Here is a 57671-nt window from a genome sequence, read left to right on the forward strand (position 1 = left end):
TCGCACATGCAGGCCAAACTCCACTCCAGCGCGCAACGGTTGCGGCTGCCGAACCCGGTCACCATGATCGAGCTCGGCTGTACGGATGTGTATGTCCGGAATCCGGGCCAGCTCGTGCTGCTGTGGGGCGGCGCCATGTTCGACGCCGTGCGGATAGACCCCGAGGGCCGGCGACGGCCGGCTGATTCGCTGGCCGGCAAACCGCAGGCTCGCAATATCAAGTCCGCCAACCGCCAGGAAGTAGGCGACCGTCAAAAGCCCGGCGAGCTTCACAAGACCGGCAAGGCCGGAAAAGCAGGCAAGGCAGGGAAAGCCGGCGAGGCCCGGGAAACCGGCAGCGTCCGGAAAATCAACAAGGTGCGGAAACAGTGGAAATACCCGCATCGGCAGGCAGGCAACGGCGCGCCGGGCACATTTGCCAACGAACTGTTCTAGCGATGGCGCTGGCCCGCTACGCAAAATAATTCGCGCAGTCGCGATCAGGACCCTTGAAAACCGGCTAGAATCATCCATATACCATCCACTTGGATGGCAAAAGGAAGATAAAACATGCCCGACCTGAAACTACGCCCCGCCGATTCGGAAAAAATCACGATCAATCTGTTCCCGGTCGACCTGGGGCAGATCGACCTGCTCGTGCAGCAGGGTTTTTATGCCAACCGGACAGACCTGATCCGCACAGCGATCCGCAACCAGTTGAACCAGCACGCGGACGTAGTGCGCCAGACGGTCGAGCGCAACCAGTTTGTGCTGGGCTTGCAGCAGTTTTCCAGCGCCGACCTCGAAGCGGCCCGCGCCGCCGGTGAAATGCTCAACATCCGCGTGCTCGGCCTGGCCACCATCGCCCCGGATGTGACGGGCGAACTGGCGGCGGCCACCATCCAGTCGATCACCGTGCTCGGCGCGCTGCACGCCAGCCCGGCAGTCAAGGCGGCCCTCGCCGGCCGCATCAGCTGAACCGCACCACCGGCTTCATGCCGACAGCTCCGCTGTCCTGAGCTTCACTCATCCACGCCTCAACCCCTATGGAAGGCACGATATGAAATTCGATTCCGCACTGATGGCCCGCCTGCAGGCAGCCACGCAAGACTTGATGAAAGACGGCCCGATGGCCGCCACCGCCGCGATCCAGCGCGCACTGGCCGGCGATGCCGAGCCAGCCGCCACGGGGACCGGTGACACCGTCCACGCGGCGCCGCCGCCGGGCGCCACGATGAAAGACCTGAACGCGCCGCCGGAAAAAGCGCCTTCACGCCCCATCCCTCGCGCCCGGAAGGCCGCACCGAACCAGCAGCCGCCGCACGCCGCGAAGGACGACAAGCCGAAGGCTCCCGCCGCGGCGTCCGGCCTCGCCGACATCCTTGCCAAGGCCGGCATCACGCTGCCGGAAGGCTTCGCCGACGGCTTGAAGGACAAGTTCAAAGGAGGCATGCAGGGCGGGTTCCAGGGCCTGCCGGAAAACCTGCTGGACGGCCTGCCCGAAGCGCTGCGCGACCAGCTGAAGAACGGCAAGCTGCCCGGCGCCCGCAAGCGCCCGCCTCCTCCGCCGCTGCCGGATGGCGCGCGCTTCGACAGCGCCAGCTTCACTTGCCAGGCCGGCACCCGCGGCTACAAGCTGTATGTGCCGAGCACGTACAAGGTAGGCCAGCCGGTGCCGCTGGTGGTGATGCTGCACGGCTGCACGCAGGACCCGGACGATTTCGCCGCCGGCACCCGCATGAACCAGGTGGCGGAGGAAACCGGTTGCCTGGTGGCCTATCCCTGCCAGTCGCAGCAGGCCAACAGCTCGAAATGCTGGAACTGGTTCAGCGCCGCCGACCAGCAGCGCGAACGGGGCGAGCCGGCGATCATCGCCGGCATCGCCCGGCAGGTGATGGCGGATTACGCGGTCGATCCGGCGCGGGTCAGCATTGCCGGCCTGTCGGCAGGCGGCGCCATGGCAGTCGTGGTGGGCGCCCTGTATCCGGAACTGTTCCAAGCCGTCGGCGTGCATTCCGGGCTGCCGTTCGGCAGCGCGACGGATTTGCCATCCGCGTTGCAGGCCATGCAGCAGGGGGCGAAGGGTAATGCGCAGCCGGTGGCCAGCCCGCCGCTGATCGTGTTCCACGGCGACAAGGACCACACCGTGAACCGGAAGAACGGCGACGACGTGCTCCAGCACGGCCTGGTAGCCCATGAAGCCGGAACGCCGGAAGTGGAGACGTCCAAGGCCAGTGGCGGGCGCAAATATACGCGCACGGTCCACAAGGGCAAGGATGGCCGGGTGCTGGCCGAGCACTGGGAACTCCATGGCGCCGGGCACGCGTGGGCCGGCGGCAGCGCCAGCGGCAGCTATACCGATCCGACCGGGCCGGATGCCAGCCGGGAGATGGTGCGGTTCTTTGCGAGCGTGGCACGGGGCTGATCGATCGAACCCGGTGAATAAACCGGTGATAGCAGGAAATGCCGCTTAGATAGTCAACCCCAAGTGCAAAATCCGGGGTCAGACCCGCCGGGTCTGACCCCAGCCCTCCGCCGTTGGGGTGAACGCATGCGCTCTCAATGTGTCGTATCACTTTCAACATCTTCTGGAAACCGCCCAGAAGAAAGTGTCGAACACCTTCGGCTCGTCCTCATAGTGGCCACCAAAAACCGCCAACAGCCGTTCCGCGGCAAGCGCAACTCTCCAGGTCCGCGTCGTCTATAATCGTGGTTTGTCGCCCGAATCAATCAAGAAACATGGCCATCACGATCAAGACCCCCGAAGACATCGAAGGCATGCGCATTGCCGGCCGCCTCGGCGCCGAAGTCCTCGACTACATCACCCCCTTCGTCAAGCCCGGTGTCACCACCGGCGAGCTGGACCGCCTGTGCCACGAGTACATGACGAATGTGCAAGGCACCGTGCCGGCGCCGCTGAATTACCAGCCGCCCGGCTATCCGCCATATCCGAAGGCCATCTGCACGTCCGTCAACGACGTGATCTGCCATGGCATCCCCGGCGACAAGGTCCTGAAGGCGGGCGACGTGGTGAACCTGGATATCACGATCATCACCAAGGATGGCTACCACGGCGACAACAGCCGCATGTTCTACATCGGCCCGCCGACGATCCTGGCCAAGCGCCTCACCGAGATCACCTATGAATGCATGTGGCTGGGCATCGCCCAGGTGCGCCCGGGCGGCCACTTCGGCGACATCGGCCACGCGATCCAGGTGCATGCCGAGAAGGCCGGCTACAGCGTGGTGCGCGAATTCTGCGGCCATGGCATCGGCAAGGTCTTCCACGAAGAACCCCAGGTACTCCACTACGGCAAGCCCGGCACCGGCGAGGAACTCAAGCCGGGCATGATCTTCACGATCGAGCCGATGATCAATGCCGGCCGCCGCGAGATCCGCGAAATGGGCGACGGCTGGACCATCAAGACCAAGGACCGCAGCCTGTCGGCCCAGTGGGAGCACATGGTGCTGGTCACGGAAACCGGCTACGAGGTGCTCACGCTGTCCGCCGGTTCGCCACCGCCGCCGGCGTTCATCACCCAGGCCAAGGCCGCGGCCTGACCCCATGTCTTCCCTCGCGATGAACAGCGATCCCCGCGAACAGCTGCGCAGCTCCCTCAAGCTGCGGCTGAAGTCCGACCGCCAGGTCGTGATTGCCACGTTCCGCGAGGATGGCAAGCCGGAAAAACTGCTGCGCAGCCTGCGCCAGAGCGTCGACGAAGTGCTCACGCAGGCCTGGCAGGCGGCCGGCCTGCCGCCGAACGCGGCGCTGGTGGCCGTGGGCGGCTATGGCCGCGGCGAACTGTTCCCGTACTCGGACGTGGACGTGCTGATCCTGCTGGGCCACAGCCCGGACGAAGAGACCCGCCACCGCCTGGAAGAACTGGTGCAGCTGCTGTGGGACCTGGGCCTGGAAATCGGCTCGGCGATCCGCACGGTGGAGGAATGCCTGGCCGAGTCCGAGGCCGACATCACCGTGCAGACGAGCCTGCTCGAAGCCCGCCTGGTGACCGGCGACGCCGACCTGTTCGCGCGGCTGCAAAAGGAATACGACGCGGCGATGGATCCGCAGGCCTTCTTCCACGCCAAGACCAGCGAGATGCGCCAGCGGCACGCCAAGTATGAAGACACGGCGTTCTCGCTGGAACCCAACTGCAAGGAAAGCCCCGGCGGCCTGCGCGACCTGCAGGTGATCCTGTGGATGGCCAAGGCCGCGGGCCTGGCCAGTTCGTGGCGCACGCTGGCCACGCGCGGCCTGATCACGCAGACCGAGGCGCGCCAGCTGATGGAAAAGGAGCGCGCCTTCAAGGATATCCGCGTGCGCCTGCACCTGCATGCCGGCCGCCGCGAGGATCGCCTGGTGTTCGACGTGCAGACGGCGATCGCCGAAAGCCTGGGCCTGCAGACCACCGGCAGCGGCGTGCACATGCGCCGCGCCAGCGAATACCTGATGCAGCGCTACTACTGGGCCGCCAAGGCGGTGGTGCAGCTGAACACGATCCTGCTGCAGAACATCGAAGCGATGCTGTTCCCGCAGGGTTGCGACAAGCACCCGATCAACGAGCGCTTCAACGAGGTCAACGGCTTCATCGACATCAGCAGCGACGACGTGTTCGAGCGCACGCCCTCGGCGATCCTGGAAATCTTCGTGCTGATGACCGAGCGCCCGGCCCTGAAAGGCATCACGGCACGCGCCACGCGCGCGCTGTGGCACGAGCGCTTCAAGATCGACGCGGCCTTCCGCGCCGATCCCGTCAACCGCGCCTACTTCCTGCGCATCCTGCAGGCGCCGTCCGGCATCATCCATGCGCTGCGCCGGATGAACGAGCTGTCGATCCTGGGCCGCTACCTGCCGAACTTCCGCAAGATCGTCGGCCAGATGCAGCACGACCTGTTCCACGTCTACACGGTGGACCAGCATATCCTGATGGTGGTGCGCAACATGCGCCGCTTCACGATGACGGAACACGCGCACGAATACCCGTACTGCAGCCAGCTGATGGCGAACTACCCGCAGCACTGGCTGCTGTACGTGGCCGCGCTGTTCCACGACATCGCCAAGGGCCGCGGCGGCGACCACTCGAAACTGGGCGTGGCCGATGCGGTGCAGTTCTGCCAGGAGCACGGCATGAGCACCGATGAAACGGAGCTGGTGGCGTTCCTGGTCGAGCACCACCTGCTGATGTCGACGGTGGCGCAGAAGCAGGACCTGTCCGATCCGGACGTCATCGCGGCCTTCGCCAAGGCCGTGCGCGACGAGCGCCACCTGACCGGTCTGTACCTGCTGACGGTGTGCGACATCCGCGGCACCAGCCCGAAGGTGTGGAACGCCTGGAAGGCCAAGCTGCTGGAAGACCTGTACAAGATGACCCTGCGCGTGCTGGGCGGCGAACCGCATTCGGCCGACCGCGAGCTGAAGAACCGCCAGCAGGAAGCGCTGGCCACGCTGCGGCTGTACGGCCTGCCGCCATCGGCGCACGAGGCCTTGTGGAAGCAGCTGGACATGGCGTATTTCCTGCGCCACGACGCCTCCGACATCGCCTGGCAGACGCGCGCGCTGTACGACCGCCTGGACAGCGAAAAGCCCGTCGTGAAATGCCGCCTGGCGCCGATCGGCGAAGGCCTGCAGATTGCCGTCTACATCAAGGACCAGCCGGACCTGTTCGCGCGCATCTGCGGTTACTTCGACCGCAAGAATTTCTCGATCCTGGATGCCAAGATCCACACCACCAGGCACGGCTACGCGCTCGACACGTTCCTGGTCACGGAGCAGAGCTTCGCCAAGAGCTACCGCGACATCATCAACCTGATCGAGCACGAACTGTGCGACCTGCTGCAAACGCAGGCGCCGATCCAGCCGCCGGTGCGCGGCCGCCTGTCGCGCCTGTCGCGCACCTTCCCGATCCAGCCGACGGTGGACCTGCGTTCCGACGAGCGCGGCCAGTACTACCTGCTGTCGGTGACGGCGAACGACCGCACCGGCCTGCTGTACTCGATCGCCAACGTGTTGACGAAATACCGTGTAAACCTGCACACCGCCAAGGTGATGACCCTGGGCGAACGGGTGGAGGACGTGTTCATCGTCGACGGCCAGTCGCTGGCGAACGCGCGCACGCAGTTGCAGCTGGAAACCGATTTACTGGAAGCATTGAAAGTCTGAATTTCTCATGTCTGAAGAGTTGTTGCGTTTATCGAAACGCATGTCCGAACTGGGGTTGTCCTCGCGCCGCGAAGCCGACGAATGGATCGCCAAGGGCTGGGTGCGCGTCGACGGCAAGGTGGTGTCCGAACTGGGCACCAAGGTTTACCCGAGCCAGAAGATCACCGTCGAGCGGCAGGCTGCCGCCGAGCAGAGCAAGCGCGTGACCATCCTGATCAACAAGCCGATGGGCTATGTGAGCGGCCAGGCCGAGGATGGCTACACGCCCGCGGTGGCACTGATCAAGCCGGAGAACCGCTGGCCGGACGATCCGGCGCCCGAGCAGTTCCACCCCACGCAGTTGCGCAGCCTGGTGCCGGCCGGCCGGCTCGACATCGATTCCGTGGGCCTGCTCGTGCTCACCCAGGACGGCCGCGTGGCCAAGCACCTGATCGGCCACGACACCGACATCGACAAGGAATACCTGGTGCGCGTGGAATACACGAAACCGGGCAAGCTGCCGGACGCGGACCTGAAAAAGCTGAACCATGGCCTGTGGATGGATGGCAAGCCGCTGTTGCCGGCCAAGGTACGCTGGCAGAACGAAGACCAGCTGTCGTTCACGCTGCGCGAAGGGAAGAAGCGGCAGATCCGCCGCATGTGCGAGATGGTGGGCCTGAAGGTGGTGGGCCTGAAGCGCGTGCGGATCGGCAAGGTGAAACTGGGCGAGTTGCCGGTCGGGCAATGGCGCTACCTTGCGCCGGATGAGCGGTTTTAACGACAGGGACTAGCCCTGAGGCAATAAAGTTGTCTGCGATCAAAAGATTTGCTGGTATGCTTGCAGGCTACCAGTGTCGCCCGTTGACCCAGCAAGCCCATGACTTCCATCCTCAAGAACCTTCGCGATCACCTGCCCTGGCTGCAGTCCCCGGCAGTACGCCGCTCCAATGCGCATCTGCGGCCCGCCTGGTCGGCGGTTCCCGCCGCGCCGAGCGGCGTGAAGGAATATGTCAGGACCGAAGCCGCGGGCGACCTGATCACGGCCGGCCTGCTGCCTCGCCGCCGCCGCATGGGGGCGGCGGACATCGCCGAGCGCATCCCTCTGGCCGCCACGCCGCACGAGATCGCCGACCCGGCAGCAATTCGCGAAACCCTGCAAACCCTGTACGACCGCGGCGAACCCATCACGATCTACGCGGACGGCACCGGCACGCCCAGGCTGGCGCGCATCCATGCCATGGACGCCACCGAAGCGGTGTTCACGCTGCGCCTCGACGGCGAATCCGCGCTGCCGGAAGGCCCCTGCACCTTCGTCACCCGCCTGGATTCGGCGCGCTTCCAGTTCGAACTGAGCGCCGGCTGGACGCCGCTGCCCGGCCACGCCACCCTGGTGCCGGCACCGTTCCCGCAAAGTTGCCTGGTCTTGAACCGGCGCGCTTCCCGGCGCCTGGAAACGCCGGTGGCCGGCAACTACACGGCGTCGTTCGTCATGTTCGGCACGCCTTATGAAATGCTGCTGTACGACGTGGCCGCCGGCGGCATCGGCATGCGCTGCGCCCCGCGCGACGCGCCCGGCCTGCACATCGGCCGCCGGCTGCAGCGCGTGCGGCTCGAACTGAACGACACTGTTGTCATCTGCGACCTGGAAGTACGGCTGTCGCGCCGCTTCCGCTCGTTCCTGCTGGGCGAGCAGGTGCAGATCGGCTGCCGCTTCGTCGGCCTGTCCGAACAGATGCAGACGCTGGTGGACCGGGCCATCACGAAGATGGCGCAAGGGCGGCGCTAGGAAGCACCGTACTTCCCGCCAGCGGCAGCCGCACCCTCACCCGCAGCCCGCTGCCGGCATCCCTTCCCTCCAGCACGATCCGCCCCTCGTGCCGCACCACCGCCGCCTGCGCGATCGCCAGGCCCAGGCCACTGCCGCTCTGCGTCTGCGCCGGATCGCGGTAGAAGCGGTCGAACACCCGTTCCCGCAAGGCCAGCGGGATGCCGGGCCCCTCGTCGCATACCGTCAGCATCGCGCAGTCGCCATCGCGCCGCAGCCGCACCTCGACGGTGCCGCCCTGCGGGCTGTACTTGATGGCATTGTCGACCAGGTTGTCGATCAGCGATGTCAGCGTCTCGCGGCAGCCGTCCACCGCCAGCCCCGGCTCGGCCTCGAGGTCCAGTTCGACGTAGCGCGCATCGGCAAGGCAGGAGAGCGCGGCCATCCGGTCTTGCAGCAAGGCGTCCAGCGCCACCTTTTCCGTGTGCCCGGTGCCGGCGGCATCGCTGCGCATCAGGTTCAGCATCTGCCCGACCAGGCGCCCGGCGCGCGTGACGCCGCTGACGATGCCGGCCAGCAGTTCGCGCTGGCGCGGCTCCACCGCCTGCCCCTGCAGGGCTTCCACGTTGACGCGCATGGCGGCCAGCGGCGTGCGCAATTCATGCGCGGCATCGGCGATGAAGGCGCGCTCGCGCGTGCTGGCGTCGTGCAGGCGGCGCATCAGGCCGTCGATGTTGTCGACCATCGCGCGCAACTCGCGGTGGCGCGGCCGGAACGACAGCGGCGCCAGGTCGCGCGGCCCGCGGGAGCCCACCTCCTGCGCCACCGCGTTCCACGGCCGCAGCGCGACGCGGATCGACAGCCAGGCCGGCAGTGCCAGGAACGGGATGCTGATCAGCAGGGGCAGCAGGTAGAACCCCTTTGAATTGAGCGTCACGAAAATGTTCATCCGGTCGGCCGGCACGATCATCGTCATGCGCATGCCGCCGGGCGAGATCCGCGCACGTGCGCGCCAGCGCTTGCCGTCGAAGGTGACGGTTTCGATATCGTCCGGCCGCTGCGTGCGCAAGCTGGCCGGTACGCCCGCGCTGCGGTACAGCGTGCGCTCGCCACGCTCGAGCACCAGGCGCGGCGCCAGCGATTTCTCGATATTTTCCGACAGCGCCAGTTCGATGTAGCGGAATGCCTCGCGCAACTGCGCCGGCCGGTCCGCCAGCTGGTCCGCCACGATCAGCACCGCGTCGTACAGGGCGTCCTGCCGCAGGTCGTGGTCATCCGTGGAGCTTTCGTACACCACGAATCCCAGGAGCAGGCCCCACAGCAAGGCCAGCAATCCCAGCTGGGCCAGCATCAGGCGGCGCATCAGGCTCGGCTCGACGATCCCGCGCAGGCGGCGCATCATCGGGCCGCCCCCTGGCCGTTGTCCTGGTCGATCACGTAGCCCACCCCGCGCACCGTGCGGATATACCCTTCGCCGATCTTGCGGCGCAGGTTCGCCATGTGCACGTCCAGCGAGTTGCTGGCATTGGCCTGCGCGCCCGGCAGCGCCTGCTCTTCGAGGCTGCGGCGCGTGACCACATGGTCGGCGCGCATCATCAGCGTTTTCAGCAGCACGTACTCGCTGGCCGTCAGGTCCACCGGCCGGCCCCGCACGGCGACGCGGCGCGTGGGAACATGCAGGCACAGCCCGCGCAATTCCAGCGTCGCGCCATCGAAGCCATAGCTGCGGCGGGCCAGCGCCCGCACGCGCGACAGCAGTTCGGCCAGCTCGAACGGCTTGACCAGGTAGTCGTCGGCGCCGGTATCGAGGCCTTGCAGGCGGTCCGGCAACGCGTCGCGCGCCGACAGGATCAGTACCGGCACGTCGCTGCGGTTGCGGCGCAGCTTGGCCAGCAGGTGCAGGCCATCGCCATCGGGCAGGCCCAGGTCGAGCAGGACCAGGTCGCAGCCGGCCGTGGCCAGGTGTTCGTCGGCGGCGGCCATGTGTCGCACCCAGACCACGTCCAGGCCCTGGTCGGCCAGCGCGATGCGCACGCCGTTGCCGAGATCCAGGTCGTCTTCTATCAGCAGGATTTTCATGGGCCGTATTAGACCATCCCGATGTGAAGAAAGTCTAAAGATTGGGCGCTGTCCGCGTTGAGTAGCTTTGCCGTTGAGCACGAAACTTCTTCGCATGCCGAGCGCGACAAAAGAACTGATCAGCTAGTCTGACGCACGGCAATGCGCAGCCATTGCCGCGGTGCCGTCAGCTCGGCGGCATCGAGCACACGTAGCCAGCCGGTGTAATTGGCCAGGTAGCGGCTGGCCACACCGTTGAATCGCCGCAGCCAGGTCTTGAAGCGGCCATGCCATCCGTTGACACCCTGGATATGGAGTGCGCCGCGTGCCCGCATGCCGGCACGCACATTGATCGCTTCGTGCGTGATGCCAGCCTGCTTTGCAAATGCCTGGTATGCCTTGGCGGCATCGGTAACCAGCAGCACATCGGGCGCCAGCACGGGCTTCAGGTGTTGCATCAGCTGGCCGGCGCTGACCGGACCGCGGCCCGTGACGAAGTCACACGTTTGCCGGTTGCGGTCACGAGCGACGAGGATGCAGTCCAGCTCGCTGCCGATGCCGCGCCGGCTGGCCTTGCCGCCGCGTTTGCGGGGCGGGCGGTTCAGGTGGCGCGAGCCCTTCTGTGATTCGAGATGATAAGGCGTAGTAGGGGTTTCGGCGAGCACCGCTCGTCGCCTACGCAGCGGTGCTCGCTTGCAAGCGAGCACTCCTCCTTCGTCAATCAACAATGCCGAACAACTGCGGACGGGGTGCCCGGAGGATGGCGGCCACAAAACGGTGGCGCCATCGAAAGCTGGTCGACTTGGCCACCGCCACGCGCCTAGCCGCTGAACGCACGGGGATCGACTCGATCAGGCACTGAAGATAATGCAGCCATTTGTCGCGCAGGCGCAGACGGGCAAGGGGTGTGCCGGTCAAGGCGTTGAAGCTGCGCCGGCACATCACGCAGCGATAGCGCTGCAAGCCACTGGCTTGTCCACAACGGTGGGACCGCTGGCAAGCGCAATGTGGACACGGTGGCCTTCCAGCGGCCTCCTCGATCAGGCGAAGACACTGCCCTGGTTGCTCGACGTTGGCCAGAAAACACTGCAACAACGCGACCTGATCTTCTGAAAGCTGTTGTCGGATCAACGCTTCGATCAATACCTGAACATCCGCTGCACCCATGTTGCCTCCCGATATACATGAAGTAGCTCAACAGGAGGTCAGATCATCATTCCGGCAGGAAGTTCCCACAATTACCGCTCACAGCGCCAAAGATTGGCCTTCATGCAATCTTCATCTTGGGCTCAGGTTGCCTTCATGCGGCGGACCGACACTGGGCGCTCCAAAAAACTGACGGAAATGCGATGAACAAGAACAGCCTGACCGCCCTCCTGCTGCTGGCCGCCGCCGGCTTCGTCCACGCCGAGGGCAACGTGTTGACACTCGGTGCGGGCATCGCCGGCGCGCCCCGCTATTCCGGTGCCGACGACTACGCGATCGGGCCGCTGCTGGCCATCGACTGGCAGTTCGCCAACGGCTTCTACGCCAGTTCGCTGCGCGGCATCGGCTACGGCCGCGCCGTCGGCCCCGTCTACCTTTCGGCGGCGCTGGGCTACCGGGGAGAACGGTCGGAAAAGAACCGGGACGGGATCGGCGGTGCCAGCGGCAGCACGGCGCTGCGCGGCATGGGCGACGTGAAGGGCGGCGCCACCGCCGTGTTCGGCGCCAGCTGGGAAATCGTCGACGGGCTCGTGCTGGAGTTCAGCGCCGAGCAGCCCCTCGGCAAACGCCGCAACGGCCGCACCGCCGGCATCGGGCTGACCGGCACGCTGTACCAGCAAGGCAAGGACCATGTCACCCTGAGCCTGGCCGCCAATGCCGGCGACCGCGACTACATGCAGACTTATTATGGCGTGACTGCCGCGCAGTCGGCGCGCTCCGGCTACCGGCAATACCGGCCGAAAGCGGGCCTGTACGAGGTCGAGCTGGGCATGACGTGGCGGCACATGATCGATATACGGTGGGCCGTGACGGGCACGCTGGGCGCCGTGAGCCTGACGCGCGACGCCGCCAACAGCCCGATCACCCAGCGCTCGCGCTCCGGCACCGGCGCGCTCTATGTGACGTACAGCTTCTGAGCCGGCCAGCGGCGGCACCAGGCAAAAACGGTGACAGTCACCATTTTTTCGGAAACATTTCGAATTAAATGGTGCCTGTCACCGTTTTTCATCAACCAGCGCTTACCGGCACCGGTGCGCTCTATGTAACCTACAGCTTCTGAGCCGGCCAGCGGCACCAGCAAAAACGGTGACAGTCACCATTTTCTCGGAAACATTTCCAGTTAAATGGTGACTGTCACCGTTTTTTTTTCGCGGCGGCCCGCCACCGGTTTCAGGTTTTCACAGCACATCCAGCGGCACGGCGCGCGAGGGTGGCGGGAAGGCGGCATCCAGCATGGCCAGGTCCTCCGCCGACAGCACGATATCCAGCGCGGCGCGGTTGGCGCGCACGTGGTCGGGCTGCACGGCTTTCGGGATGGCGGTCACGCCTTCCTGCGCGAACAGCCAGGCCAGGGCGATTTGCGCCGGCGTGGCGCCGTGGCGGTCGGCAACCTGCCGCAGGGCCGGGACGGAGAACAGCCGCTGCTGTTCGCGCCGGTCCGATTCCAGCGGCGAATACGCCATCACGGGAATGCCGTGGCGGCGGCACCATGGCAGCAGGTCGAACTCGATGCCGCGCCGGCGCAGGTTGTACATCACCTGGTTGGCGGCAAGCGCGCTGCCGCCCGGCACGCCAAGGGCCTCTTCCATGTCCGCTGTATCGAAATTGCTGACGCCGTAGGCCAGGATCTTGCCGGCCGCGCGCAGTTGCTCGAAACCTTCCAGGGTTTCGGCCAGCGGCACGCCACCGCGCCAGTGCAGCAGGTACAGGTCGATGCGGTCGGTGCCCAGCCGTGCCAGGCTGCGCTCGCAGGCGCGCTGCACCTCGGTGCGCCCGGCATTGTGCGGATAGACCTTGCTGACGAGGGTGACGCCCTCGCGCCGGCCGGCGATCGCCGCGCCCACCACGCGCTCGGCGCCGCCTTCCCCATACATCTCGGCGGTGTCGACCAGGGTGATGCCGAGGTCCACGCCCAGTTGCAGGGCGCGCACCTCGTCGTTCCGGCGGGCCGGGTCCTCACCCATGTACCAGGTGCCCTGGCCCAGCCGGTGGCCCGCGACGGGATTCATCGGCCGTTACCCGTCGATGCGGCGCGCCGAGTTGGCGGCCCAGCGGTACAGGCTTACCAGGATGGCGGCACCGATGGCCAGCGCGATCAGCATGCCGGTCGATTCGTCGACGCCCGCGCCGAGCGCCAGCGGGTCGCCTTTGCCGGACAGCACGATCAAGGCGGCCAGCGCCACGTTGAACAGGCTCTCGCCGACGATGAAGCCGGACATCACGAGCACGCCGACACGCGAGGCGGCTTCGCCATAGGTCTTGCCGCGCAGGGACTTCTCGAAGTAGTAGCCTGCTACCGCGCCAACGACGACCGGCGCCGTGACGGCCGACGGCAGGTAGACCGCCAGGCCCACGCCCAGTGGCGGCAGGCTGTATTTGCCATGGCTGGTCTTTTTCAGGATGAAGTCGATCGCCACCAGCGCCAGGCCGAGCAAGGCGCCCCAGCCGATCAGGTGCCACGGCAGGTCGCCGCCGATCACGCCACGCGCCAGCGTGGAGATCAGGGTGGCCTGCGGCGCCGCCAGCGGCTGGTCGGAAATGGCGTTCTGGTTCGGTGCGCCGGCAAAGCCGTACGCATGGTTCAGCAGGTCCAGTACCGGCGGCACCACGCAGGAGCCGGCGAACACGCCGATGATCAGGGCCACCTGCTGCTTCCACGGCGTGGCGCCGACCAGCTGGCCGGTCTTCAGGTCTTGCAGGTTGTCGTTGCCGATCACGGCCACGGCCAGCACGACGGTGGTGACGAACAGCGCGAACGCGATCAGCGCCTGGGCGGTATCGGGCCCCATCACTTCGCGGGCAACGAAGCCGATGGACGTGGCCGCGCCGAGGATGGTGAGGATCGCGATGCCGGACACCGGCGAGTTCGACGAACCGATCAGGCCCGCCATGTAGCCGCACACGGCGGCGGCCAGCAGGCCGGCGACCAGGATGTAGCCGATGCCGACGATGACCAGCGGCGTGGCGATCGATGCCAGCACGCCGCCCTTCAGGAAGGCCGCCAGCAGCCAGCCCGCCGGTACCATGGCGATCAGCGTGACCAGGCCGACGATGAAGATCGGCATGTCGCGTTCTACGCGCGGCACTTCGGCGCCGCCGTGCTTGGCCGCTTTCGATGCGTCCAGCGCCGACTTCAGGCCACCGAACACGGGCTTGGCCAGCGTGGCCAGCGTGACGATCGCCGCCGCGCCGATGGTGCCGGCGCCCAGCATGCGCACCTGGGTGCTCCACACGCCCAGCGCGTGGTCGGCCACCGAGGCACCGGCGGCCATCGGCGTGGCCGCCGTCAGGATCGGTACCAGGATGCCCCAGGCGATGACGAGACCGGTCAGCATGGCGATGCCGACCGTGATGCCCATCAGGTGGCCCGCGCCGATCAGTGCCAGCGAGGTCGACGCACCAATGCCGGTCGCGCCGGAGCCGGCGCCGAAGCGGAAGTAATGGGCCACTTCATGCGACACCAGCTTGGCGCCGGCCAGCGCGGCGAAGCCGGCGGAAGCCACCGTGCCGAGCACCACGGCCTTCAGGCCGGCCTTGCCTTCCTGGGCGCCGGCGCGCGACTGCGTGCCCACCTTCAGCACTTCGGCCGCGGCCACGCCTTCCGGGTACGGCAGCTTCGACTGGGACACCAGCGCGCGGCGCAGCGGGATCGTGTACATCACGCCCAGCACGCCGCCGATCGCACAGGCACCGAAGGTGGGCCAGAACGGGATCTCGGCCCACCAGCCGATCATCAGCAGGCCGGGCAGCACGAAGATCACCGAGGCCAGCGTGCCGGCGGCGGAGGCGATCGTCTGCACGATGTTGTTTTCCTGGATCGTCGCATCCTTGAAGGCGGACAGCAGCGCCATCGAAATGACGGCGGCGGGGATCGAGGTGGCGAAGGTCAGGCCGACTTTCAGGCCGAGGTAGACTTGCGCGGCCGTGAAGACCAGCGTGATGAGGATGCCGAGGAGGATGCCCCGGATGGAAAATTCGAGTGGATTGGACGAAGAGGGTTGGCTCATCCTGGTTTCTCCCGGTAGCCCGGATTTTTGATCCAGGATTTGTTATTGGGTGCTTGGCTTTGTACCTTGCATGCCTTGTGTACCGAATGCTGGGCGGGATATTACGACAGATTTACCGCTGCGCCAATGATCGTTGGCGCATATTGAAATGCAGTGCTTACCGGCACATGGGTCCGAGAGAACCAGTGTCGGACACCTTTTTCGGATGAAGCCCGAAAAAAGTGTCCGACACCAGGCATGCGGCCGGCACTGGAAGCATCTGGTGTCAGACACTATCTTCCGGTGCCTCATCCGGATGACGGTGTCCGGCACCGGTTTCGCTCGCTCAGTCGTCGTCGTTCGGATCGAGTTCCGGGAACATCACGCTGGTGAAACCGAATTTCGAGAAATCGACGATCCGCGCCGGATACAGGATGCCGTGCAGGTGATCGACCTCGTGCTGCACCACGCGGGCATGGAAGCCGTCGGCGTCGCGCGAGATCGGCTTGCCGTGCTGGTCGAAGCCTTCGTAGTGCAGCCGCGTGTAGCGCGGCACGCTGCCGCGCAGGCCGGGAACGGACAGGCAGCCTTCGAAGCCCTCTTCCATCGCGTCGGACAGCGGCGTGAGCACGGGGTTGATCAGCACCGTTTCCGGCACCTGCGGCGCGTCCGGGTAGCGCGCGTTCGACTTGAAGCCGAAGATCACCACCTGCAGGTTGACGCCGATCTGCGGCGCGGCCAGGCCGGCACCGTTGGCCGCATGCATGGTGTCGAACATGTCGGCGATCAGTGCGTGCAGCGCCGGTGTATCGAAGTCGCGCACCGGGTCGGCCTGGCGCAGCAGCCGCGGGTCGCCCATCTTGAGGATTTCGCGGACGGTCACATCGCCTCCCGCGCCTGCGCCACGAATTCGGCGAATTCGGCGCCCGTTTCCGGGTGCTTCAGGCCCATCGCCACGGTGGCCTTCAGGTAGCCGAGCTTCGAGCCGCAATCGTAGCGCTGGCCTTCGTAGCGATAGGCCAGCACGCGTTCGTGCCGCAGCAGCGCGGCGATGCCGTCGGTCAGCTGGATCTCGCCGCCGGCGCCCTTGCCCACCTGCTCGAGGAATTCGAAGATGCGGGCCGACAGCACGTAGCGGCCGACCACGGCCAGCGTGGACGGCGCCTTGTCCGGCATGGGTTTCTCGACGATGCCGGAGACCAGCTCCAGCCGGTCGCGATACGGCGACGCGCTGACAATGCCGTACTGCCGCGTGTTCTCGCGCGGGACTTCCTGCACCGCCAGCAGGCTGGCCCGCTCGAAGTCGTAGCGCTCGGTCATCTGCGCCAGCACCGGGCGGATGCCGTCCGGCGTATCCATGAAGTCGTCGGCCAGCAGCACCGCGAACGGATCGTTGCCGACCACGGGCCGGGCGCACAGCACCGCGTGCCCCAGGCCCAGCGGCGCCGACTGGCGGATATAGATGCAGTTGACGTTCTTCGGGATCACGTTCTGCACCAGCTCCAGCAGGTGCCGCTTCTGGGCCGCCTCCAGTTCCGCTTCCAGCTCGTACGCCGTGTCGAAATGATCCTCGATGGCCCGCTTGTTGCGGCCGGTGATGAACACCAGGTCCGTGATGCCGGCCGCCACGGCTTCCTCCACCGCATACTGGATCAGCGGCTTGTCGACGATCGGCAGCATTTCCTTCGGCTGCGCCTTGGTGGCGGGCAGGAACCGGCTGCCGAGGCCGGCAACGGGGAAAACGGCTTTGCGGATATGGTTCATCTGTGGTTCTCGCTCAGTCACGGCAGGAAAACCGGTGACAGGCACCAATTTCCGGGAAATATTTCAAAACAAATGGTGCCTGTCACCGTTTTTCACCGTCTCTACTGAGACCTTCCTGACAGGTGTGCCTGTCGCGAATCCTGCGCAACTATTTGCCCAGCAGCGCCAGCAGGCGCGCTTCGTCCAGGATCGTGACGCCCAGTTCCTCGGCCTTGGCCAGCTTGCTGCCCGCTTCGGCCCCGGCCACCACGTAGCTGGTCTTTTTCGATACGGAGCCGGAGACCTTGCCGCCCGCCGCTTCGATCATGGCGCCGGCGGCGTCGCGCGACAGCGTGGGCAGCGTGCCGGTGAGCACGAACGTCTTGCCCGCCATCGGCCCTTCGTCGCCGGCGGCCGCCGCTTCCGGCAGTTGCGCCAGCAATTCGGCGCGCAGCGCGGACAGCGCCATCAGCTGGTCCCGGTTGGCCGGCACCGCCATCCACTCTTCGAGCGACGCGGCGACGGCGGCCGGCAAGCCGAACACGGTGAACACCTTCAGGAACGCCAGCGATTCCAGCGTGCGGCCATCGGCCAGCAGCTGCCTCGCCCGCGGCTCCGTCAGTTTCGGGATGCCCAGCGCGGCCAGCAGCGCCACTTCGTCGAGCTTGTCGCGCAACTGCGCCTTCGGGGCATGCTCGCCCTGCGGCGCCACGCCGGCGGCCAGCAGCGCGTCGATGGCCTGCTGGTTCTTCTCTTCGGCGAAGAAGTCGGCGATCGATTCGGCCACGGTGCCGCCGATGTCCGGCAGCACGCGCAGCAGCGCGGCCGGGGCGCGGCGCACCAGTTCGAACTTGCCGAGCCAGTCGGCCAGCGTCTTGCCGGTCGATTCGCCCACGTGGCGGATGCCCAGCGCGAACAGCAGCCGTTCCAGCGGCGGTTTCTTGCTCGCTTCGATGGCGGCCAGCAGGTTGTCCGCCCACTTGGTGGCCACCTTGCCCTGCTTGACGGTTTCCGGCGTGGTGCCGTCGCGTTCATCGGCGGCCAGCTTCATGCGCAGCAGGTCGTCCAGCGTGAGCCGGTACAGGTCGGCCACGCCGTGCACCAGGTTGCACTCGACCAGGCTGTCGATGTAGCGGTCGCCCAGGCCTTCGATATCCATCATGCGGCGGCCGGCGAAGTGGCGGATCGCCTCCTTGCGCTGCGCCGCGCAGGTCAGCCCGCCCGAGCAGCGCGCCACGGCCTCGCCTTCTTCGCGCACCACATGCGAGCCGCAGACCGGGCAAGTGTTGGGCAGCACGTACGCCGCCGGTTCGGGCGTGGGGCGCTTGTCGAGCACCACGGCCAGCACCTCGGGGATCACGTCGCCTGCGCGCCGCACGATGACGGTATCGCCCACCCGTACGTCCTTGCGGCGCACTTCATCCTCGTTGTGCAGCGTGGCGTTGGTGACGGTCACGCCGCCGACGAACACGGGCACCAGGCGCGCGACCGGCGTGATGGCGCCGGTGCGGCCCACCTGCACTTCAATGGCCTGCACCGTGGTCAGGGCTTCCTCGGCCGCGAACTTGTGCGCCAGCGCGAAACGGGGCGCGCGCGAGCGGAACCCCAGCGTGCGCTGGTCTTCCACGCGGTTGACCTTGTAGACCACGCCATCGATCTCGTAAGGCATCGCCGGGCGCGCCTTGCCGACCCGCGCATAGAAGGCAAGCAAGCCATCCTTGCCCTGCACCACTTCGCGCTCGCGCGCCACCGGCAGGCCCAGGTCGGCATACCAGTCCAGCAGCCCCGAGTGCGTTTCCGGCATGTCCATGCCGACCAGTTCACCGATGCCGTAGGCGAAGAAGCGCAGCTTGCGCTGCGCCGTGATGCGCGAATCGAGCTGGCGCAGCGCGCCGGCGGCGGCATTGCGGGGATTGACGAATTCCTTCTGGCCGGCCGCGCGCTGCCGTTCGTTCATGGCCGCGAAATCGGCCTTGAACATGAGCACCTCGCCGCGCACTTCCAGCACCGCGGGCAGGCCGTCGCCCCGCAGGCGCAGCGGAATGGCCTTGATGGTGCGGATATTGGCCGACACATCCTCGCCCGTGTAGCCATCGCCGCGCGTGGCCGCCTGCACAAACACGCCGTTCTCGTAGCGCAGGTTGACGGCCAGGCCGTCGAACTTGAGTTCGGCCGCATAATCGATTTGTACCGCATCGAGCCCCTCGCGCACGCGGCGGTCGAAGTTCTCGATATCCTCGTCCGTGAAGCCATTGTTCAGCGACAGCATCGGCACCGCGTGCGTGACGGCGGCGAACTGCCCCAGCGGCGGCGCGCCGACCCGCTGGGTGGGCGAATCGGGCAGCGCCAGCTCGGGATGTTCCTGTTCGAGGCGCTGCAGCTCGGCGAACAGCTTGTCGTACTCGGCGTCCGGAATGGTGGGCGCGTCGAGCACGTGGTAGGCATGCAGGTGCCGGTTCAGTTCCGCCGTCAGCCATGCGGCCCGCGCGGCGGGGCTATCGAGGTCTTTGCTCATTGCCGGTCAAATCAATCAGTTAAACAGGCGCAATGCGCGCGTGGAACCGGCGGGGATATCGGACGCTTCCATGTCGGCGTAGAATTCCTTCACCTGCCCGGCGATTTCGGCGATCGACGCATCGGACAGCGGCTGGTTGTAGTCGTCGACGATGATCGCATCCAGGCGCTGCACCAGCGACTTGGCGCAGGCGATCATGGCGCCGAAGCCGTCGCGCGCCGGGGCCACGCAGGGCACGTCCAGCAGCAGCGTCAGGCGGCCCGTGGTTTCCTCGGCCGGCGAGACGTTGGTGGACAGCGTGAACAGCTGGCCGCCTTCGCCGTCCGACATCACGAACCGGCCATCCGGGCGCAGGTCGAAGCCCTGCTTTTCCAGCGCACCGACCAGCGTGGTCACATCCCACGGCGCGCCGTTGGCGGCCAGGTTGACGCCCAGCTGGGCATCGTGGGCGGCCACGAAGCGGTGCAGGTTGCGCGCCTCGGCCATCACTTCCATCATGTCGGGGATCTGCGGCTCGGCGCCGATCTCGTCGGACATGGTGCGCAGGCGCGTCACCAGCTCGGAATATTCCAGTTCGTTCAAGGCCGTGGTGCGGCTGGCCAGCTGCACGCCGCCCTGCAGCTTGGTGTACACGGTGCCGTAGCGGATCGGTTCCCAGTCGCCGGACACCGCCAGGCCCACGTAGTGCACCGGCTTGTTGCCGACCAGGCGCAGCTTCTGCAGCACCGGCAGCAGCTTCTCGCCGCGCAGCGGTGCGGCCATCTCCAGCGGGAGCAGGCAGTCGATCAGCGGATCGACCAGCGCCGTGGCCAGTTCGGACGGCGGCACGGCCGCGTCGGCGCTGCGCACCGGTACCGCGGGCTCGATTGCCGGTGTTGCAGCAGGCGCAGGAGCAGGAGTCGGAGTAGGAGGAGCGGGAGCTGGAGCAGGCGCCGGAGCGGCAGTCGAAGCAGGAGCGGCGGCAACGGGCGCGGCTGGCGTCACCGGAGCCGCGGGGGCGGCAGGGGCCAGCGGCTCGGCAACGCCGGCAGGCACGTCGACCGACGGCTCGAGGCGCTGCACGTCGTCCGCGACCACGCTCGGCGCCACCGTGTCCTCGTGCGGCGGCTTGCCGTAGGCGCCGGAGCCGGCGTCGACCATCGGCAGGTCGCCCAGCGTGAAGCTCGGTTCCGCGCGCGCCGTCACTGGAGCATGAGCCTGCGCATGAGCGGGTGCATGAGCCGGCGCATCGTCATGGGTATGGAGCGGCGCATGCGCGGCATCCAGCGCGGGGTCGATGCCCCCCGCATCGAAGGCCGGTTCCTCGGCGCGCATCAGCACGTCGTCGTGCTCGGACGCGAAGGCCCGCTCGACGCTCTTCTTGGCCTTGTGCTCCTGCCACTTGTTGTAGATGAATACGCCGGCGACGAACACGCCGGCGGCTGCGATCAAACTGGTCTGAAAATCTGTCATGCTGCTTGTGCCTCGGTAGCGAAATTGGCGGCGGCTTCCATATCCACCGCCACGATGCGCGATACGCCCTGCTCCTGCATCGTCACACCGATCAGTTGAGTGGCCATCTCCATCGCAATCTTGTTGTGCGAGATGAAGAGGAATTGGGTCTGGTCGGACATCCGTTTCACCATCCTGCAGAAACGTTCCGTATTGGCGTCGTCCAGCGGTGCATCGACTTCGTCGAGCAGGCAGAACGGTGCCGGGTTCAGCCGGAACATGGAAAACACGAGGGCCGTCGCCGTCAGCGCCTTCTCGCCGCCGGACAGCAGGTGGATCGTCGCATTCTTCTTGCCCGGCGGTTGCGCCATCACCTGCACGCCGGAGTCGAGGATCTCGTCGCCCGTCATGATCAGTTTAGCCTGTCCGCCGCCGAACAGGATCGGGAACAGTTCGGAAAAGTGTCCGTTGACGCGGTCGAAGGTTTCCTGCAACAGGTCGCGGGTTTCCTTGTCGATCTTCTGGATCGCATCTTCCAGCGTGCCGATCGCTTCCAGCAGGTCGCCGTTCTGCGCATCCAGGTAATTCTTGCGTTCGGAAGCCTGGGCCAGTTCGTCGAGCGCGGCCAGGTTCACGGCGCCCAGCGCGGCGATGGCATTGGTCAGCCGCGTGACCTCGGCCTGCAGGTACTGCGCCTTCATGTCCGGCTGCAGTTTCGCGGCGAGCGCCTGCTCGTCGGCCTGGGCTTCGGCCAGCTGCTGGGCGAACTGTTCCTGGTTCAGCCGCGCCGCCTGTTCCTTCAGCTGCATCTCCATGATGCGGTCGCGCTGCGGCTGCAGGCTCCGCTCGCCGGACATGCGCGCCTCTTCGGCGTGGCGCAGCTGCTGGCTGATCTGGTCCAGTTCGTGGCGCGCATCGGCCAGCGCGCGTTCCTGCTGGGTGCGGCGGTCGAGCAGTTCCTGCAAGCCTTCCTGCGCGGTGCCGGACACCAGGCCGGCCAGTTCCAGCTCGCCGGCGCGCAGGCTTTCGGCCACCTGGGCGGCCTGCGTGGTGGCGGTGGCGATGCTGCGGCGCAGTTCGTCGATGCGGCTGCGCGCGGATTTTTCGGCGAACTCCGCTTCCTGGGCGCGCCGCTCCAGGTCGCGCAGCGCCTCGCGCGCATCGGCCAGCCGGCCCTCGATTCGCAGGAAGCCTTCCTGCCCCTCCCCGTGCGCGCCCTGCAGTTCGGCCAGCTCCATGTCGAGCTGTTCGAACTTTTCTTCCGACTCCAGCCGGGCCTGCGCCTGCTCGGCTTCCTGCGCGGCGATTTCGGCGAGGTCGCCCTCGATCTGCGTGCTGCGCTGGGCGAAGCGGGCCTCGATCTCGGACAGCTTCACCACGTCCAGCTGCACGGCATGCACGGACGAGGTCAGCGAGGCGTTCTTCTGCCGCAGCTCGGCCAGCAGGCGCGCGTGGTTCGTCACCGCCGCCTCGGCCCGCGCCGCGCAGGTACGTGCTTCCTCGGCCAGCAGTGCCTGCGCGCGCAGCTGCTTGCCGATATTCTCGATCTCCTGCTGGCGGCCCAGCATGCCTTCCTGCTCCGAATCGGCGGCGTGGAAGCGCACGCTCGACTGTGTGATGACGTGGCCCTGGCGCGTGACGAAGCAGGCGCCCGCCGGCAGGTGCGCGCGGTTGGAAAATGCCTGTGCCGTATCCTCGGCCACGAACACATTGTGCAGCCAGTCCTGCAACACGCCGCGCAGGCCGGGATCGTTCAGCTTCAGCAGGTCGAGCAGCGGCTTGAAGCCCACCGGCGCGGCAGCGGCCGGCGCGGTGGTGACGGGCGCAACGATGGACGCTGAGTACAATGCCAGCTTCGCCGGCGGCACGTCGCCCATGAAGTGTTTTGCCCAGTCCAGGTTCGACACCTGCAGCGCACCGGTGCGTTCGCGCAGCACCGATTCCACGGCCGCTTCCCAGCCCGGCTCGATGGCCAGCTGCTGCCACAGGCGCGGCAACTCGTCCAGACCGTGCTTCTTCAGCCATGGCACGACCTTGCCCTGCGTCTGCACCCGCTCCTGCAACTGGCGCAGCGCGTTCAGCCGCGCTTCCAGCTGCGCGCTGGCCGCCGTTTCGGCCTGCACGGCCGCTTGCGCGGCGCGCCGTTCTTCTTCCAGGCGGGGCTGCTGCTCCAGCGCCTCTTCCAGCTGCATGCCCACTTCTTCCAGGGCCTGCTGTTTTTCCTCCAGCTGGTAGCGCAGGTTTTCCAGGTGCGCCGCATCGGGCATCGCCAGCCCGTTGCGTTCCTGCTGCAGCCGCTCGCGCCGCGTCGCCAGGCCGGAGAGGATGTTCGAGGCATTGCGCTGGTGCGCCGATTCCAGCTCCAGCTGCTGCTGCACCTGCATGATGCGGGCGCGCGATTCGGTCGCCTTTTCCTGCCCGGCGCGCCACTCCGCTTCCAGCAGCGGCAGCAGTTCGGCCTTCTGCTCGGCCAGCATGCGCGATTCCTCGACCTTCGCGGCCAGTTCTTCCAGGTTGAATTCAGCTTCTTCGACCTGGCCGCGGTATTCCCCGGCCTGCTTCTGCCATGTGTCGCGCTGCGCCGTCAGGGTGCCGATCTGCTGCTGCAGCCGCGCACGCGCTTCCACGACATACTTGATCTGCGCCTCGAGGCTGCCGATGTCGGCATTGGTCTGGTACAGGGCGCCCTGCGCGGTGTGCAGGCGGTCGCCGACGGCGAAGTGGGCCTGCCGCATCTGTTCCAGCGTGAGTTCCACGTTGCGCAGCTGCGCCGTATCGCGTTCCAGGTCGGTCTGCGCCTGCAGCACGTCCGCGAACCAGCGCGCCTGCTCGGCCTGCGCCTCGTTGCGGCGCAGCAGCCACAGCAGCTTCTGCTTCTCGTCCTGTTCGGCCTGCAGCTGGTGGAAGCGGGTGGCGATGGCGGCCTGGCCTTCCAGCTTTTCCAGGTTGCCGGTCAGCTCGCGCAGGATGTCTTCCACGCGCAGCAGGTTGTCGCGCGTGTCGTGCAGGCGGTTTTCCGTTTCCCGGCGGCGTTCCTTGTACTTCGAGACGCCGGCGGCTTCCTCGAGGAACACGCGCAATTCTTCCGGCCGCGATTCGATGATGCGGGCGATCATGCCCTGGCCGATGATGGCGTACGCGCGCGGCCCCAGGCCGGTACCGAGGAAGATGTCCTGGATATCGCGCCGGCGCACCGGCTGGCTGTTGATGTAGTAGGTGGACGTGCCGTCGCGCGTGAGCGTGCGCTTGACGGCGATCTCCGCATACTGGCCCCACTGGCCGGAAGCCTTGCCGTCGTGGTTGTCGAACACCAGTTCGACCGAGGCGCGGCCGGCCGGCTTGCGGTGCGTGGAACCGTTGAAGATCACGTCCTGCATCGATTCGCCGCGCAGCTCGGAGGCTTTCGATTCGCCCAGCACCCAGCGCACCGCGTCGATGATGTTCGACTTGCCGCAGCCGTTCGGTCCCACCACGCCTACCAGCTGCCCGGGCACCTGGAAATTGGTGGGATCGACGAACGACTTAAATCCCGACAATTTAATGGAAGATAGACGCACGAAGGAGAATGTACTTTGCCCGACTGTTGTTCGCCCGGCAGGCTGTTTGCAAAGGCGCCTATCATACCATCGCGCGCAACGGGTCTGGACAAAATCGCACTATTGCGCGCGAGGCACCTGGCAGGCACCAGCGCGGCAACCAGCGCCGTGCCTAGATGGCTTGCCGAAGCTGGGGCAGGCGCACGCGGTGCGGCGCCAGCTTCCAGGTGCGCTTGGCCGGTTCGTTACCGGACAGCTGCATGGCCACCTCGCGCACCCACTGTTCGGCCGGTACCGGCTTCGTGAACGGCATCACGAGCACCAGCGGCACACACAGCGCGACCAGGATGCGGCCCACGACGGCCGGCTGTTCGCTGCGCGCCGTCAGGATGAACGCCGCGGCCACCGCGAGGCCCACCGCGCCGCCCAGCACCACCTCGGACATCGAATGGGCCAGCACCGGCACGCGGGAAAGGCTGATCAGCCCGGCCAGCAGCACGCCGGCCGCCAGCGCCGCGTGGCGAACCATCGGGCGCGCCTTCAGGAACATCAGGTAGAAGACCACGGGATAGACGGCGCAGGCGCGCATCGCATGGCCGGACAGGCCGGCGAACTTCCACTCGGGGATACCGATGCCCCAGCCATACCAGGCGACCTTGGTGGCGACCACGAGCAGCATGCCGATGCCGAACAGCAGGCACCACGACAGCGACAGGCGCCACGTGCGGCCGGCCAGCAGCCACACGGCCACGGCGATGCCCAGCGGTCCCGTTACACTCATGCTGCCCAGCACCGACAGCGCCATCCACCACCACATCATCTTCGGTTCCTTGTCATCGCCTGCTTGTCGTTTGCACTGATTGTCGTTTGCACTGCTTGCCGCCTGTACCGCTGGCCGGCCGCATCCCGCATGCACTGCGGATCATTGCCACATGGCAATTATAGCACCGCCCGCCATGCCAGGAATGGAGCCGGCAGCGTAGTCACTCTACATTAAGTTCTTCTTAAACTTGCCTTTTTTGCCACGACAACGCGCGGCCCCGGTCATTCTGACGGGCCGCACCGCCGGCATTGGCGGCTGCGACAAGCACCCGCATCACGCGGCGACGGCGGGGTCGGTATCGGCATCGTTTACCGCCAGTGCCCGCGACAGCGCACGCACCACCACGCCTTCGGCCTGCAGCACCGTCGCCGTGCCGGCATTGAGCCGCCGTACCAGATCCTGTGCCGGCAGCGAAAACGCTTCCTGGCGCGTGCCGCTGGAAAAGATGTACAGCGAGCGCAGCGGGCTGATCCAGGCGAGCTTCACCTTGCGCGACACGCCCTCCTCCGTAAAGTCGAACCAGGTGCCGCGCGCCAGGCCGGCCAGTTCATCTTCCGGTGCGGTCCGGGCCACCCCGGCCGTTCGAGGCGCTTGCGCCGCGCGGGCAAGGCGGCGCTCCGCGGCCAGCTGCGTGGCCTGCACGGACAGTTCCAGGCGCCGCTCGGCCGGCATGTCCAGCGGCGCACGCACGATCGACGCATGGCAATCGGCCAGTTCGGCAAAGAAGCGCAGCCGGTCGGCATCCTGCCACTTGATGACGTCGAGCCAGCGGTTCAGCGTGGCAAGCAGGCCGGGGAGTTTCGCGATCAGCGCCTTGCGTTCCTCGGCCCCCAGCTTCGGCCGCACGCTCCACAGCAGGTCGTCCATCGCCTGCGTGGCGTGGCGCACGGCGCCGGGCTTGTCGTCGTCGATGCTGTAGGCCACGGTCAGCACGTCGGTCCACTTGTTTTCCAGGAAGGCCTCGACCACCGCCACCACCTCGCCGGTGCCGACACGCAGGGCCACCGCATCGCGCGCGGCGCGCCGCGCAGTCGCGGTCTTTTCCTGCTTCAGCGCGCTGGCCACCGGCACCGCGAGCGCCGCGGCGGCATCGGCCTCTTCCACTTTCAGTGCGGCTTCCAGCTCGCGCACGGCCTGGGCGAAGGCAGTGGTGGCCGCATCGCCGTCGCGGGCGGCCAGGTCGACGCTGCGGCGCATGGCCTGGAACTGCGGGTCGTCGCGCCGCTCCGCGCCCGCCAGGCTGCGCTCCCAGCCCATGCGCGACAGCAGTTCGAGCAGGGTGCGGGCCGGATGCTCGGCCTGGAAGAAGAATTCCTTGTCCGCCAGCGCCGCCTTCAGCAGGGGCAGTTGCAGCAATTGGAGCAGCTCGCGGCTCTCCGGCGAAATCGCCTGGTCGCCGGACACGGTCTCGAAGACGGCACCCAGCAGGTCGATGGTGCCTTCGTCGGCACGCGACAGCATGCCCCGTGGCGCGGCGCGCTTGAGCGACGCCAGCGGGGCGGCGTTCGCGCCCTGCCCCGTCGGCATGCTTGCCAGCCATTCCAGCAGGCGGGGATCGAGCGCCGCCGCCTGGCCGCTGGTTGCGCCACCTGTTAGCCCACTTGATAACCCGCTTGCTTGCCCCTCTGGTTGTCCTGATGTTTGCGCGCTTGCTTGCCCGCCCGCCCGGCCGCCCTGCGGAGCCCCATCGGCGCCGGACTGCCCGAAAAACGCCCGCAACTGGCTGGCCAGCCGGGCTTCGCGCCGGGCGTCATGCGCCTGTGCCTGGATGTCTTGCCGCGCCCATGGCCGGCGAACCGGCCCGGCCACCACGCCATGGTCTTCCAGCGCGCGATCGACGGCGCCGTAGATACCGCCGAGGTCATGGAAGCAGTCCCCCTGCAGCAGCGCCAGGACGGCGGCCCCACTGGCCTCTTCGCCATCGAAGGCGCTCCACGCCTGGTGCAGCGCGGCGATGAACACCTCGGGTCGGAACGGATTGACGCGCAGCGCGTGGCGCTCGAACAGGCGGGCCAGGCGGGCATTCAGCGTGGCGAGCGCATCGGCGTGCGCGGCATCGAACGGCCTGGCCATGGCGGCAAAGGCGACGCGCTGGTCCATTTCCTCGTACGGCACGAGCGCCAGCGGCAGATCCGCTTCACGCGATGGACGCGGCTGCGGCGCCAGTTGCGCCAGCTCCTCGCGCAGGACCCGTTCCAGCACGCCGAGTGCGAGCGGCAGGAGCGTTGCGTGGTCGCGCAGCAGGCTGGCGGCGCGAAGGCGGTCGCGTGAATCGGCCGCGGGCGGACACGGCTCCAGCAGGCGTGCCGCCAGCATCGTACAGAACGTGGAGAAACCAGCACGCACTTCCCGCAGCACGATGCCGATCGCTTCTTCCAGCACGGCGTGCCGCGGGCTGACGGCCCTCGGTGGCATCGTGGAGCGGGTGGCAGTAGGCATGGCAGCGGCGGGAACGTGGGAAGCCCCCATTCTGCCACATACTTTCCACAAAGCAATAGCTCACGGGAAAGTATCGACGATTATGTGGCGCGCTCGTCCATGCTTTGGTACGGCTGAGCTCGCAAGTCCTTGTATTGTCGAGTTTTATTCTCGTGCTACAAGGCCTTGTCCTACAGGGCTTGACGGTTAATTCCGATATCCGGGGGCTGATCAAAAACGCATCATTTCGCTACCGGAAACGCATCCGCGAATTGCGACGCACCAGTGCAAACGCTTTCGCCCATGCGCCTTCGGGCCGTGACCCCACTCCAATCGAAAGGAAAGCAAAATGGCCTCGAATCAGAAAAGCGGTGGCAACAAGCAGGGTTCTTCCTCTTCCGGCAGCTCGAAGCAATCCGGCAACCAGGGTTCCCGTTCCGGTGGCACCCAGGGCGGCACGCCCGAGCAGCACGCCGAGGCTGGCCGTCAAAGCCACAAGAACGACGGCAAGAAGTCCAGCTCGCGCGGCAAGTAACTACGCACCGGCAGGCAACGTCGCGCCGGCACGGCCGCCGAGCGGCTGGCATCCGCAACGGGATGCCTCACCATGAGAAGGGCTTGGAAGGGTAGCGCCATTCCAAGCTCTTTTCTCGTCCACGCTCGTTTCGGGCTCGCTTCCCGGTCATGCCCCCGTCCGGCCCGAACGTGCTCAGATGTTCGTGACGCGCTTGCCTTTCGGCGGGCGGAAATTGCGCACCTCGTTGATCAGCTTCACCTTCGCGGCATCGTGCGCGGTCAGGTGCAGGTCGGCATGGGCATGCACGAGCCAGTGCTCGTCCGACAGCTGCACGTGCTGGCGCAGGATCGACTCCGTGCGCGCATCGTCGGCCTGCAAGCCTTCCACAATGATGCGCAGCGCATCGGGCCGGGCGCCGGAGGGCGCGCTGGCATGCGACTTGTGCACCATGAAACGCCCGGTTTCACTGGCATAGCGCTCCTGCCCCGCCAGGAACAGGATCACCGCGATCGACGCCACCGCGCCGCCGTTGTACATCACGATCCTGATCGGCAGGTTCGACAGGTAGTTGTACAGGCACAGGCCATCGCTGACATAGCCGCCGTTCGACTGCAGCAGGATGTGGGCAGTCTCCACGCCATCTTCCGTCATGTCCGCCACCGCTTCGAACACGCGGTGCACCATGTCGCTGTTGACGTCACCCGACAGCGTGAACCACGCCGCGCCATCCAGCTTTTGCTTATCCTCGCTCATGTTTTTTTACCCTCAAAGAACGCTGTTCGCCATTCTAGCCCACGGTCTTTTTTTAGGCCGCACGACCGGGCGCGGGTGGCGATGCCGGGCATTGCTGAGAATTACCATTGCCTGCGCCGCTGCAAGACTAGCGGACCACGCCGCCGATGCCTGCCGTCGGCATGGCATCGTTGCCCCTGCCAGATTGACACCCCCTCCCACTTAACTTATAGTCCCGATCCTCGACCGGGAGAGCGCAGCGCCCAGCTGCCGCCGAAGGGGCAACACCCAAAAACTCTCAGGCATCAAGGACCGGTCAGGGGTCGCAGCGCCAGCAATGTGCGCGCGGCCGAAACTCTGGAGAGCGGCACGCTTGCACGGTAACCGGTAAGCTTGCCCACCGAAGGGGCGTGCGGCGTCGAGTCATCGAACCGCTATCTCTCAGGTACCGAGGACAGAGGGGTAACGAACAACAGTGGAAAAGCTGTCCGCTTCTTCCGTGCCAGTGCGTGTCATTGCGTGGCTGTTGTGCTGTTAACCCCAACCGAAGTCCGAGGCCCCATGACGCTCAAAGCTACTCCCCTCAACGCAGCCCACCGCGCCCTCGGCGCCCGCATGGTCGATTTCGGCGGCTGGGACATGCCCGTCAACTACGGTTCGCAGATCGAAGAACACCACGCCGTGCGCAGTGACGCCGGCATGTTCGACGTGGCCCACATGTGCGTGGTCGACATCGAAGGCAGCGACGTGCGTGGCTTCCTGCGCCGCCTGCTGGCCAACAATGTCGACAAGCTGCAGGTATCGGGCAAGGCCCTGTACTCGTGCATGCTGAATCCCGAAGGCGGCGTGATCGACGACCTGATCGTCTACTTCTTCACCGAAAACCGGTTCCGCCTGGTCGTCAACGCCGGCACCGCCGAGAAGGACGTGGCGTGGATGCAGGCGAAGAGCGACGAGTGGCAGGCCGGCCTGACCATCACGCAACGCCGCGACAACCCCGCGAATGCCATGGCCCTGGTCGCCGTGCAGGGCCCGAATGCCCGCGCCAAGGTCTGGGAACTGATCCCGCAGGCGAAGGAAGCCACGGCGGAGATGAAGCCGTTCAACGTGGCCATCGTCAAGGACACCGCGTTCGGCGAAGCCATGGTGGCGCGTACCGGCTACACGGGTGAAGACGGTTTCGAGATCGGCGTGGCCGCCACGCAGGCCGAAGCCCTGTGGAACGCGCTGGCCGCCGCCGGCGTGAAGCCGGCCGGCCTCGGCGCGCGCGACACGCTGCGCCTGGAAGCGGGCATGAACCTGTACGGCCAGGACATGGACGAGACGGTGAACCCGCTGGACGCCGGCCTGGCGTGGACCATCGACCTGGTATCGGAGCGCGACTTCGTCGGCAAGGCCGCCTTGCAGGCCAAGGGCCAGAACGCCCAGTTCGTGGGCCTGATCCTGCGCGAAAAAGGCGGCGTGCTGCGCGCCCACCAGAAAGTCATCGCGGCCGATGGCGCCACCGGCGAAATCACTTCCGGCACCTTCAGCCCCACGATGCAGCAGGCGATCGCGCTGGCGCGCGTGCCGATGGGCGTGCAGGTGGGCGATACCGTACACGTTGAAATTCGCGACAAGAAGCTGGCCGCCACGGTGGTGAAACTGCCTTTCGTGCGGAACGGTAAAATCCTCGTCGCCTGAACAGGCCTGACCTCCCCAACAACACCACCAATCTGGAGCAACACATGAGCAACATTCCCGCAGAGCTGAAGTACACCGAATCCCACGAGTGGATCCGCAAGGAAGACGACGGCACGATCACGGTCGGCATCACCGAATTCGCCCAGGACGCGCTGGGCGACATCGTCTTCGTCGAATTGCCGAAAGTCGGCAACAGCTACACCGCGGGCGACGATGCCGCCGTGGTGGAATCGGTGAAGGCCGCTTCCGACATCTACGCTCCGGTGTCGGGCGAAGTCACCGCCGTCAACGACGCGGTGGCCGGCGCGCCGGAATCGATCAACGCCAACGCCTATGACGCCTGGCTGTTCAAGATGAAGCCGGCCGACGCCGCCGCGATCGACGCCCTGCTGGACGCCGACGCCTACGGCAAGAACACCGCTTCCTGATACCGCAATACGGGGCCGGCCCCGCATTGGCCCTGCCTTGGCCTTCCGCATCGGCCCCCGCATCGGCCCCATCTAATCCGGCCCCCTTATTGGCCCCTTATTGGCCCAAGAGACCCTTCATGACCCGTACCAGCCTGACCCAACTCGAAGCGCGTGACGCCTTCATCGCCCGCCACATCGGCCCGGACGCCGCCGAACAGCAGCAGATGCTCGACACGCTCGGCTATGCCTCGCGCGCCGCGCTGATCGACGCGATCGTTCCGGAAAATATCCGCAACCGCGCCGCCCTGCCGCTCGGCCAGTTCGCCGAGCCGATGCCGGAACAGGCCGCGCTGGCGAAGCTGAAAGGCATCGCGGCGCAGAACAAGGTCGTGAAGTCGCTGATCGGCCAGGGCTACCACGGCACCTTCACGCCTGGCGTGGTGCTGCGCAACATCTTTGAAAACCCGGCTTGGTACACCGCCTACACGCCGTACCAGCCGGAGATCTCGCAAGGCCGCCTGGAAGCGATCCTGAACTTCCAGCAGGCCATCACCGACCTGACCGGCATGGGCATCGCCAACGCGTCGATGCTCGATGAAGGCACCTCGGCCGCCGAGGCGATGACGCTGCTCCAGCGCGTCGGCAAGTCGAAATCGAAACTGTTCTACGTGGCGAATGACGTGCTGCCGCAGACGCTGGAAGTGATCCGCACGCGCGCCGAACCGCTGGGCATCGAGGTGCGCACCTTCGATCCGGCGGAACTGGCCGGCGTGAGCGATGCCTTCGGCGTGCTGCTGCAGTATCCGGGCGTCGACGGTTCCGTGCGCGACTACCGCGCCGACGTCGAAAAAGTGAAAGCCACCGGCGCCATGATCGTCGTCGCCGCCGACCTGCTGGCCCTCACGCTGCTCACGCCTCCGGGCGAATGGGGTGCGGACGTGGTGGTCGGCAACAGCCAGCGCTTCGGCGTACCGCTGGGCTTCGGCGGCCCGCACGCCGGCTACATGGCCACTCGCGACGAGTACAAGCGCTCGATGCCGGGCCGCCTGGTCGGCGTTACCGTCGACCAGCAAGGCAACATGGCATACCGCCTGGCCCTGCAGACGCGCGAACAGCACATCCGCCGCGAGAAGGCCACGTCGAACATCTGCACCGCCCAGGTGCTGCTGGCCGTGATCGCGTCGATGTACGCGGTCTACCACGGCCCGCAAGGCCTGGCGCAGATCGCCACCCGCGTGCACCGCTACACCGGCATCCTGGCCGGCAACCTGCGCACGCTGGGCTACCGGATCACCAACCAGACGTTCTTCGACACGCTGACGATCGCCACCGACCGCGCCGAGGCACTGCATGCCGCCGCCGTCGCCAACGGCATCAACCTGCGCCGCATCGATGCGAGCCACGTGGGCGTGTCGCTGGATGAAACGGTCGACCGCGGCACGCTGGCCGCCCTGTGGGCCGTGTTCGCCACCGGCGCAGGGAAGGAAAACGCCGATGCGCCCGACTTCGCCGCCATCGAGGAATCGGCCGAAGATGCCTTCCCGGCCGAACTGGCGCGTGCTTCGGCCTACCTGACGCACCCGGTCTTCAACCGCTACCACAGCGAAACCGAAATGCTGCGCTACCTGCGCTCGCTGGCCGACAAGGACCTGGCGCTGGACCGCACCATGATCCCGCTCGGTTCGTGCACCATGAAGCTGAATGCCACCAGCGAGATGATCCCTGTCACCTGGCCCGAGTTCTCGAACATCCACCCGTTCGCGCCGGAAGACCAGACCGTGGGCTACCGCGAAATGATCGGCCAGCTGGAAGAGATGCTGTGCGCCGTGACCGGCTACGCGGCCGTGTCGCTGCAGCCGAACGCCGGTTCGCAGGGCGAATACGCCGGCCTGCTGGTGATCCAGAAGTACCACCAGTCGCGCGGCGAGGGCCACCGCAACATCTGCCTGATCCCGTCGTCCGCGCACGGCACCAACCCGGCATCGGCCAGCATGGTCAACATGCAGGTCGTGGTCACCGCCTGCGACGAGAACGGCAACGTCGACCTGGCCGACCTGAAGGCCAAGGCCGAGCAGCACAGCAAGAACCTGGCGTGCGTGATGGTCACCTATCCTTCCACGCACGGCGTGTTCGAGGAAGGCATCAAGGAACTGTGCGAGATCGTGCATTCGCACGGCGGCCAGGTGTACATCGACGGCGCCAACATGAACGCGCTGGTCGGCGTGGCCGCGCCGGGCGCGTTCGGCGGCGACGTGTCGCACCTGAACCTGCACAAGACCTTCTGCATTCCGCACGGCGGCGGCGGACCGGGCGTGGGCCCGATCGGCGTCGGCGCGCACCTGGCGGAGTTCCTGCCGAACCAGCGTTCCACCGGCTACCAGCGCAATGAAAAAGGCATCGGCGCCGTCTCGGCCGCCGCCTACGGTTCCGCCTCGATCCTGCCGATCTCGTGGATGTACATCGCCATGATGGGCGCCGAAGGCCTGACCGCCGCGACGGAAACGGCGATCCTGAACGCGAACTACATCGCGCGCCGCCTGGCGCCGCACTATCCGGTGCTGTACTCGGGCCACGACGGCCTGGTGGCGCACGAGTGCATCCTGGACCTGCGCCCGCTGACCGATGCCACCGGCATCAGCAACGAGGACGTGGCCAAGCGCCTGATGGACTACGGCTTCCATGCGCCGACCATGAGCTTCCCGGTGCCGGGCACGCTGATGATCGAGCCGACCGAATCGGAAGCCAAGGCCGAGCTGGACCGCTTCATCGAGGCGATGATCGCCATCCGCGGCGAGATCGCCAAGGTGGAAAGCGGCGAATTCGACAAGGCGAACAACCCGCTGAAGTTCGCGCCGCACACCGCCGCGGTGCTGACCGCCGACGAGTGGGACCGCCAATACAGCCGCTCGCAGGCCGCCTACCCGCTGGCGTCGCTGCGCAAGCAGAAGTACTGGCCGCCGGTCGGCCGCGCCGACAACGTGTACGGCGACCGCAACCTGATGTGCGGTTGCGCGCCGATCAGCGCCTACGAGTAAGCGCTCGCGCCTGTTTCAACTATAAAAGCCGTCCGCCGCCAGGCGGGCGGCTTTTTGCGTTTACCAGTCGGCCGCCACCAGTTCGCTGCCATACAACTGGCCATCCATCGTGAAGCGCTGCACTTCCAGCCTGCCCTCCTCGATGGCGGCGGCATGGATGAACTGCCCGGCCACGGCCAGCACAGCGCGCCGCCGGGTCAGGCGGAATGGCGGATTCCACGCGCCGCGCCGCGGCCGCACCAGCATCCACAGGGCGCCGCCGGCATCGGCGTAGGCGAGATAGTCGGCGCCGTCATGCACGTGGCCCCACAGCAGCCTGGCGCCGGCGACGCGCGCCACCGTCTGGGGCGGGGTGTTGCCGCCCCGGTAGACGACGATGCGTTCGCCCGCCGCGTACAGGTCCGGCACGTTCGGCTGCGCGCCCGGGGCCAGCAGCACGCTGTCCACATGGGGCGGCAAGTCCGGGTAATCGAGCGTCACGTACCAGCCGAACGGGTCGCACAGCGGCGTGAAGCGCAGCGAACTGCCCTTGCCGTAGGCATGCAGCACCCAGATGCCCGGCTGCCGGTAATTGCCGATCGCGCATGCCCGCGCAGGCGGCAGGTCGAGCGGGCGCATCGTGTGCAGCGGCGCCGCCGCGTTGCAGTACCAGGTGGCCGCGCCCGCGTGCACCAGCAGCAGCGGCGGCGCGCCGGCTTGCAGGGGGCCGAACGCCACGTGGGTGACCAGGGTAGCGGTTGGCAGCCCGGGGGCGACCGGCAGGTGCCGCATGGTGTGCAGCCAGCCCGCTTCATCCTGTTGCACGGAAATGCCGGTGCCGATGCGCAGGTTGCACCGGCCGGCAGCATTGCAGACTGCCAGCGCGATGCTGAGCGTGCCGTCCGGCGCCTGCCGCACGTCGGCGCAGCGCACGGTCGCGCCATCGGGCAACCCGGCCGACAGGTCGGTGTCGGACCAGGCCCCGGTGCCCATGTGCTGCAACAGGCGCAGCCGGCCGGCGCCGTCCACGCCGAAGACCACCGGCAGGTTGCGGTCGCGCACGATGAACAGCGGCCGGCGCTCCGCCATCCCGGCGTGCAGGGTCAGGTTGACCATGGCGCCCTGCCCTAGGCGAATTGCGGCACGGACCGGGCCAGCGGCGGTTCGATCGCCGCGGCCAGCCGGCTCACCAGCTGGTCGCGCACCGCGCCCAGGGAGGCACCGCCCTGCTCCCAGTCGCGCGTCAGCCGCCGCACGTCCAGCAGGCGGGCCAGCGGGTCGGCGCCGGGCCAGGGGCCGCTGCGGCCGGCATCCATGCGCGGGGCCGGCCGGCTTGCGCGGGTGATGACGTTGACCCGGCCAGCTGCCGTAACTATCAGTTGCAATCGCAGCGACCAGCGCTGCGTCAGCCTGGCCCATCCGGCGCCCAGGTCGCAGGCCCCCTCCGTGACGGCGTCGCGTTCATAGCAGGTCTGCAACGCGTGCAAATCGACGGTCAGGCGCGGCACGCCGGCCATGTCCGGCTGTTCGGACAGGTAGATGTCATAGCGGCGCTCCTGCTCCGAGATGCGCTGGTGCACCACCGCCCCGCCGGTCCGCCATGCCAGCAGCGCATGGTCGCGCCAGGTCCACCCCCGGTCCGTGGCCACGAAGCAGGGCTCGCCCCACACTCCCGCCGGCACGCCGGAGCGTCCGCTTTCGCTCCCCAGCGGGTCGACCACGGCGGCCGGCGGCAGCGCAAGCGCGACCGGCCATGCCGCGAGCCGGGCTTGCAGCGCATCGACCAGCAAGGGTTTCAGGTAGCGCCGCGGGAAATCCGCCAGGTCGAAGGAGTTGTAAGAATTTGACATCTATTTGTTATAGAGAAATGTTAAGATGGGGGTCGATCAGTTAGCAAGACTGTAGTCACCCAGCCGCGCGGGCGCCTTCCGGAAATCTTCCGGAAGAGTCAAGCCACTGATTCATATAAGAAAATAATTTCGGGGATGTCGATCGAATGGCTCATCGCGGGTTTCGCTTCGGCGACTGGCAAGTGGAGGTGGCAGGCAATTCCTTGCGCAATGGCGACACGCGCGTGGGCCTGGAACCGCGCGCCATGGACGTGCTGCGCTACCTTTGCCGCCATCCGCATGCGGTCATCCCGCCCGAGGAATTGCTGGAAAAATGCTGGGGCACGCCTGAACTGGGCGACAACCCGGTGCACAAGGCGATCGCCCAGTTGCGCAAGGCGCTGGGCGATTCCAGCACGGCGCCGCGCTATATCGAAACGGTGCGCAAGCGCGGCTACCGCGCCATCGCCGACGTGGTGGAAGAGGAAGAAGCTCCCGGCGGCTGGGACCAGGGCTCGCCGTTCCGGGGCCTGGCCGCGTTCGAGGAAAGTCACGCGGCGATCTTCTTCGGCCGGGTGCAGGCGGCCACGCGGCTGCGCCAGACGGTGCTCGACCAGGTCGATGGCGGCTGCGCGATGGCGCTGGTGCTGGGGGCTTCCGGGTCCGGCAAGACTTCGCTGGTACGTGCCGGCCTGCTGCCGCAACTGATGGTTACAAGCGGCGGGCTTGTCGCCCTCGACTGCACGCTGCACATGGATTGCGCGGACCTGGGCGGCAGTGGCCTGCTCGGCGCGCTGGCCGCCGTGCTGCTCGACGCGGAACGCAGTGACGCCGAATGCGGCAACGCCCTGCTGTTCGACGGCCTCGATGCCGCCACGCTCGGCCAGCGGCTGCGCGACGAGCCGGCCGCCGTGGCCGCGCACCTGGCGCTGGACGGCCCGGCCCGGCTGGCCGTGTTCGTCGACCGGCTGGAAGCCGTGTTCCGCACCGCGGACAGCGCTGCCGACCGCGCGGCATTCTTCCAGGCGCTGGACCGGCTGGCGCGTGCCAACGTGCTGGTCGTGCTGGCCTGCCGCAACGATTTCTATCCCGAAGTGATGGCCGTGCCGGAACTGATGGCGCTGAAAACGCGCGGCGGCCATTTCGACGTGGAGCCGCCCGATGGCGCGGCCATCGCGCAAATGGTGCGCGAACCGGCGCGCGCCGCCAGGCTGGCGTTCGAGCGGGAAGCCGATACCGGCGCCAGCCTGGACGACGTGCTGTGCGACGCCGCCCGCGCCAGCCCGGACGCGCTGCCGCTGCTGCAATACTGCCTCGATGAATTGTACCGCCAGCGCGGCGACGACGGCTTGCTGCGCTTCGACGTGTTCCGCCAGCTGGGCGGCATCGAGGGCGCGCTGGGCGTGCGTGCCGAGCAGGTCGTCGCCGCGCTGCCCGCCGCACAGCAGGCCGCGCTGCCACGCGTGCTGTCGCTGCTGGTCTGCATCGGCGAGGAGCAGCATGCCGTCACGGCGCGCCGCGCCCCCTGGGCGTTCTTGCGCGATGGAGCCGAGCGCGATCTGGTCCGCGCATTGGTGGAAGCGCGTTTGTTCGTCAGCGAACTGGCCGGCGACGTGCCCGGCTTCGGCGTGGCCCATGAAGCGCTGCTGCGGCGCTGGCCCCGCATCGCGAACTGGATCGAAGTCCACCGGCAAACGCTGCAGGTGCGCACGCGGATTACAGCGCAGGCGGCGCGCTGGGCCGCGGCCGGGCGCCCGCGCGACCTGCTGCTGCCGCCCGGCATCCAGGCCAACCAGGCTCGTACCGTACTGGCTTCGGCCGACATTTCCCTGTCCGCGCAGGAAGCCGAGTTCGTCGACGCGTCGCTGCGGCGGGTCAAGCTGGGCGAGCGCATTCGCATGGCGGTGGTGGCGGTGATCGCGCTGCTGGCAATGCTGGCGGGTGTACTTGGCCTGACCGCGCGGGCCGCGCAACAGGATGCGGACCGGCGCCGCGCCGACGCCGAAGGACTGCTGGGCTTCATGCTCGGGGATTTCGCCGACAAGCTGCGGCCGCTGGGCCGGCTCTATTTGCTGGACGATGTGAGCAAGCGCGCGCTGGCCTACCTTGCCCGTGGCACGCACGACGGCGATCCCCGGACGGCGGTGCAGCGCGCCAAGGCGCTGCAGGTGATCGCCGAAGTCGATATCGCGCGTGCCAAGCCGGATTCCGCCCAGACCGCGCTGCTGGCGGCCCGCGGCATTCTTTCGCAACAGCTCGCGCGGGTGCCTGACGACAAGGCAGCGCTGAAGGCGCAGGGGGCCGTGGCGTTCTGGCTGAGCAAAATTCATCGCAACCGGGACGACTGGCCTGTCGCGCTGAAATATATGGAGCAATACCGCGACTTGAGCCGCAAGCTGGTGGCGCTCGATCAGAGGGACCCGGATAGCCTGCTTGAGCTGTCGTATGCGCACAATGGCATCGGTAGCATCCAAATCAACTTGCGCGATTTCACTTCAGCCGGTGCGGCGTTCAAGGAGTCCATTCGTTTGAAACGCGCCGTCATCGACGCCAAACCAGAGGACGATTCCCTGGTGATGAGCCTTGCTAATTCGTATTCCTGGCTAGCAAAGACAACCGCAGCCCGCGGCGCTTTGAAAGAAGCCATGACGCTATACGAAACCGAGCGCCAGCTAATCCATCCAGTGCTCGAACGCCATCGAACGAATGCCGCATGGGGAGTCCGGCTCGCCTTGGCCGTGTCCCACATTGCCGAGATGGAGCAGGCGCTTGGCCTTGCCACCAGCCAGGACAGGTGGCAGGAAGCGCAGCGGATTATGGGTACATTTGCTGCGATGGATCCCACCAATTTGGCATGGCAGCGTTATTTGTTTGTCATAAATGCCAAATCGATTTACCTGACATCGTTCACTGCGCCGAGCAGGGCGCTCGTGGAACTGCGAGACTTGCGCCGAGCGGTAGCTCGTCTCGCCGCTGCGGATCCAACACAAGGTGAGCTGAGCCGCCTGCGCGTGCAACTGGACATTTATCTCGCCAACATCCTGGTCCGCATGACGGACATTGACGGCGCTGCACGGGTGCTCGATCCGACCCTTGACAGGCTGCGTATCGCAGTCGCGCCCGGGGACAAGGACATGTCGCTGCGCCTTCAGTTTGCTGACGCGCTGCTCGTACATGCCGATATCCTAAAGAACCGTCGGCAAGGCCGGGAAGCAGTTGCGGCCTGCAGAGAAGCGGCTGCGGTGCTGGCACCGGCGCGGCAACCGAGCGCGGAATACTTCATCCTCGCCGCCGTAGTACAGGCACATCGCTGCATGGGAGAAGAGGACTCGGCGCGCACAGAACGGCAGAGGCTGTCGGACATCAACTTTCGCGATCCATGGTATCGCCACCAGATTTCATTTCACCCACCACAACAGGAGTAACCGTAATGACTGAAAAGAACAAGCCGGCACCGGAAGAAAAGAAAACCGGTAACAAGAACGAGACGCCCGCTCCCACGGCCGAGTCTACGCCGACCTCTCCAGTTGTACCAACCGCGATGTTGATCCCGGAAGATCCTAACGAGCCAACGGTCAAGGGCTGATGGCGTGACGATCGCCACCGAATGGCCAGCTGAGATCTACGGCCAACGCACCAATGGCCGTGTCCTGACGCTGAACGATGTCGACATGGTGCCGAAGACCTTTTTCTTGACGTTTCGACTTGCAACGGAATTAGCGGCGCAACCGGTCAGGATCAGCACCTCAGACTTGTAGAGCCGCCCAGAGCGCAGCACATCGTGAGCAAAGGTACCTCATTGCTCGCGATATTCTGCAGTGAATTCACCTCAAAAACCAATAACCTGTTTATGAAAAAATCGATCACCACTCTCATCCTGGGCATTGCCACTGCAGGCGCCTTCACGACTACCGCCGCCGCGAACATCGCTGCCGGCACGAGCTTCCAGGCTCCGGCCCATGCGCAGCAGGCCACCCCAACCCCTAACGGTCCGAAAGCCGGACCGAAAGAAGAAGTGGAAAATGAGCCGGGTACTACGGTAATGCCGGAAGATCCTAACGGCCCCGTGGTCAACGGTTGATAGCGTGACGCAAGCCAGATGCAGCCTGGCTTGCACCTGGCGGCTCATCCGCATCGCGCCAGTTGAGCTGCCGCACCGACGAGCGTACCATCGCCCTGCACACCCGTGCAGCCACCACCATGGAGGAGACGATGAGACGCCAAGCCGCGGCCGCGATGGCCGCTGTGTCACTAGCACTGCTAGCCCTGCCCTGCACCAGTTCCCTGGCCCAGCCCACCGGCATCAAGCGCACCGTCATCACCCGCGGTGACATCTCCGTGCCCAACCGCGAAGCGGTCGTCGCCCATGTCGAACTGGCACCCGGCGCCACCGCGGGCCGCCACACGCACCCGGGCGACGAAATCACCTACTTCCTCGATGGCGAAGGCGAACTGCTGATCGACGGTGCGCCACCGCGGCGTGTAAAAGCCGGCGAAGCGATCATCATCCCCGCCGGCGTGGTGCACGACGCGCGCAATCCAGGCAGCACGACGACGAAACTGGTCGGCGTGTACGTGGTCGAGAAGGGCCAGCCGCTGGCCACGCCGGCGAAGTAGTCAGCTAGCCAGCCGCCCGGCCGGGAAGGCCGGCGCGGCGGCCATCGCGCCGCGCCAGCGCAGCACCACCGCAATGGCGGTGCCGGCCAGCAGCGCCGCACTGCACGCGATCGACGCCACCGCCGGGATCCCGCCGTATTCGACCAGGCCGCTGAGGGGTGCCATCAGCAGCATTACGATCCCGACCGAAAGCTGCGCCGACTTCCAGCCCGGATGGCGCGCATGATCGCGCAACAGCAGCGGCGTAAAGGCCAGTGCGACCGCCGTACAGCACAGCCACGCGCGCCATGCGCCGGTGGTGGCCAGCAGCACCACGCAGCTGCCGGCCAGGTAGGCCCCCAGCACAATGCCGAAGCGACCCAGCAGCGCCAGCGCCAGCTGCCGGTTCAGGTCGCGCGGCGGCGGCGCCACCGGCGCCAGCAGCAGGATGCCCTGCTCCGCACGGGAGTTCTTCACGGCCGACAGCAGGCCATCCACGTGCGACAACACCGCCAGCATCATCGCCACCAGCAGCAGCGGGATGAACGGCCGCATGGTTTCGGGACCGGTGTAGGCCCGGCAGGCCAGCGCGCCGCCGGTGAGAATCGCGAGGATCAGCACCGCGCGGCTCCAGTGGGCCCGGCCGCCCAGCGCATCGAGCAGGCGCGCGGCGGGCCGGCCCGGCGCTGTCAGCCGGGCATGATAGAAACTGTCCAGTGCGCGGAACAGCGTGCCGCCGGAAGCCATCGTCATGCCGCCCTTGCCCTTGCCGGACCGGCGGTCGATGCAGGTACCGAACCGGTAGTGCGCGTCGCCGCCGCGCGGGAACAGCACACGCAGCACCAGGGCGCCCAGCGCGGCCAAGGCTACCAGTCCGCCCAGCGTGACGGCCGCCTCGCCCGCCTCGAGCACGGCCTCCAGCGTGCCAGCGGGATACCACGGCAGCCGCGCCGCCAGCCAGGCGAACGATGGCACCAGGCCCAGCCACGGATAGCGGCAGCACAGCGCCGCGAACAGCAGGACGGCAGCGCAGCTCAGCAGCGTGAGACCGTAGTGGCTGTTGGCAATGCCGAACAGTACAGCGGGTGGCACGCTGGCGGAGATCCACAGCACCGCGGTCAGCGCCAGCAGGCGGCGGCGCATGCCCGGCACCAGGCAGGCCGACGCGGGGGTATTGAGCCGCATTGCCGTCTGCAGGTACAGGCTCCACCACATGACAGTCGCGATCGACAGCAATGCCGCCGCCACCGCACCAGCGGGCAGGGGCACCACGCCAGCGAGCACCGCGCCGGACGGCAGCACCATCAATCCGAGCAGCAACCATGTGATCCACAACCGTCCCTGCACGCGGTGGCGCAGCACCACCTGCATCAGCAACTGGCGCCAGGCGTTCATCGCGTCACCTCTTCGAACAGGTCTTCCAGCGAGACCGGCTCGAGGCGCACGCCGGGCGATGCCAGCAGGCGGATCGACTCCTGGGCGGACAGCCGCGCCACGATGCTGAAGGCGCCGTTACCGTGGCGCACGCGGCCCAGCTCCTGGTCCAGGCGCAGCGTGGCCAGCGCCTTCGGATCGCCGCTGACGCGGCGGGTGCCTTCCAGCAGGTCGTCGAGCGGCGCCTGCAGCGCGATGCGGCCATCCTTCAGGAAGGCGACATCGACCGCGATGCGTTCCAGGTCGGACAGGATGTGCGTCGAGAACAGCACCGTGGTGCCGCGCTCGATCACGTCGTCGACCAGTTCGCGCAGGAAGTCGCGGCGGCCCACCGGATCGAGGCTGGCTACGGGTTCGTCCAGCACCAGCAGGTCCGGATCGGGCGCCAGCGCGCGGATGATCGACAGCCGCTGCTGCTGGCCGCCGGACAGGCTGGCGATGCGCTGCCTGCGCGTGGCCGGATCGAAGCCCCAGCGCGCCAGCAGGTTCTCCACCTTGTAGTCGTTCCAGCGCGGGTACAGGGTACGAAAGTACGCCAGCAGCTGGTCCGGCGTGAGCCAGTCGAACAGCTCGGACTTCTGCGGCACGTAGCCGATGCGGGCGCGGGTCGCCGGCGACAGGTTGCCGGCCGGCTCGCCGAACAGCGTGATGGCGCCGCTGTCCACCTCGCGCAGGCCCAGCAGGCATTCGATCAGCGTCGACTTGCCGGCGCCGTTGCGGCCCAGCAGGCCGATCACCGCGCCGCTGCCGATGTGCCAGTCGATCCCGGCCAGTACCCCGCGGCCGCCGAACGAGCGCGCCACGCCTTCCATTGCCACCACGGATGTGTTCATTTTTCTTCCTTCAGGACTTGTTTGAACAGTTCGAGAATCGTGTGATCGTCCAGCTCCAGCTGGCGGGCCTCGCGGGCCGCGCGCTCCAGCGACGGGCGCAGCAAGGCTTCGCGCTCCTTCTGCCCACCCGGCTTGCGCTGCGCGACCTGCATGCCCTGCCCGCGGATGCGCTCCAGCGCGCCTTCCATCTCGAGCAGGTTGTAGGCCTTCGAGACCGTCATCGGATTGACGGCCAGGGTCCCGGCCACCTCGCGCACGGAGGGCAGCGTGTCGCCCGGCGCCAGCACGCCGGCGGCGGCGAGCCGCCTGACCTGCTCGATCAACTGGCGATAGATGGGTTCGGCCGACCCGGTAGTGATGGCAAACAGCTGGGCGGTATGTTCGGTCATGGCGGGCGCTGGTTCGCTGATGGGTTGTATTACTGTATTAGTTGATTGATACAGTATACGTGGGACCTGGCCATGTCAAGCCCGGGCTGCATACGTGCGCGAACTCGGCGATAATCGGATCCCAGTGCTTTTTCAACAAGGAAAAACATGAAGATCGGCTTGCAAACCTGGGGCAGCCATGGCGACGTGCGCCCATTCCTGGCCTTGGCGGAGGGCCTGCAACGCAGCGGGCATGAGGTCATCCTCGTCATCACCTGCGTGGACAGCGATGCCTATGCGCGCCATGTGTCGCCCTCGGGCGTGGATATCCGCATGGTGGCGTCGCCGGTGCTGGGGACCGAGGATGCGGGAAAGATCGGCGCCACCGTGTTCGACACGCGCGACCCGATGCGGCAGATGGCCAAGATCCTGCGCCTGGCCTTCGCGCCCGTCGAGGACCGCATGTTCGCGGCGGCCGAGAGGTTGTGCGAGGAATGTGACGTGGTGATCGGACATTTCTTCATGCATCCGCTGCGGGCCGCGGAACAGCGCGCCGGGCGCCCGTATGCCAGCGTGATGTTGTCGCACGGCGGCATCCCCAGCGCCTGCGACCATCCGATGCGTTCGCGCGGCGGCGCCCAGTGGGCCAACCGGCTGCTCTGGTGGGTCACGCGGCTGGCGGTCAACCGCGCGCTGCTGGCCGATACCAACCGCCTGCGCGCCCGGGCGGGGGTGCCGCCGGTGCGCGACATGATCGACGAGGTGTGGCTGTCGCCGCAGTTGACGCTGGTCGCGGTCAGCCCGGTCATCGCGGTCCAGCAGCCCGACTGGCCGCCCGGCGTGCAGCTGAGCGGTTTCCTCGACATGCCCAATATCGCTGTCGAAGGCAGCGTGGCGCCCGAACTGGCCAGCTTCCTCGCCGCGGGCGAGGCGCCGGTCTACATGACGCTGGGCAGCTGGATGCCGGCCGACATCGACTGGCAACGGCAGACGCTGCAACTGCTGACCGAGGCGGCGCGGCTGGCCGGCTGCCGGGCGATCATCCAGAGCGCCGACGCGGCGGCCTGCGGCTTCGCGTCGTCGGATCGCTTGCTCTACGTTCGCGCCGCGCCGCACCACGCCGTGTTCCCGCGCTGCGGCGCGGTGCTGCACCATGGCGGTGCCGGCACCACGCAATCGGCCATCCTGGCCGGCAAGCCATCGGTGGTGGTGCCGCACATCAGCGAACAGGAACACTGGGGCCGGGAGCTGCAGCGGCTGGGCATCGCCGGCATGCCCGTGCACCGGCGCAAGGCTACCGCGGCCGGGCTGGCGAAGCTGATCCGCCAAGTGCTGGATACGCCGGCCATGACGCAGGCTGCCGTCGCAGCCGGGGAGGCCATGCGGCAGGAGGATGGCGTGGCCGCCGCGGTCGAGCTGGTCGACCGCGTGTTCGGCCACGCGCAGGCGCGCGCCGCGGCGCGCTGATGCGCTCGGTCAGAGCTTCGTGGCGTGCTCGCGGGTGGCGTGGAACGTCAGCTTCGGCCAGCGTTCCTGCGTGAGGCGCAGGTTGACGCCCGACGTGGCGAGGTAGGCAAGGTTGCCGGCGGCGTCATATGCCACGTTGTGGCCGAGGGCCGCCTCGAAGTCGGCCAGCGCCTTCTTGTCGTCCGACGAGACCCAGCGCGCGCTGCTGATGCTGGTGCCTTCGAACACGGCGTCGACGCCGTACTCGTTCATCAGGCGGCTGGCGACCACTTCGAACTGCAGCACGCCGACAGCGCCCAGCACGAGCTCACCGCCCTGCACCGGCTTGAAGACCTGCACCGCGCCCTCTTCGCCCAGCTGCTGCAGGCCCTTGTGCAGCTGCTTGATCTTCAGCGGATTGCGGATGCGCACCTGGCGGAAGAAGTCCGGCGCGAAGTACGGGATGCCGGTGAACTGCAGCATCTCGCCTTCCGAGAAGCTGTCGCCGATCTGCATGTTGCCGTGGTTCGGCAAGCCGATGATGTCGCCGGCGTACGCCTCTTCCACCTGCTCGCGCGACGATGCCATGAACGTCACCACCGACGACACCTTCACTTCGCGCCCCAGGCGCAGGTGCTTGACCTTCATGCCCCGCTCGAAGCGGCCGGAGCACACGCGCAGGAAGGCGATGCGGTCGCGGTGCGCCGGGTCCATGTTGGCCTGGATCTTGAACACGAAGCCGGAGAACGGCTGCTCGGTCGGCTCGACGGAACGCACGGTGGCGTCGCGCTCGCGCGGCGGCGGCGCCCAGTCGACCAGCGCCGACAGGATCTCGCGCACGCCGAAGTTGTTGATCGCCGAACCGAAGAACACGGGGGTCTGGATACCGGCCAGGAACTGCTCCAGGTCGAACGGGTGCGAGGCGCCGTGCACCAGTTCCACTTCCATGCGCAACTGGTCCATCTCCAGCGGGAACATCTCCTGCAGCTTCGGATTGTCGATACCCTTGATGACTTCCACGGTCTGGTTGGCGCTTTCCGAACCGGCGCGGAACAGCAGCACTTCGTCGCGCAGCAGGTGGTACACGCCGCGGAAGTTCTTGCCCATGCCGATCGGCCAGGTCACCGGCGCGCACTGGATCTTCAGCACCGACTCCAGTTCATCCAGCAATTCCAGCGGGTCGCGCGTTTCGCGGTCCATCTTGTTCATGAACGTGACGATCGGCGTATTGCGCATGCGGCACACGTCGAGCAGCTTGATGGTCTGCGCCTCGACACCCTTGGCCGCGTCGATCACCATCAGCGCCGAGTCGACGGCCGTCAGCACGCGGTAGGTGTCTTCCGAAAAGTCCTGGTGGCCCGGTGTGTCGAGCAGGTTGATGATGTGGTCGCGGAACTCGAACTGCATCACCGACGAGGCAACGGAAATGCCGCGCTGCTTCTCGATCTCCATCCAGTCGGAGGTGGCGTGGCGCGCGCTCTTGCGGGCCTTGACGGTACCGGCCATCTGGATCGCGCCCGAGAACAGCAGCAGCTTCTCGGTCAGCGTCGTCTTGCCGGCGTCGGGGTGGGAAATGATGCCGAACGTGCGGCGGCGCTGGACTTCGCGCGCGATCAGCGCGGCAGGCTTGGCGCTGGCGCCCGCTTCCTGCTCGCTGCTTGCCTCAATGGCTGGGGTGGTGACTTGGGATTCTTCGGACATGGTGGCAACCAACGGTTCGGCTCGACGGAAAACCGTGGATTTTACCGTTTTTTGGCCCTGGCCGGGTGCTTTGCCATCCCGAAAAACGCGGGACGTCCTCGAATGCCGTTCAGTTAAGTCCACCCAAGGGCAAATTCTGGGGTCAGGGAGGAGTACTGGCCTGCAGGCCAGTACCGCTACGCCGGCAAGGAGCGATGCTCCTTGAAACCCCGGCTACGCCCCGCCGGGGTGAAGCAGGGGTTTCGCGAAGCATGCTTCGCGCCTGCGCAACGGTCCTGGCATGCTTGCCAGGATTCCCTCCTGACCCCAGCCCTTCGCCGTTGCGGTGAATGCATGCGCTTTCAATGTGTCGTGTAATGCTGAACTTGTCGACATTGGGCTCAGTCCCCCTTCACGCGCCGCCAGCCGACCGGATGCGCGCCCTCCGAATCGAGTTCGACGATCGGCCGCGTCAGCGTTTCGCCCTTGGCGGTGGTGGCGATCATCTTCATTTCGCCGCTGGGCAGCCGCACGATGATGAAGCCGACCGCCGCCGACGTGTTCGACAGCGTGCCGCCCACGATCCGCCCGTTGACGCCGACACCGCGGCACACGTCCAGCGCGTAGGCGTTGCTGGTACCGCCCACCGAGCAGGACGACGACGAGGTGGGCAGGTTGGTCACCACGTTGGCCACGCCGCTGACGATCTTCGGGTCGATGTTCATGCGCTCGCCCGGGTTCAGGCGCCAGTCGACGTACCAGCCGCTCTTCTGCCGCAGGTCGGCCGCGTCGTCGGTGATCTGGTACGAGCCGGTGTTGGTGCCGGCACCGGAGGTGCTCAGCATCTGCTGCTCCATCGCGGCGCCGCGCAGGTTGACGTAGGCGCCCGAGTCCTTCACCACGTACAGGCTCTGCACGTCGGCATTGGCGGTATCCGGCACGTCAAGCAGGCGGCCGGTGCCGAACAGCACCACGCGCTCGGGTATCGTCGTGCCTTCCACCGCGCACAGCGTGACGTCCGGGCGCGTCGTGATCGGCTGGGCGGCACCGGCGTCGCCCAGCTTCAGCACGCCCACGCTGCCGTCGGTGGCCGTCAGGTCGAAGCGCCACATGCGGCCATCGTTGTCGCCGCCGTAGATGTGGGTGACCAGCGGGTCGCCGTTCGGATCGGCCGTGATCGCGGTGATCTTGGCCAGGCCCGATGGCGTGGCGGTATCGCCGCTGTTGGTGCTGACCGTCTTGAGCACCGCGCCGGTGGCGATGTCGACGATGAACAGGTAGCCCTTGCCGTCGCCCGTGTCGACACCGTCCACGCCGGGCACGTTGTTGTAGCCGGACGTGAGGAACACCACCCAGCGCTCGGCACCCGAGCCATCGCGCCACGTGCCGAATTGCGGATTGCCGAACGACAGGCCCATGTTCGGTACGGCGTTGGCGCACACGCTGGCGTCGGCGCACAGTTCCCACAGCTGCCTCGGCTGGCGCGGGTCGGTGATGTCCAGCGCGTAGTAGCCGCGGCCGCCCGCGTTCAGGCCGGCCACCAGCACGGTGTGCCAGGCGCCGTTGAAGTACACGTCGGCCACTTCGGGAGAGCCGTCGGTGGTGAACTGGTGGTTGGTGGCATACGTGGTGCTCGACAGCGCCGGCAGCTTCTTCATCGTGATGCGCGGCACGTAGGCCCATGCTTCCTGGCCGTCCGCGGCGGAGAACGCGTGCAGCATGCCGTCGTTCGCCGCCGTGAACACGGTGGCCACCGGGCGCGCCGCCGTCTGGGCGTCGCGGAACTCGGGGTAGCCGTTGCCGGTGTAGGCCTTGCGCGGATCGCGCACATAGGCCGGCTTCGACGAGGCGATATCGCCCAGCACGATCGGGATCGACGGCGTGTCGCTGCTCATCGAGTAGGCGCGGAAGATGCGGTCGTTGGCATGCTGCTGCTGGCCGCGCAGCCAGTTCACCATGTGGTCGCCGCTGTTGACGATGTTCCGGTCGGCCACCGACAGCAGCGTGCACTGCGGCAGGTTCGGGCACTGGCCGGTGAACCAGGCCTTTTCCTGGGGGGACATGGCATCGTAGCGGAACGCCTTCAGGGCGCCGCTGCCGGCCATGTAGATGCTGCGCGTGTCGCTGGACGCGGCCACCTTCTCGCCGAGCGTGTCGGTGGTGGTCCAGACGGTGGTATTGCTGACGACGCCCGTGGTGGGATCGATCTTCCGGTCCGACAGTTCGCCATACCATTTCACCGTGGTGAAGGTATCCGAGAAGATGTCGTTGTCCTGCAGCGAGATGTTCGGCGTGGAGGTGGCGGCGGCCGACGCGGCGCCCAGCGTGACCTGCATGTTCGACAGCGCGGACGACAGGCCCTCGACCACCTCGCGCGGTTCGTTGGCGCTGAAGTACTTGCCGTGGCCATTGATGGCGGCATGCCACAGGTCGTCGACCCGTTCCTGCACGGTATTGCCGGTATTGGTCACGTCCGGATTCGGCCACACGTACGGGCCGTTGTTGTTCCACGGGCAGCCGGTCTGCACGCGCGTGATCAGGTTGTAGAAATCGCCGCCCGCCTTCGGTGCCGAATCGTAGTTCGGCTCGTAGGTCATCACGCCATCCATGCCCAGGCCCAGCGTGTAGGTGTTCATGTGCAGGTGGGTATTCTCGCCCTCGGCGGCCGGCACCTGGCCGGGCCTGGTCATGTCCGGTTCCAGGTCGGGGCGCAGCGACACGGTGGCCGTCGACGAACCGCCGTTATACCAGTGCAGCGCCACGTCCGAGATCGAAGGCTGCGACTGGCCGCGCGTATCCACGCAGCCGCGGCCGTACGTGCAGAAGCGCCCGGCGTTGTCCTGGTTGTCGTTGTTGACCACGTTGGCCGTCGAGCTGCCGTTCCAGTAGCCGTCGGTGGTGAGGATCAGGAAGTTCTGCTGGCACGGGAACTGCACCACTTCCTGCCCCGAGTCGTAGTCGTACGGCGCCAGGTTGGCGAACATGCGGCCGACGTTGTCCATGGCGGTGCGGATCGGCGTGGAGCCGCTGCTGGTGGTGTTGTACAGCGTGGAATACCAGGTGCTGCGCGCCGTGCCCGTGAAATCGGCCGGCTTCATGTCGATCGACAGGGCGGCACCGGCCTGCGACAGGCGCACGAAGCCCACGCGGTAGTTCGCGTTGATGGCGGCGAACGCGATGCCGACCGAGGTCTTCATCATCTGCAGCCGGTTCTTGTAGTACGCATACCAGTTGGCGAAGTTGGTCATTTCCTCGTCGTAGGTGCAGATCCCGGTCTGCGCCACGCAGTCGCTGCGCGAGGCGGCCTTCGGATACGTGCGGCCGGGTACGATGTTCACCCGCGAGAACGCGCTCGGCAGCGACGACAGCGCCGTGGTGGTGACGGGAATGCCTTCCACGATGCTGGTGGCGTTCACGGTGCTGAACGTGACGTTGTTCTCGCCCGACACCGTGCCGCTCAGCGCGGCGCCGTTCGCCGTGGCGTTGATGTTGACGACGCAGACCGTGGTGGCCGGTTCATTCGCGCAGACACCGGTGGTGGCGTCGCCGCCCAGGTAGGCGCGGTGGGTGGCGCGGGTGCTCGACGCATTGATGGCCTGCACGATCGCCAGCGCCACCTGGGCCGGCGACATATTGCGCAGCGATACGGTGCCGGTGATCGTGGTGGAGCCGAGCCTGATGCTGGCGATGCTGCCGCTGCTGCGCATGTTGCCGCGCCCGCCGATGCGCAACAGCGCCGTCGGTGGCTGGCCGCTGGTGGCCGGCGTGGTCTGCACCGATGGCGCATCCACTTCCACGCCCCAGCCCTGCCGCGTGTTGGTGAAGGCGTCTTCGCGGATCGTGCTGCAGTTGGTCAGCGACTTGGCGCCGCCGGCGCAGACGATGGGCACCACCGCCACCACGTTGTCGGACGTGAGCGGGATGCCCAGCGACGAGCAGGCCGGCACGGTGGACGAACCGGTGGGCGTGCGCACGCAGGCCCAGTAGGAATTGATGCCGAGGCCGGTGCGCGCGATGATGCTGGCCGCGACCTGGGTAGCCAGCGCCTGCTGCCGCGCGGCGGTATTGGTGCCGCTCGGCGCGCTGACGGCGCCGTTGCTGATCGTGACCGGCGCATCCGGCGAAGCCGGGTTGATCACGGTGACCGAGGCGATCTGCATCGGCGACGACGACAGCGTGGTGCCCAGCGTGATGGTGCCGTGGGCGATGGAACTGGTCGGCGGCGACGAGTACTTCGGGTAGACGTAGCTGCCCACGCGCTTGGCCTGGCAGGTGGTCAGCGCGCGGTTGCTGCACCAGCGCACGGTGGCCGGTACCGGGTAGCCGTCCGGTGCGGCGGCGCCGGCCGCTACCGACGTGCAGCTGGTCAGCCGCTCGTCGCGGCAGTACTCGGACACGGCGATGTTGTAGTAGTACGGCCCGCCGCTGATGGCGGCCGGGTTGTAGTAGGCGTTGTCCGGGTAGGTGTAGGTGGCCGTGTTGATGCGGCAGTCGCTCTCGTCGCTGCTGTTGCACCACTTCAGGTCGGGGAATTCGCTGATCAGGTTGATCGCGCTGTCGGACGAGCCGTACAGGTTGGTGTTGCTGCGGCCGAAGCCATCGCTGGGCACGTTGGTCCAGTTGGCCGTCTGCGCCGCCGTCATGTCCGGGTAATACGTGCCATCCCACTGGATCGGCGCGCCGTAGCGGATGCGCGGATTGTAGTACTGGCGGTTGAAGTCGGGGCTCATGAAGGGCGGATGGCCCACGGTGCACGCCGTGATGCCGGCCGACAGCGTGAGGCGCGAGCGGCACAGGTTGTCGTTGACGTAGTCCGGCGTGTAGGTCTGGTCCATCGAGCCGGAGTTATCGAACAGCAGCATCAGGTTCGGCTTGACGGTACCCGTGCCGGCGATGTTCAGCAGCGGCACCTGGGCGATATTGGTGGTGGCGGCCAGTACCGGGGCGGACACGCAGGCCAGCAGCCATGCCAGCACCGGCACGAGCAGGGGTTTAAGCAACTGCGGCAGCAGCTGGACAGGCCGCGGCTGTGGCGCCGGGCGGACGGCCAGTCGGCCCTTGAAGTAGGTCATCGGGTTCATCATCGTCTACGGCCCCATCATCACGACGGCCTGGTTCATGACATTGCCGCCGCGCGGGCCGGCGATCCGCGCGGTGATCACGTAGTGCAGCTGCGGCTTGCCCTGGTAGGCCGGCGCATCGGACGCCAGGCTGTCGCCGACGCGCGTCCTGGCCTGTACGTTCTGCCGCGCCGCCGTCAGCGTGCAATTGTTGGCCGGATTGACGGCGTTGTAGGCGCCGGCGAACTGGCACATCCGGTGGATCACGTATTCGACCTGGTCGCGGCGGTTGGCATCCCATACCGTCGTCGAGCCCTGCCAGAACGCCGGGTTCGATACGCCCTGCCCCGCGCCCGGATTGATGGTGGCCACGTAGCCGGCGGCGGGCACGTCGTTGTACAGCGTGTTTTTCGGCACGCTGCTCAGCCAGTCGTAGGCGGCGTGGATGCCCAGGTCGGCCGCTTTCGACAGCGCATCCTCATGGGCCAGGTTCGAGGTGGTGAGCGCCGTCGAATTGGTGGAGCGCAGCAGGTAGATGCTGCTGACCATCATCACGACGAGCATGATCAGCATGACCGGCAGCGCCACGCCGCGCTGGTGCACGATGTCCCTGGTGTGTGTCATGCGCGTCATGGCCGCCACCCCGCATTCCGGATCGGCACGATCGTTTCAAACACGCGGTAACGGTAGCAGGTCCAGCTGACGGTGTCGTTCGGTACGGCGAGTGCCACCTGGACGGACGAGGCGGTGACGCCGGCCGGCACGGCGGTACTGAACAGGGTCAGCGGCGCGGTGGTGGCGGTGCACGTGGCCTGCCCCGCGGCGGGCCGCTCGGGCACGGCGCCGCGGGCGACGATGGCGATGCGCAGCGCGGCGATGCGCTGCCAGTCGCCTGCGGCGCCGGTGCTGCCGTCGCCATCGGCATCGATCATCGCGCTGCTCCAGCGGCCCACCTGCATGCCGGCTTTGGGGACGAACGCGGTGCCGGTGCGCGTATCGAAACCGTATTGCGCCTTCAGCGCCACCACGTTGCCGACCACGGCCTGCGGCTGGGCGCCGGTACCGGCAAGGTCGGTGGCACGCAGCTGCAGCACGCCGTTCGTGACGGACCAGGTGTGGAACGACAGCTTGCCGGCCGGGCCGAGGTTGAACACGCGCGCCTGGCCGCCGTTGTACAGCACGCCGAGGTTGCCGGTATTGAAACGCGAGGCGGCGCCGGCCGCGATCTGCAGCACGCTTGCAGCGGGTGGCGCCGACAACTGCGCCAGCGCGCAGTCGGTGCCGGCCGGTTCAGGCGCGACGACGATGACGTCGCCGGCGCTGAAGCCGAACGGTGCCACGTTGGCGACGCCGATCGTGGTGCCGCCCATGTAGTTCTGCCACACCTGGGTGGAGCCGACGCCGGCCAGCCCGCTGCCGGAATACAGGGTGAGCGTATCGGAACCGGTGCCGCCGTTGCCGATGACAGCCGGCGCCAGCGGCCTGATCACTGCGCCGTCGCGGGTGGCGGCGGCAAGAGTAAAGCCCTGGGTATCGGTCATGCGGGTATTGCAGCCATTGACCAGGTCGTCGTTGAGACCCCAGCCGGCTTGCGACGCATCGGTATTGATCGAGAACAGCGCCAGCATGCCGTTCTGCATGGCATCCGAGCCGCCCACCGAGGCGGCCTTGCTCTGCTCGCCGTTGACCATCAGCCGGGTGGCGAACATGACGGCCAGCAAGCCGACGACGACGGCGACCATCAGCTCGACGATCGAGAAGCCCCGTTGCGCCGGGCTGGACAGGCGCGGTGCTGCGGTCGGTGGCACGGCCGTCCCGGGCGCATCGCCTGGCAGCTTGTCATGGGTCGGCCGCGTGTTCATTGGCGGCGTGTTCACTGGCAGCGTGTTCATTGGCAGCGTGTTCATCGGTGCCCTGCTCATCGGATGTACGCGGTCACGAGATGGCCGCTGTCGTCGGCGCCCTGCTTGCGGCGCCAGCGGATCTCGATTTCCACGCGGGTGCGCTGCGCTTCCGGCACCACGGTGACGCGGCAGCGCGCGCCCGGGATGGCGGCTGCCGTCTCGGCAGACCACGGCGCCAGCGCGGCCGGGGCGGTGGCGCCCAGCGCGACCTGGTAGGTGGCCAGGTTGGCCACGTCGTTGCTCATGATGCCCACCAGGCGGTCGGCCGCCAGCGTGGCTTCCGCCCGCATCGCCGAGTCGGCCAGCGCCGAGTACGAGCGCGCCTGCAGGCCGATCGTGCCCAGCAGGCCGAGCGCCAGGATCACGACGGCGATCAGCGCTTCGAGCAGGGCGATGCCGTGCTGGACGCGCCGGGCCGGGGGCATGCGCCGGACGGTGCGCGGCATCATGGCGGACAGGCCCGGGAGTCGGGCGCGACGGTGGCCGGGTCGCATTTCGCCGCCATGCCGGCCAGCGTGACAGCGACCGCGGCGGCACGGACATCACCGGCCAGGCCGGTGGAAGGATCGAGGCGCAGCCGGGTCAGCCGGTCCTGGATGGTCGTGTCCACCCAGCCCAGTTCGGTGAAATACACGGCCGTCGCCCCTTCCGGCGCCACGGCCGGGATCAGGATGGTCGACGGCGGCAGCGACGTGGCGGCGCGGAACACGGAGCGGAAGCCCGCTGCGCCTTCCGGATCGCCCGTTGCCGCGGCGGCGGTCGTCGACCAGTTGCCGGTGTTGTCCGTGCACGGGACACCCGGCGCGGGGAAGCACAGGTCGACCTGCCAGTCGAACTGGCCATTGGTGCCGGGCGTGAGCACGAAGCGGCTGCGCGCGTTGTGCGCCACCGCCTGGCGCCGCGCCATCGACAGGCCGTCCAGGTAGAACTCCGACGCCGCCCTGGCCTTGTTGGAGACGATCCATTGCGTCATGTTGGGCACGCCGACGGCCAGCAGGATGCCGAGGATGGCGATGCCGACCAGCACCTCGATGAGCGTATAGCCGAGCGGCCGCGGCCGCACCGGCGGCGACAGCCCTGTCAGCACCGGCGATGGCAGCTTCAGCTGGAGCACTGGCCGCCCTTCCTGTCGACCCAGCACGCCGTATTGGTGCCCCACGCCGGCGTTGCCGTGGTGGCCCGGTTGCCGTTCTGGTCGATCGTGTAAGTAAACCCGGTCATCTTCGCGCGGCCGGTGGCCGTCACCGTGAAGGTGGACGCGGTGGCGTTGCTCAGCGCATAGGTGAAATTCGGCGTCGCTGCGGGAAAGGCGCTGGAGTTGTCGAACCCCGCATAACTGCGGCCGTTGTTCCAGAACTGCTCCGCATTCGCCTGCGCCGCGCCCAGCGCCGTAAACGCCTCCGCCGTGCGCGCGCGGGTGACATAGCCGGTGTAGGCCGGCACGGCCACGGCCGACAAGATGCCGACGATCACCACGGTGACCAGTACTTCCATCAGCGTGAAGCCTTGTTGGGCGTGTTTCATGGGAGCCTTTGTGACATTGTGCGATATTGATGTACGGCAATTTTACGACAGAAACTATCGTTTCTTTAGGAAAAAATCGTCTCGTGTGGCCTGCGCGCGTCTTGGCACGGCGTGCGGCGGTAGTTGTTGCCGGGTTTGCGCATGAAACCTGCGCTTACAGCAGAGTGATGGATTCAAGGGTCTGTAGGAGCAGACCTTGCCGGGCGCTTGCCGGGCCATCCGGACTGGGCAAGGCTGTCGAACCGCCCCCGTGCGGAGTATTTCCTGAAGCAATGTTCGCTGCCGTACGGACAGCACCGAAAAACGGGGAAATGAGGCAGGGCCTGGCGTTGCGGCCGGTCGAGCCTGCCGCGAGGTCAATCGTGCGCTGTCGGCAAACCCGCTATGTTATGAAAATGCGAAGTTTCCGTAGGACTAGACTGACAGCTGATGATCTAACCAACCTACACCCCGGCGGAAACCCGTCTTATGTTCGTTACCTACATAGGAACTTAAAGTACTACCAACGCGATCGGCGCCGTGCGGCATCTAACCAAGAGTCGCAATTCGCAATTCACACTGAAGCAGCCGACGCAATTCCTGTACTTAAGCTCGTGAGGACAATATGAACAACACTCAACTTGGCATTTCCGAAAAAACCTCGATGCCGCTCGCCGGCGTGCGGGAAGCCACCCGGCCCGTGATCAGCTACAGCGGCACCCAGCAGAATGAATTGCTGGCCGCGCTGCCGCGCCACGTGCTGGAGTCGTTGTTCGAGCACCTGGAACTGGTGCAACTGCCGTTCGGCAAGGAACTGTTCGAGTATGGCAGCAAGCTGGAAAACGTTTATTTCCCGACCACGGCCATCGTTTCGCTGCTGTACGTGATGGAAGATGGCGCCACGACGGAAATCGCCGTGGTCGGCCACGAAGGCGTGGTGGGCGTGTCGATGTTCCCGGGCGAACGGGCCATGTGCACTGCGGTCGTGCAGAGCGCCGGCTATGGCTACCGCCTGAAGGCCCAGGCACTGCGCGACGCTTTCAACCAGGGCGGCGCCCTGCCCCAGCTGCTGATGCGCTACAACACGGCGCTGTTTGCCCAGATGGCGCAGAACGCCGTGGGTGGCCGCCACAGCTCGATCGAACAAAAGCTGTGCCGCTGGCTGCTGGACCGCCTGGACCGCTCGCCGACCAACGAGCTGAAGGTGACGCAGGAAATGATCTCGATCATGCTGGGCGTGCGCCGCGAAAGCATCACGGCCGCCGCCGGCAAACTGCAGGAAGACGGCTTGATCACTTACCGCCGCGGCAACATCACTGTACTGGATCGTGCGGGACTGGAACGCTATGCGGGCGAGTGCTATAAGGTGGCAAAGACGGAATACGATCGTCTGCTCGTTGACGTAGCGGGCTGCTGAACGCCGCCAGCTTCACCGTTTCATTGCCCTGCGCGGCAGGCTCGGCCTGGCTGCGCAGCGGTATGCGCACTTCGATGCAGGTCCCCTTGTCGCCGCGCCCGCGGCGGATCGTCAGGGTACCGCCCAGCAGCAAGGCGCGCTCCCGCATCCCCAGGATGCCGTGCGACATCGGCTTGGCCAGCGTCGGCGCCGCGATGCCGATACCGTCATCGATAATCCTCAGCACGATGCCCTCTTCCGTTCGCTGCAGCGTGACCGACACGCGGCTGGCCTGCGCATACTTGCGGATATTGGTCAGCGATTCCTGCACGATGCGGAACAGCGCGATCGACAGGCTGGCGTCGCCGCCCCGCACGATGCCATCGATCTCCGGCCCGATCTCGGTATCGCACGGCAGCTTCGTCATGCGCGAGAAGTCGTCGGTGTAGCTGTCGATGGCGGCGCACAGGCCCAGGTTGTCCAGCAGGCTGGGGCGCAGGTTCTCGATGATGCGGCGCTTCAGCTCCACCGTTTCCACCAGCGTGCCGCGAGCCCGCTTCAACTGGGCCGCCAGGTCCGGATGCGTCTTCTGCAACTGCAGCATGACGGCGCCGATATCCATGCCGATCGACGTGAGGCTGGCGCCCATTTCGTCATGCAGCTCGCGCGACAGGCGCGACTTTTCATCCTCGCTGACACTGATCAGATGCCGCGACAGCACGGATAGCTGCTCGGTACGCTGCGCAACCATCGCCTCGAGATTTTCGTTCGACTGCTGCAGCGCATACTCCACGGCTGCCTGCCGGAAGTAGCTGCGGCTGACCAGGCGGTAGAACATGACCAGCACGACGATGGCCACCGCATTGATCAGGACACCCAGCACGAGCGCATTGTGGTATTCCTCGTAGAACCGCGCGCTGCGCGCCTCCAGGGTTTCGTTCTGCTCCTGGATCATGATCACGGTTTGCAGCCTGATCTCGTCCAGGCCGCCTTTCTCGTCGCCATAGCGCGAGATGTTGACGATTTCATCCAGCCCGCCATGGTGGTACACCTCGATGGCCTGGTTCAGCATCGTCAGCTTGCGCCGGACAAGCGTGTTCAGCTGGGACAAATTCTTCAACTGCGCGGGATTGTCGGCCAACAGCGCCTGTAGCTGGCGCACTTCCGCCTCTGTCTTGTCGAGCACGCTGCGCGTGGGGCCGAGATAGACTTCGTTGCCGGAGATGAAATAGCCGCGCATGCTGCTTTCGGCGTCCTGCACCAGGACGTCCAGGTACTGGAGGCGCTCGGCAACCCGCGAGCTTTGCAGCACCTGCGCGTTGGCGCTTTTCAGCGCCCGCAGGTTATGGAAAAGGAACAGGCCGTTGACGATAAGGATCAGCGCGCACGTAACGCACAAAACGGTCTTGTAGAGGGGCAGCCGGTGATGCGGCGCTGCCTTCGCGGTGAAATACATCCTGAAGCATCCTTCGCTGGCGCGGACGGCGGTCGGGCCATTATAGCCCGGCCGCCGTTTTAGTGCCCACCGGAAATGCTGCAGAGCGGGAATATTACCCCGCGGAACAACACCGCCTTGGCATGCCGCCGCCACAACCGCCGCGCCAAAAGAAAACCGCCAGAACCGATCCGGGAGGATCGGCGCTGGCGGTTCCAGTCCTGACGAGCAC

46 protein-coding genes and 2 riboswitches (1 of these 48 only partly in view) are annotated in these 57671 nt (G+C 66.8%); of the genes, 19 read left to right on the forward strand and 27 right to left on the reverse strand.

Features of this window, described 5'->3' with window-relative positions; translation table 11 throughout:
• The 7 genes from OU994_RS20805 to OU994_RS20835 all read left to right on the forward strand — a co-directional run.
• On the forward strand, positions 1 to 435 hold the 3' portion of the coding sequence (locus tag OU994_RS20805) for a hypothetical protein (protein ID WP_281607483.1). Its footprint begins 312 nt before the window's first position; only the last 435 of its 747 coding nucleotides appear in the window; its start codon lies beyond the left edge, outside the window; it ends in the stop codon at positions 433 to 435.
• A 114-nt stretch (positions 436 to 549) separates the two neighbouring features.
• Positions 550 to 957 carry a CopG family transcriptional regulator gene (locus tag OU994_RS20810; protein WP_281607484.1) on the forward strand — a complete coding sequence of 136 codons (408 nt, stop codon included), beginning with the start codon at positions 550 to 552 and terminating at the stop codon, positions 955 to 957.
• Between the two features lie 82 nt (positions 958 to 1039).
• Positions 1040 to 2404, forward strand: coding sequence for a PHB depolymerase family esterase (locus tag OU994_RS20815; protein WP_281607485.1), 1365 nt, complete (start codon positions 1040 to 1042; stop codon positions 2402 to 2404).
• Positions 2405 to 2718: 314 nt separating this feature from the next.
• Entirely contained in the window at positions 2719 to 3540 is an 822-nt protein-coding gene (gene map / locus OU994_RS20820) for a type I methionyl aminopeptidase (protein WP_281607486.1), read from the forward strand.
• 4 nt (positions 3541 to 3544) lie between these two features.
• Entirely contained in the window at positions 3545 to 6139 is a 2595-nt protein-coding gene (locus OU994_RS20825) for a [protein-PII] uridylyltransferase (RefSeq protein ID WP_281607487.1), read from the forward strand.
• A 7-nt stretch (positions 6140 to 6146) separates the two neighbouring features.
• Positions 6147 to 6896: a pseudouridine synthase gene (locus OU994_RS20830; RefSeq protein ID WP_174800397.1), complete on the forward strand. Its 750-nt coding sequence runs from the start codon at positions 6147 to 6149 to the stop codon at positions 6894 to 6896.
• Between the two features lie 99 nt (positions 6897 to 6995).
• Positions 6996 to 7904 (forward strand): PilZ domain-containing protein, encoded by a 909-nt coding sequence (locus OU994_RS20835; RefSeq protein WP_281607488.1) that lies wholly within the window; start codon positions 6996 to 6998, stop codon positions 7902 to 7904.
• Here the strand turns inward: OU994_RS20835 and OU994_RS20840 are convergent.
• The 4 genes from OU994_RS20840 to OU994_RS20855 all read right to left on the reverse strand — a co-directional run bounded on the left by OU994_RS20840 (position 7876) and on the right by OU994_RS20855 (position 11108).
• Entirely contained in the window at positions 7876 to 9285 is a 1410-nt protein-coding gene (locus OU994_RS20840; RefSeq protein ID WP_281607489.1) for a HAMP domain-containing sensor histidine kinase, read from the reverse strand. The two genes, OU994_RS20835 and OU994_RS20840, sit on opposite strands and share 29 nt — an antisense overlap.
• Complete coding sequence (locus OU994_RS20845) at positions 9282 to 9962, reverse strand: response regulator (protein ID WP_281607490.1); 681 nt, start codon at positions 9960 to 9962, stop codon at positions 9282 to 9284. The genes OU994_RS20840 and OU994_RS20845 overlap by 4 nt, the downstream gene beginning before the upstream one ends.
• A gap of 119 nt (positions 9963 to 10081) precedes the next feature.
• Positions 10082 to 10606 carry an IS1595 family transposase gene (locus OU994_RS20850; protein WP_281607491.1) on the reverse strand — a complete coding sequence of 175 codons (525 nt, stop codon included), beginning with the start codon at positions 10604 to 10606 and terminating at the stop codon, positions 10082 to 10084.
• 52 nt (positions 10607 to 10658) lie between these two features.
• On the reverse strand, positions 10659 to 11108 hold the full coding sequence (locus OU994_RS20855) for a hypothetical protein (RefSeq protein WP_281607492.1): 450 nt from the start codon (positions 11106 to 11108) through the stop codon (positions 10659 to 10661).
• Between the two features lie 182 nt (positions 11109 to 11290).
• On the opposite strand from OU994_RS20855, the gene OU994_RS20860 reads away from it, so the two are divergent.
• A complete protein-coding gene (locus OU994_RS20860; RefSeq protein WP_281607493.1) occupies positions 11291 to 12064 on the forward strand; it encodes a MipA/OmpV family protein in 774 nt (257 codons plus the stop codon).
• 261 nt (positions 12065 to 12325) lie between these two features.
• Here OU994_RS20860 and OU994_RS20865 read toward each other — a convergent pair whose 3' ends face one another.
• From OU994_RS20865 to OU994_RS20905, 9 genes are all read right to left on the reverse strand, one after another.
• Entirely contained in the window at positions 12326 to 13156 is an 831-nt protein-coding gene (locus OU994_RS20865; protein WP_281607494.1) for an aldo/keto reductase, read from the reverse strand.
• 6 nt (positions 13157 to 13162) lie between these two features.
• Positions 13163 to 15154 carry an OPT family oligopeptide transporter gene (locus OU994_RS20870; protein WP_281607495.1) on the reverse strand — a complete coding sequence of 664 codons (1992 nt, stop codon included), beginning with the start codon at positions 15152 to 15154 and terminating at the stop codon, positions 13163 to 13165.
• 325 nt (positions 15155 to 15479) lie between these two features.
• Entirely contained in the window at positions 15480 to 16016 is a 537-nt protein-coding gene (gene def, locus OU994_RS20875; protein ID WP_281607496.1) for a peptide deformylase, read from the reverse strand.
• Positions 16013 to 16897, reverse strand: coding sequence for a UTP--glucose-1-phosphate uridylyltransferase GalU (gene galU / locus OU994_RS20880; protein WP_131145264.1), 885 nt, complete (start codon positions 16895 to 16897; stop codon positions 16013 to 16015). The genes def and galU overlap by 4 nt, the downstream gene beginning before the upstream one ends.
• Before the next feature lie 148 nt (positions 16898 to 17045).
• Complete coding sequence (ligA, locus tag OU994_RS20885) at positions 17046 to 19391, reverse strand: NAD-dependent DNA ligase LigA (RefSeq protein ID WP_281607497.1); 2346 nt, start codon at positions 19389 to 19391, stop codon at positions 17046 to 17048.
• A gap of 15 nt (positions 19392 to 19406) precedes the next feature.
• Entirely contained in the window at positions 19407 to 20843 is a 1437-nt protein-coding gene (locus OU994_RS20890; protein ID WP_281607498.1) for a cell division protein ZipA C-terminal FtsZ-binding domain-containing protein, read from the reverse strand.
• Complete coding sequence (gene smc, locus OU994_RS20895; protein ID WP_281607499.1) at positions 20840 to 24379, reverse strand: chromosome segregation protein SMC; 3540 nt, start codon at positions 24377 to 24379, stop codon at positions 20840 to 20842. Before smc ends, OU994_RS20890 begins: the two co-directional genes overlap by 4 nt.
• 151 nt (positions 24380 to 24530) lie before the next feature.
• Positions 24531 to 25178, reverse strand: a complete 648-nt coding sequence (locus tag OU994_RS20900; RefSeq protein WP_131145260.1) for a phosphatase PAP2 family protein — start codon at positions 25176 to 25178, stop codon at positions 24531 to 24533.
• A 276-nt stretch (positions 25179 to 25454) separates the two neighbouring features.
• Complete coding sequence (locus tag OU994_RS20905; RefSeq protein ID WP_281607500.1) at positions 25455 to 27620, reverse strand: DUF1631 family protein; 2166 nt, start codon at positions 27618 to 27620, stop codon at positions 25455 to 25457.
• Positions 27621 to 27948: 328 nt separating this feature from the next.
• Here OU994_RS20905 and OU994_RS20910 point away from each other — a divergent pair, with 328 nt between their 5' ends.
• Positions 27949 to 28134 (forward strand): hypothetical protein, encoded by a 186-nt coding sequence (locus OU994_RS20910; RefSeq protein ID WP_131145259.1) that lies wholly within the window; start codon positions 27949 to 27951, stop codon positions 28132 to 28134.
• A gap of 174 nt (positions 28135 to 28308) precedes the next feature.
• On the opposite strand, the gene OU994_RS20915 is transcribed toward OU994_RS20910, so the two are convergent.
• Positions 28309 to 28869 carry an ATP-dependent Clp protease proteolytic subunit gene (locus OU994_RS20915; protein ID WP_131145258.1) on the reverse strand — a complete coding sequence of 187 codons (561 nt, stop codon included), beginning with the start codon at positions 28867 to 28869 and terminating at the stop codon, positions 28309 to 28311.
• Positions 28870 to 29085: 216 nt separating this feature from the next.
• Positions 29086 to 29173, forward strand: a riboswitch (glycine riboswitch).
• Positions 29174 to 29195: 22 nt separating this feature from the next.
• Positions 29196 to 29316, forward strand: a riboswitch (glycine riboswitch).
• Positions 29317 to 29409: 93 nt separating this feature from the next.
• Here OU994_RS20915 and gcvT point away from each other — a divergent pair.
• From gcvT to gcvP, 3 genes are all read left to right on the forward strand, one after another.
• On the forward strand, positions 29410 to 30531 hold the full coding sequence (gcvT, locus tag OU994_RS20920) for a glycine cleavage system aminomethyltransferase GcvT (protein ID WP_281607501.1): 1122 nt from the start codon (positions 29410 to 29412) through the stop codon (positions 30529 to 30531).
• A gap of 44 nt (positions 30532 to 30575) precedes the next feature.
• The gene (gene gcvH / locus OU994_RS20925; RefSeq protein ID WP_131145249.1) at positions 30576 to 30959 is read left to right on the forward strand and encodes a glycine cleavage system protein GcvH; all 384 of its coding nucleotides are present in this window, start codon (positions 30576 to 30578) and stop codon (positions 30957 to 30959) included.
• A 119-nt stretch (positions 30960 to 31078) separates the two neighbouring features.
• Entirely contained in the window at positions 31079 to 33976 is a 2898-nt protein-coding gene (gene gcvP / locus OU994_RS20930; protein WP_281607502.1) for an aminomethyl-transferring glycine dehydrogenase, read from the forward strand.
• 60 nt (positions 33977 to 34036) lie between these two features.
• Here gcvP and OU994_RS20935 read toward each other — a convergent pair whose 3' ends face one another.
• Entirely contained in the window at positions 34037 to 35071 is a 1035-nt protein-coding gene (locus OU994_RS20935) for a hypothetical protein (RefSeq protein ID WP_281607503.1), read from the reverse strand.
• An 11-nt stretch (positions 35072 to 35082) separates the two neighbouring features.
• Positions 35083 to 35805, reverse strand: coding sequence for a hypothetical protein (locus tag OU994_RS20940; RefSeq protein WP_281607504.1), 723 nt, complete (start codon positions 35803 to 35805; stop codon positions 35083 to 35085).
• Between the two features lie 146 nt (positions 35806 to 35951).
• Between OU994_RS20940 and OU994_RS20945 the strand changes: the two genes are divergently transcribed.
• The 5 genes from OU994_RS20945 (at position 35952) to OU994_RS20965 (ending at position 40401) form a co-directional block, all read left to right on the forward strand.
• Positions 35952 to 39209 carry a winged helix-turn-helix domain-containing protein gene (locus OU994_RS20945; protein WP_281607505.1) on the forward strand — a complete coding sequence of 1086 codons (3258 nt, stop codon included), beginning with the start codon at positions 35952 to 35954 and terminating at the stop codon, positions 39207 to 39209.
• Between the two features lie 5 nt (positions 39210 to 39214).
• Positions 39215 to 39370, forward strand: coding sequence for a hypothetical protein (locus OU994_RS20950; RefSeq protein WP_281607506.1), 156 nt, complete (start codon positions 39215 to 39217; stop codon positions 39368 to 39370).
• A gap of 4 nt (positions 39371 to 39374) precedes the next feature.
• Positions 39375 to 39542, forward strand: coding sequence for a hypothetical protein (locus OU994_RS20955; RefSeq protein ID WP_281607507.1), 168 nt, complete (start codon positions 39375 to 39377; stop codon positions 39540 to 39542).
• A 23-nt stretch (positions 39543 to 39565) separates the two neighbouring features.
• The gene (locus OU994_RS20960) at positions 39566 to 39865 is read left to right on the forward strand and encodes a hypothetical protein (protein WP_281607508.1); all 300 of its coding nucleotides are present in this window, start codon (positions 39566 to 39568) and stop codon (positions 39863 to 39865) included.
• Between the two features lie 131 nt (positions 39866 to 39996).
• Positions 39997 to 40401, forward strand: a complete 405-nt coding sequence (locus OU994_RS20965) for a cupin domain-containing protein (protein WP_373922475.1) — start codon at positions 39997 to 39999, stop codon at positions 40399 to 40401.
• Here the strand turns inward: OU994_RS20965 and OU994_RS20970 are convergent, their stop codons facing one another.
• The 3 genes from OU994_RS20970 to OU994_RS20980 are packed head-to-tail and all read right to left on the reverse strand — an operon-like array spanning position 40402 to position 43036.
• Positions 40402 to 41775, reverse strand: a complete 1374-nt coding sequence (locus OU994_RS20970; protein WP_281607509.1) for a hypothetical protein — start codon at positions 41773 to 41775, stop codon at positions 40402 to 40404.
• Complete coding sequence (locus tag OU994_RS20975; protein ID WP_131145241.1) at positions 41772 to 42647, reverse strand: ABC transporter ATP-binding protein; 876 nt, start codon at positions 42645 to 42647, stop codon at positions 41772 to 41774. Before OU994_RS20975 ends, OU994_RS20970 begins: the two co-directional genes overlap by 4 nt.
• Entirely contained in the window at positions 42644 to 43036 is a 393-nt protein-coding gene (locus OU994_RS20980; protein WP_281607510.1) for a GntR family transcriptional regulator, read from the reverse strand. Before OU994_RS20980 ends, OU994_RS20975 begins: the two co-directional genes overlap by 4 nt.
• A 147-nt stretch (positions 43037 to 43183) precedes the next feature.
• Here OU994_RS20980 and OU994_RS20985 point away from each other — a divergent pair, with 147 nt between their 5' ends.
• A complete protein-coding gene (locus OU994_RS20985) occupies positions 43184 to 44482 on the forward strand; it encodes a glycosyltransferase (protein ID WP_281607511.1) in 1299 nt (432 codons plus the stop codon).
• Positions 44483 to 44491: 9 nt separating this feature from the next.
• On the opposite strand, the gene OU994_RS20990 is transcribed toward OU994_RS20985, so the two are convergent.
• The 7 genes from OU994_RS20990 to OU994_RS21020 form a co-directional block, all read right to left on the reverse strand.
• The gene (locus OU994_RS20990) at positions 44492 to 46162 is read right to left on the reverse strand and encodes a peptide chain release factor 3 (protein ID WP_174800396.1); all 1671 of its coding nucleotides are present in this window, start codon (positions 46160 to 46162) and stop codon (positions 44492 to 44494) included.
• A 380-nt stretch (positions 46163 to 46542) separates the two neighbouring features.
• Entirely contained in the window at positions 46543 to 51225 is a 4683-nt protein-coding gene (locus OU994_RS20995) for a pilus assembly protein (RefSeq protein ID WP_281607512.1), read from the reverse strand.
• A gap of 3 nt (positions 51226 to 51228) precedes the next feature.
• Positions 51229 to 51834, reverse strand: a complete 606-nt coding sequence (locus tag OU994_RS21000) for a hypothetical protein (RefSeq protein WP_281607513.1) — start codon at positions 51832 to 51834, stop codon at positions 51229 to 51231.
• Positions 51831 to 53108, reverse strand: coding sequence for a PilW family protein (locus OU994_RS21005; protein WP_281607514.1), 1278 nt, complete (start codon positions 53106 to 53108; stop codon positions 51831 to 51833). The genes OU994_RS21000 and OU994_RS21005 overlap by 4 nt, the downstream gene beginning before the upstream one ends.
• Before the next feature lie 11 nt (positions 53109 to 53119).
• Positions 53120 to 53554, reverse strand: a complete 435-nt coding sequence (locus OU994_RS21010) for a prepilin-type N-terminal cleavage/methylation domain-containing protein (protein WP_131145237.1) — start codon at positions 53552 to 53554, stop codon at positions 53120 to 53122.
• Positions 53551 to 54219, reverse strand: coding sequence for a Tfp pilus assembly protein FimT/FimU (locus OU994_RS21015; protein ID WP_281607515.1), 669 nt, complete (start codon positions 54217 to 54219; stop codon positions 53551 to 53553). The genes OU994_RS21010 and OU994_RS21015 overlap by 4 nt, the downstream gene beginning before the upstream one ends.
• Complete coding sequence (locus OU994_RS21020) at positions 54207 to 54629, reverse strand: type IV pilin protein (RefSeq protein ID WP_281607516.1); 423 nt, start codon at positions 54627 to 54629, stop codon at positions 54207 to 54209. The genes OU994_RS21015 and OU994_RS21020 overlap by 13 nt, the downstream gene beginning before the upstream one ends.
• 604 nt (positions 54630 to 55233) lie before the next feature.
• On the opposite strand from OU994_RS21020, the gene OU994_RS21025 reads away from it, so the two are divergent.
• The gene (locus OU994_RS21025) at positions 55234 to 56025 is read left to right on the forward strand and encodes a Crp/Fnr family transcriptional regulator (RefSeq protein ID WP_281607517.1); all 792 of its coding nucleotides are present in this window, start codon (positions 55234 to 55236) and stop codon (positions 56023 to 56025) included.
• Here OU994_RS21025 and OU994_RS21030 read toward each other — a convergent pair.
• On the reverse strand, positions 55922 to 57460 hold the full coding sequence (locus OU994_RS21030; protein ID WP_281607518.1) for a CHASE3 domain-containing protein: 1539 nt from the start codon (positions 57458 to 57460) through the stop codon (positions 55922 to 55924). The genes OU994_RS21025 and OU994_RS21030 overlap by 104 nt on opposite strands.
• Between the last annotated feature and the right edge of the window lie 211 nt (positions 57461 to 57671).

Source organism: Pseudoduganella sp. SL102, assembly GCF_027856995.1.
Taxonomy (GTDB): Bacteria; Pseudomonadota; Gammaproteobacteria; order Burkholderiales; family Burkholderiaceae_D; genus Rugamonas; species Rugamonas albidiflava.

Bases quoted from the DNA above. Each gene is read 5' to 3' on its own strand.
- OU994_RS20810 (WP_281607484.1), top strand. From the start codon at position 550: ATGCCCGACCTGAAACTACGCCCCGCCGATTCGGAAAAAATCACGATC.
- OU994_RS20815 (WP_281607485.1), top strand. From the start codon at position 1,040: ATGAAATTCGATTCCGCACTGATGGCCCGCCTGCAGGCAGCCACGCAA.
- map (WP_281607486.1), top strand. From the start codon at position 2,719: ATGGCCATCACGATCAAGACCCCCGAAGACATCGAAGGCATGCGCATT.
- OU994_RS20825 (WP_281607487.1), top strand. From the start codon at position 3,545: ATGTCTTCCCTCGCGATGAACAGCGATCCCCGCGAACAGCTGCGCAGC.
- OU994_RS20830 (WP_174800397.1), top strand. From the start codon at position 6,147: ATGTCTGAAGAGTTGTTGCGTTTATCGAAACGCATGTCCGAACTGGGG.
- OU994_RS20835 (WP_281607488.1), top strand. From the start codon at position 6,996: ATGACTTCCATCCTCAAGAACCTTCGCGATCACCTGCCCTGGCTGCAG.
- OU994_RS20840 (WP_281607489.1), bottom strand. From the start codon at position 9,285: ATGATGCGCCGCCTGCGCGGGATCGTCGAGCCGAGCCTGATGCGCCGC.
- OU994_RS20845 (WP_281607490.1), bottom strand. From the start codon at position 9,962: ATGAAAATCCTGCTGATAGAAGACGACCTGGATCTCGGCAACGGCGTG.
- OU994_RS20855 (WP_281607492.1), bottom strand. From the start codon at position 11,108: ATGGGTGCAGCGGATGTTCAGGTATTGATCGAAGCGTTGATCCGACAA.
- OU994_RS20860 (WP_281607493.1), top strand. From the start codon at position 11,291: ATGAACAAGAACAGCCTGACCGCCCTCCTGCTGCTGGCCGCCGCCGGC.
- OU994_RS20865 (WP_281607494.1), bottom strand. From the start codon at position 13,156: ATGAATCCCGTCGCGGGCCACCGGCTGGGCCAGGGCACCTGGTACATG.
- OU994_RS20870 (WP_281607495.1), bottom strand. From the start codon at position 15,154: ATGAGCCAACCCTCTTCGTCCAATCCACTCGAATTTTCCATCCGGGGC.
- galU (WP_131145264.1), bottom strand. From the start codon at position 16,897: ATGAACCATATCCGCAAAGCCGTTTTCCCCGTTGCCGGCCTCGGCAGC.
- ligA (WP_281607497.1), bottom strand. From the start codon at position 19,391: ATGAGCAAAGACCTCGATAGCCCCGCCGCGCGGGCCGCATGGCTGACG.
- OU994_RS20890 (WP_281607498.1), bottom strand. From the start codon at position 20,843: ATGACAGATTTTCAGACCAGTTTGATCGCAGCCGCCGGCGTGTTCGTC.
- OU994_RS20900 (WP_131145260.1), bottom strand. From the start codon at position 25,178: ATGATGTGGTGGTGGATGGCGCTGTCGGTGCTGGGCAGCATGAGTGTA.
- OU994_RS20905 (WP_281607500.1), bottom strand. From the start codon at position 27,620: ATGCCTACTGCCACCCGCTCCACGATGCCACCGAGGGCCGTCAGCCCG.
- OU994_RS20910 (WP_131145259.1), top strand. From the start codon at position 27,949: ATGGCCTCGAATCAGAAAAGCGGTGGCAACAAGCAGGGTTCTTCCTCT.
- OU994_RS20915 (WP_131145258.1), bottom strand. From the start codon at position 28,869: ATGAGCGAGGATAAGCAAAAGCTGGATGGCGCGGCGTGGTTCACGCTG.
- gcvT (WP_281607501.1), top strand. From the start codon at position 29,410: ATGACGCTCAAAGCTACTCCCCTCAACGCAGCCCACCGCGCCCTCGGC.
- gcvH (WP_131145249.1), top strand. From the start codon at position 30,576: ATGAGCAACATTCCCGCAGAGCTGAAGTACACCGAATCCCACGAGTGG.
- gcvP (WP_281607502.1), top strand. From the start codon at position 31,079: ATGACCCGTACCAGCCTGACCCAACTCGAAGCGCGTGACGCCTTCATC.
- OU994_RS20935 (WP_281607503.1), bottom strand. From the start codon at position 35,071: ATGGTCAACCTGACCCTGCACGCCGGGATGGCGGAGCGCCGGCCGCTG.
- OU994_RS20940 (WP_281607504.1), bottom strand. From the start codon at position 35,805: ATGTCAAATTCTTACAACTCCTTCGACCTGGCGGATTTCCCGCGGCGC.
- OU994_RS20945 (WP_281607505.1), top strand. From the start codon at position 35,952: ATGGCTCATCGCGGGTTTCGCTTCGGCGACTGGCAAGTGGAGGTGGCA.
- OU994_RS20950 (WP_281607506.1), top strand. From the start codon at position 39,215: ATGACTGAAAAGAACAAGCCGGCACCGGAAGAAAAGAAAACCGGTAAC.
- OU994_RS20965 (WP_373922475.1), top strand. From the start codon at position 39,997: ATGAGACGCCAAGCCGCGGCCGCGATGGCCGCTGTGTCACTAGCACTG.
- OU994_RS20970 (WP_281607509.1), bottom strand. From the start codon at position 41,775: ATGAACGCCTGGCGCCAGTTGCTGATGCAGGTGGTGCTGCGCCACCGC.
- OU994_RS20975 (WP_131145241.1), bottom strand. From the start codon at position 42,647: ATGAACACATCCGTGGTGGCAATGGAAGGCGTGGCGCGCTCGTTCGGC.
- OU994_RS20980 (WP_281607510.1), bottom strand. From the start codon at position 43,036: ATGACCGAACATACCGCCCAGCTGTTTGCCATCACTACCGGGTCGGCC.
- OU994_RS20985 (WP_281607511.1), top strand. From the start codon at position 43,184: ATGAAGATCGGCTTGCAAACCTGGGGCAGCCATGGCGACGTGCGCCCA.
- OU994_RS20990 (WP_174800396.1), bottom strand. From the start codon at position 46,162: ATGTCCGAAGAATCCCAAGTCACCACCCCAGCCATTGAGGCAAGCAGC.
- OU994_RS20995 (WP_281607512.1), bottom strand. From the start codon at position 51,225: ATGATGAACCCGATGACCTACTTCAAGGGCCGACTGGCCGTCCGCCCG.
- OU994_RS21000 (WP_281607513.1), bottom strand. From the start codon at position 51,834: ATGACGCGCATGACACACACCAGGGACATCGTGCACCAGCGCGGCGTG.
- OU994_RS21005 (WP_281607514.1), bottom strand. From the start codon at position 53,108: ATGAACACGCTGCCAATGAACACGCTGCCAGTGAACACGCCGCCAATG.
- OU994_RS21010 (WP_131145237.1), bottom strand. From the start codon at position 53,554: ATGATGCCGCGCACCGTCCGGCGCATGCCCCCGGCCCGGCGCGTCCAG.
- OU994_RS21020 (WP_281607516.1), bottom strand. From the start codon at position 54,629: ATGAAACACGCCCAACAAGGCTTCACGCTGATGGAAGTACTGGTCACC.
- OU994_RS21025 (WP_281607517.1), top strand. From the start codon at position 55,234: ATGAACAACACTCAACTTGGCATTTCCGAAAAAACCTCGATGCCGCTC.
- OU994_RS21030 (WP_281607518.1), bottom strand. From the start codon at position 57,460: ATGTATTTCACCGCGAAGGCAGCGCCGCATCACCGGCTGCCCCTCTAC.